This is a genomic window from Trichococcus sp. TS_SC_9 (assembly GCF_056156325.1).
Window position 1 is genome coordinate 461,371 of record NZ_CM149591.1, and the last position, 57,671, is coordinate 519,041.

The 57,671-nt window shown below is 47.6% G+C and carries 49 protein-coding genes and 3 rRNA genes (2 of these 52 only partly in view); 11 read left to right on the forward strand and 41 right to left on the reverse strand.

Going from position 1 to position 57,671, the window contains the following annotated elements:
* The 14 genes from AC0J5I_RS02075 to AC0J5I_RS02140 all read right to left on the reverse strand — a co-directional run.
* Positions 1-773: the 5' portion of a substrate-binding domain-containing protein gene (locus AC0J5I_RS02075; RefSeq protein ID WP_107995502.1), read on the reverse strand. It extends 118 nt beyond the left edge of the window; 773 of the gene's 891 nt are visible here — the first part of the coding sequence; its start codon is at positions 771-773; its stop codon lies beyond the left edge, outside the window.
* Between the two features lie 276 nt (positions 774-1,049).
* Entirely contained in the window at positions 1,050-2,846 is a 1,797-nt protein-coding gene (gene pnpS, locus AC0J5I_RS02080; RefSeq protein ID WP_234402585.1) for a two-component system histidine kinase PnpS, read from the reverse strand.
* A complete protein-coding gene (locus AC0J5I_RS02085) occupies positions 2,846-3,574 on the reverse strand; it encodes a response regulator transcription factor (protein WP_475302978.1) in 729 nt (242 codons plus the stop codon). The genes pnpS and AC0J5I_RS02085 overlap by 1 nt, the downstream gene beginning before the upstream one ends.
* Positions 3,575-3,932: 358 nt before the next feature.
* The gene (ftsX, locus tag AC0J5I_RS02090; RefSeq protein WP_475302980.1) at positions 3,933-4,820 is read right to left on the reverse strand and encodes a permease-like cell division protein FtsX; all 888 of its coding nucleotides are present in this window, start codon (positions 4,818-4,820) and stop codon (positions 3,933-3,935) included.
* Complete coding sequence (gene ftsE, locus AC0J5I_RS02095; RefSeq protein ID WP_086629500.1) at positions 4,810-5,496, reverse strand: cell division ATP-binding protein FtsE; 687 nt, start codon at positions 5,494-5,496, stop codon at positions 4,810-4,812. The genes ftsX and ftsE overlap by 11 nt, the downstream gene beginning before the upstream one ends.
* A 202-nt stretch (positions 5,497-5,698) precedes the next feature.
* A protein-coding gene (gene prfB / locus AC0J5I_RS02100) for a peptide chain release factor 2 (protein WP_199902984.1) occupies positions 5,699-6,815 on the reverse strand; the annotation gives its coding sequence in 2 pieces (ribosomal slippage) (positions 5,699-6,742 and positions 6,744-6,815; 1,116 coding nt in all).
* Between the two features lie 152 nt (positions 6,816-6,967).
* Complete coding sequence (gene secA, locus AC0J5I_RS02105; protein WP_107995498.1) at positions 6,968-9,517, reverse strand: preprotein translocase subunit SecA; 2,550 nt, start codon at positions 9,515-9,517, stop codon at positions 6,968-6,970.
* Positions 9,518-9,745: 228 nt separating this feature from the next.
* On the reverse strand, positions 9,746-10,303 hold the full coding sequence (hpf, locus tag AC0J5I_RS02110; protein ID WP_106449327.1) for a ribosome hibernation-promoting factor, HPF/YfiA family: 558 nt from the start codon (positions 10,301-10,303) through the stop codon (positions 9,746-9,748).
* A gap of 126 nt (positions 10,304-10,429) precedes the next feature.
* On the reverse strand, positions 10,430-11,119 hold the full coding sequence (locus AC0J5I_RS02115) for a ComF family protein (protein ID WP_475302992.1): 690 nt from the start codon (positions 11,117-11,119) through the stop codon (positions 10,430-10,432).
* Positions 11,091-11,672 carry a helicase-related protein gene (locus tag AC0J5I_RS02120; protein ID WP_475302996.1) on the reverse strand — a complete coding sequence of 194 codons (582 nt, stop codon included), beginning with the start codon at positions 11,670-11,672 and terminating at the stop codon, positions 11,091-11,093. Before AC0J5I_RS02120 ends, AC0J5I_RS02115 begins: the two co-directional genes overlap by 29 nt.
* Before the next feature lie 56 nt (positions 11,673-11,728).
* Positions 11,729-12,460: a DEAD/DEAH box helicase family protein gene (locus AC0J5I_RS02125; RefSeq protein ID WP_475303001.1), complete on the reverse strand. Its 732-nt coding sequence runs from the start codon at positions 12,458-12,460 to the stop codon at positions 11,729-11,731.
* 89 nt (positions 12,461-12,549) lie between these two features.
* Positions 12,550-13,137 carry an RNA 2',3'-cyclic phosphodiesterase gene (gene thpR, locus AC0J5I_RS02130; RefSeq protein WP_475303005.1) on the reverse strand — a complete coding sequence of 196 codons (588 nt, stop codon included), beginning with the start codon at positions 13,135-13,137 and terminating at the stop codon, positions 12,550-12,552.
* Between the two features lie 124 nt (positions 13,138-13,261).
* A complete protein-coding gene (locus AC0J5I_RS02135) occupies positions 13,262-14,128 on the reverse strand; it encodes a DegV family protein (RefSeq protein ID WP_107995494.1) in 867 nt (288 codons plus the stop codon).
* 68 nt (positions 14,129-14,196) lie between these two features.
* The gene (locus tag AC0J5I_RS02140) at positions 14,197-15,699 is read right to left on the reverse strand and encodes a UDP-N-acetylmuramoyl-L-alanyl-D-glutamate--2,6-diaminopimelate ligase (RefSeq protein ID WP_475303012.1); all 1,503 of its coding nucleotides are present in this window, start codon (positions 15,697-15,699) and stop codon (positions 14,197-14,199) included.
* 161 nt (positions 15,700-15,860) lie between these two features.
* Here AC0J5I_RS02140 and AC0J5I_RS02145 point away from each other — a divergent pair, with 161 nt between their 5' ends.
* Positions 15,861-16,532 carry a YigZ family protein gene (locus AC0J5I_RS02145; protein WP_475303015.1) on the forward strand — a complete coding sequence of 224 codons (672 nt, stop codon included), beginning with the start codon at positions 15,861-15,863 and terminating at the stop codon, positions 16,530-16,532.
* Positions 16,533-16,589: 57 nt separating this feature from the next.
* Here the strand turns inward: AC0J5I_RS02145 and AC0J5I_RS02150 are convergent, their stop codons facing one another.
* From AC0J5I_RS02150 to groES, 11 genes are all read right to left on the reverse strand, one after another.
* The gene (locus AC0J5I_RS02150) at positions 16,590-17,687 is read right to left on the reverse strand and encodes a glycosyltransferase family 4 protein (protein ID WP_234402584.1); all 1,098 of its coding nucleotides are present in this window, start codon (positions 17,685-17,687) and stop codon (positions 16,590-16,592) included.
* A 101-nt stretch (positions 17,688-17,788) separates the two neighbouring features.
* Positions 17,789-19,678, reverse strand: a complete 1,890-nt coding sequence (locus AC0J5I_RS02155; RefSeq protein WP_475303022.1) for an LTA synthase family protein — start codon at positions 19,676-19,678, stop codon at positions 17,789-17,791.
* A 25-nt stretch (positions 19,679-19,703) separates the two neighbouring features.
* Entirely contained in the window at positions 19,704-20,537 is an 834-nt protein-coding gene (gene nadE, locus AC0J5I_RS02160; protein ID WP_475303026.1) for an ammonia-dependent NAD(+) synthetase, read from the reverse strand.
* Between the two features lie 29 nt (positions 20,538-20,566).
* Positions 20,567-22,051: a nicotinate phosphoribosyltransferase gene (locus tag AC0J5I_RS02165; protein ID WP_107995488.1), complete on the reverse strand. Its 1,485-nt coding sequence runs from the start codon at positions 22,049-22,051 to the stop codon at positions 20,567-20,569.
* Between the two features lie 244 nt (positions 22,052-22,295).
* The gene (locus tag AC0J5I_RS02170; RefSeq protein WP_107995487.1) at positions 22,296-23,732 is read right to left on the reverse strand and encodes a sugar transferase; all 1,437 of its coding nucleotides are present in this window, start codon (positions 23,730-23,732) and stop codon (positions 22,296-22,298) included.
* A gap of 202 nt (positions 23,733-23,934) precedes the next feature.
* Positions 23,935-25,194: an argininosuccinate synthase gene (locus AC0J5I_RS02175; protein WP_107995486.1), complete on the reverse strand. Its 1,260-nt coding sequence runs from the start codon at positions 25,192-25,194 to the stop codon at positions 23,935-23,937.
* A gap of 242 nt (positions 25,195-25,436) precedes the next feature.
* Complete coding sequence (locus AC0J5I_RS02180; RefSeq protein WP_475303039.1) at positions 25,437-27,338, reverse strand: PTS fructose transporter subunit IIABC; 1,902 nt, start codon at positions 27,336-27,338, stop codon at positions 25,437-25,439.
* Positions 27,339-27,356: 18 nt separating this feature from the next.
* Positions 27,357-28,271, reverse strand: coding sequence for a 1-phosphofructokinase (gene pfkB / locus AC0J5I_RS02185; protein ID WP_107995484.1), 915 nt, complete (start codon positions 28,269-28,271; stop codon positions 27,357-27,359).
* Entirely contained in the window at positions 28,271-29,020 is a 750-nt protein-coding gene (locus AC0J5I_RS02190; RefSeq protein WP_107995483.1) for a DeoR/GlpR family DNA-binding transcription regulator, read from the reverse strand. Before AC0J5I_RS02190 ends, pfkB begins: the two co-directional genes overlap by 1 nt.
* A gap of 527 nt (positions 29,021-29,547) precedes the next feature.
* A complete protein-coding gene (groL, locus tag AC0J5I_RS02195) occupies positions 29,548-31,161 on the reverse strand; it encodes a chaperonin GroEL (RefSeq protein ID WP_107995482.1) in 1,614 nt (537 codons plus the stop codon).
* Between the two features lie 28 nt (positions 31,162-31,189).
* Positions 31,190-31,474, reverse strand: a complete 285-nt coding sequence (groES, locus tag AC0J5I_RS02200; protein ID WP_086985536.1) for a co-chaperone GroES — start codon at positions 31,472-31,474, stop codon at positions 31,190-31,192.
* 193 nt (positions 31,475-31,667) lie between these two features.
* Here groES and AC0J5I_RS02205 point away from each other — a divergent pair, with 193 nt between their 5' ends.
* Both AC0J5I_RS02205 and AC0J5I_RS02210 read left to right on the forward strand, forming a co-directional pair.
* Positions 31,668-32,345: a CPBP family intramembrane glutamic endopeptidase gene (locus AC0J5I_RS02205; protein WP_107995481.1), complete on the forward strand. Its 678-nt coding sequence runs from the start codon at positions 31,668-31,670 to the stop codon at positions 32,343-32,345.
* A gap of 41 nt (positions 32,346-32,386) precedes the next feature.
* Positions 32,387-32,593 (forward strand): DUF4305 domain-containing protein, encoded by a 207-nt coding sequence (locus AC0J5I_RS02210; RefSeq protein ID WP_107995480.1) that lies wholly within the window; start codon positions 32,387-32,389, stop codon positions 32,591-32,593.
* Between the two features lie 99 nt (positions 32,594-32,692).
* On the opposite strand, the gene AC0J5I_RS02215 is transcribed toward AC0J5I_RS02210, so the two are convergent.
* The gene (locus AC0J5I_RS02215; RefSeq protein WP_086629504.1) at positions 32,693-33,325 is read right to left on the reverse strand and encodes a redox-sensing transcriptional repressor Rex; all 633 of its coding nucleotides are present in this window, start codon (positions 33,323-33,325) and stop codon (positions 32,693-32,695) included.
* Between the two features lie 348 nt (positions 33,326-33,673).
* Between AC0J5I_RS02215 and AC0J5I_RS02220 the strand changes: the two genes are divergently transcribed.
* Complete coding sequence (locus AC0J5I_RS02220; protein WP_475303062.1) at positions 33,674-35,629, forward strand: ABC-F family ATP-binding cassette domain-containing protein; 1,956 nt, start codon at positions 33,674-33,676, stop codon at positions 35,627-35,629.
* 114 nt (positions 35,630-35,743) lie between these two features.
* Positions 35,744-36,400 (forward strand): HAD family hydrolase, encoded by a 657-nt coding sequence (locus tag AC0J5I_RS02225; protein ID WP_107995478.1) that lies wholly within the window; start codon positions 35,744-35,746, stop codon positions 36,398-36,400.
* Between the two features lie 51 nt (positions 36,401-36,451).
* Here the strand turns inward: AC0J5I_RS02225 and tsaD are convergent, their stop codons facing one another.
* From tsaD to tsaB, 4 genes are read right to left on the reverse strand one after another with little or no spacing between them, the layout of a single operon-like run.
* On the reverse strand, positions 36,452-37,477 hold the full coding sequence (tsaD, locus tag AC0J5I_RS02230; RefSeq protein ID WP_475305456.1) for a tRNA (adenosine(37)-N6)-threonylcarbamoyltransferase complex transferase subunit TsaD: 1,026 nt from the start codon (positions 37,475-37,477) through the stop codon (positions 36,452-36,454).
* Positions 37,471-37,974, reverse strand: a complete 504-nt coding sequence (rimI, locus tag AC0J5I_RS02235) for a ribosomal protein S18-alanine N-acetyltransferase (protein WP_475303067.1) — start codon at positions 37,972-37,974, stop codon at positions 37,471-37,473. Before rimI (AC0J5I_RS02235) ends, tsaD begins: the two co-directional genes overlap by 7 nt.
* Complete coding sequence (gene rimI, locus AC0J5I_RS02240; protein ID WP_107995475.1) at positions 37,958-38,575, reverse strand: ribosomal protein S18-alanine N-acetyltransferase; 618 nt, start codon at positions 38,573-38,575, stop codon at positions 37,958-37,960. Before rimI (AC0J5I_RS02240) ends, rimI (AC0J5I_RS02235) begins: the two co-directional genes overlap by 17 nt.
* The gene (gene tsaB, locus AC0J5I_RS02245; RefSeq protein ID WP_475303072.1) at positions 38,550-39,284 is read right to left on the reverse strand and encodes a tRNA (adenosine(37)-N6)-threonylcarbamoyltransferase complex dimerization subunit type 1 TsaB; all 735 of its coding nucleotides are present in this window, start codon (positions 39,282-39,284) and stop codon (positions 38,550-38,552) included. The genes rimI (AC0J5I_RS02240) and tsaB overlap by 26 nt, the downstream gene beginning before the upstream one ends.
* A gap of 211 nt (positions 39,285-39,495) precedes the next feature.
* Here tsaB and AC0J5I_RS02250 point away from each other — a divergent pair, with 211 nt between their 5' ends.
* Positions 39,496-39,729: a CsbD family protein gene (locus AC0J5I_RS02250; protein ID WP_107995473.1), complete on the forward strand. Its 234-nt coding sequence runs from the start codon at positions 39,496-39,498 to the stop codon at positions 39,727-39,729.
* Positions 39,730-39,835: 106 nt separating this feature from the next.
* On the opposite strand, the gene AC0J5I_RS02255 is transcribed toward AC0J5I_RS02250, so the two are convergent.
* Both AC0J5I_RS02255 and galT read right to left on the reverse strand, forming a co-directional pair.
* Complete coding sequence (locus AC0J5I_RS02255) at positions 39,836-40,822, reverse strand: LacI family DNA-binding transcriptional regulator (protein ID WP_475303076.1); 987 nt, start codon at positions 40,820-40,822, stop codon at positions 39,836-39,838.
* Between the two features lie 24 nt (positions 40,823-40,846).
* Positions 40,847-42,358 (reverse strand): UDP-glucose--hexose-1-phosphate uridylyltransferase, encoded by a 1,512-nt coding sequence (galT, locus tag AC0J5I_RS02260; protein WP_475303078.1) that lies wholly within the window; start codon positions 42,356-42,358, stop codon positions 40,847-40,849.
* Positions 42,359-42,560: 202 nt separating this feature from the next.
* Between galT and AC0J5I_RS02265 the strand changes: the two genes are divergently transcribed.
* The 3 genes from AC0J5I_RS02265 to AC0J5I_RS02275 are packed head-to-tail and all read left to right on the forward strand — an operon-like array spanning position 42,561 to position 44,449.
* Entirely contained in the window at positions 42,561-43,493 is a 933-nt protein-coding gene (locus AC0J5I_RS02265; RefSeq protein WP_199902983.1) for a ring-cleaving dioxygenase, read from the forward strand.
* Between the two features lie 19 nt (positions 43,494-43,512).
* On the forward strand, positions 43,513-44,121 hold the full coding sequence (locus AC0J5I_RS02270) for an alpha/beta hydrolase (protein ID WP_475303082.1): 609 nt from the start codon (positions 43,513-43,515) through the stop codon (positions 44,119-44,121).
* Between the two features lie 31 nt (positions 44,122-44,152).
* On the forward strand, positions 44,153-44,449 hold the full coding sequence (locus AC0J5I_RS02275; RefSeq protein ID WP_106449358.1) for a DUF896 domain-containing protein: 297 nt from the start codon (positions 44,153-44,155) through the stop codon (positions 44,447-44,449).
* A 160-nt stretch (positions 44,450-44,609) separates the two neighbouring features.
* On the opposite strand, the gene proS is transcribed toward AC0J5I_RS02275, so the two are convergent.
* The 5 genes from proS to AC0J5I_RS02300 all read right to left on the reverse strand — a co-directional run bounded on the left by proS (position 44,610) and on the right by AC0J5I_RS02300 (position 50,694).
* A complete protein-coding gene (gene proS, locus AC0J5I_RS02280) occupies positions 44,610-46,049 on the reverse strand; it encodes a proline--tRNA ligase (RefSeq protein WP_475303085.1) in 1,440 nt (479 codons plus the stop codon).
* 339 nt (positions 46,050-46,388) lie between these two features.
* Positions 46,389-46,952: a GNAT family N-acetyltransferase gene (locus AC0J5I_RS02285; RefSeq protein ID WP_107995467.1), complete on the reverse strand. Its 564-nt coding sequence runs from the start codon at positions 46,950-46,952 to the stop codon at positions 46,389-46,391.
* A 94-nt stretch (positions 46,953-47,046) separates the two neighbouring features.
* Positions 47,047-48,408: a class II fumarate hydratase gene (fumC, locus tag AC0J5I_RS02290; protein WP_475303092.1), complete on the reverse strand. Its 1,362-nt coding sequence runs from the start codon at positions 48,406-48,408 to the stop codon at positions 47,047-47,049.
* 50 nt (positions 48,409-48,458) lie between these two features.
* On the reverse strand, positions 48,459-50,090 hold the full coding sequence (locus AC0J5I_RS02295) for an NAD-dependent malic enzyme (RefSeq protein ID WP_107995465.1): 1,632 nt from the start codon (positions 50,088-50,090) through the stop codon (positions 48,459-48,461).
* Between the two features lie 64 nt (positions 50,091-50,154).
* On the reverse strand, positions 50,155-50,694 hold the full coding sequence (locus AC0J5I_RS02300) for an acyl-CoA thioesterase (RefSeq protein WP_107995464.1): 540 nt from the start codon (positions 50,692-50,694) through the stop codon (positions 50,155-50,157).
* A 181-nt stretch (positions 50,695-50,875) separates the two neighbouring features.
* On the opposite strand from AC0J5I_RS02300, the gene AC0J5I_RS02305 reads away from it, so the two are divergent.
* Positions 50,876-51,310 (forward strand): universal stress protein, encoded by a 435-nt coding sequence (locus tag AC0J5I_RS02305; RefSeq protein WP_068620806.1) that lies wholly within the window; start codon positions 50,876-50,878, stop codon positions 51,308-51,310.
* Positions 51,311-51,461: 151 nt separating this feature from the next.
* On the opposite strand, the gene AC0J5I_RS02310 is transcribed toward AC0J5I_RS02305, so the two are convergent.
* Entirely contained in the window at positions 51,462-52,322 is an 861-nt protein-coding gene (locus AC0J5I_RS02310; protein WP_475303103.1) for a hypothetical protein, read from the reverse strand.
* Positions 52,323-52,527: 205 nt separating this feature from the next.
* On the opposite strand from AC0J5I_RS02310, the gene AC0J5I_RS02315 reads away from it, so the two are divergent.
* Entirely contained in the window at positions 52,528-53,139 is a 612-nt protein-coding gene (locus AC0J5I_RS02315; RefSeq protein ID WP_107995462.1) for a CAP domain-containing protein, read from the forward strand.
* A 70-nt stretch (positions 53,140-53,209) separates the two neighbouring features.
* On the opposite strand, the gene rrf is transcribed toward AC0J5I_RS02315, so the two are convergent.
* The 3 genes from rrf to AC0J5I_RS02330 form a co-directional block, all read right to left on the reverse strand.
* Positions 53,210-53,325: ribosomal RNA gene (gene rrf / locus AC0J5I_RS02320) — 5S ribosomal RNA — on the reverse strand.
* 91 nt (positions 53,326-53,416) lie between these two features.
* Positions 53,417-56,330: ribosomal RNA gene (locus AC0J5I_RS02325) — 23S ribosomal RNA — on the reverse strand.
* Between the two features lie 210 nt (positions 56,331-56,540).
* Positions 56,541-57,671: ribosomal RNA gene (locus AC0J5I_RS02330) — 16S ribosomal RNA — on the reverse strand; it runs 428 nt beyond the window's last position.
* The 16S, 23S and 5S rRNA genes sit together here, the layout of an rRNA operon.

Sequence of the window (57,671 nt, forward strand, 5' to 3'; positions counted from 1 at the left end):
ATTGCATCAGATGTAAGTTCAGCAGCTTCTTCTTCTTTCAGTTCACGGGAAGACATACCGATATCAGCAGTACCTTCCATGGCTGCTGTCATACCAGCAGAAGAACCGTTTGAAGTGATGTCGATTTGAACATCAGGGTTTAAAGCTTTGTATTCTTCAGCAAGTACTTCCATCAATGGGGATACAGAAGTTGAACCTACGATTGAGATTGTTCCGCTCATTGAACCGTCGCCTGCATAAGCAGCTCCGTCCATTTTCGCTTCAACATATCCTTCTTCAACTGCGATTGCTTGTCCTTCAGCAGAGTGGATGTATGCTACAAAGTCAGCAGCCACTTCGCTAAGATCGCCTTTCCAAGCGATGTTGAAGTTACGTGCGATCGGGTAAGTGCCGTCTTGTACAGTTTCGTTTGTTGGTTCTACGCCGTCGATTGCTACGCCTTGAACAGTGTCATTCAAAGATCCTAATGAAACATAACCGATTGCATTTGCATCTCCTGCAACTGTAGAAAGAACGCCTTCCGTACCGTTTTGGATGATTGCTTCGGAGTAAGTGTTATCCACTTCTTCGCCGTTTGCATCTTCACCCAACACGCCAGTGATTTCAGTGAAAGCACCTCTTGTACCTGAACCATCTTCACGTGAAACAACGTTGATTGTACCTGCTACTCCAGTAGCTCCGTCAGATGATGCTTCGTCTCCGCCACCGCATGCTGCCAAAGTTGCACTTACGCCTAATGCTAAAACTAACTTGCTAAGATTATTCCATTTCATTTGAAATTACCATCCTTTTTGTTTGAATTATTTTGTTCTTTGCTGATAAATTCATTCTAACGTCTGAATGTTAATTTTATTACGTATAATTGTAAATTTTACGTTGAGATAAAATATGCTTTTCATCCTGCTTGTGTGAAGAATCCTGAGAAAGCGTTACCTTTTGTTAAAAAAGCTTTATTGATAACGTTCTTTAGCATCATAAATTGTAAATTTTATGTAAATACAAGGTTGTTTATTATAAAATTCTAATCTAATCCAAACTTTAATTTCATTTTATTCTTCATTTAGACGTCTGATATACGGGAAGCGAACGGTAAACGTGCTCCCGATACCCATTTTGCTGTCGACCGAAATAAATCCGTTCATGTTTTTGACAAGGTACCTTACTATGGAAAGACCCAAACCTGTTCCTCCTGTATTGCGGCTTCTGGCTTTATCCACCCGATAGAATCTCTCAAAAATTCGCAATAGATCTTCTTCCGGTATGCCGATGCCGGTATCCTTGACTTGGATGATGATTTCTTCGTCCGTTTGATCCAAATGGACGGTCACATGCCCCTTTTGATCCGTATAGTTCACGGCATTGTATATCAGGTTGGACAGTATCTGTTCGAACCTGCTCTTATCACCTTCAAAATATACTTCCTTTTCAGCTTTCAGCATGAGGGTGATTTCTTTCTCTTCCGCCTCTTTACTGACGATTTGAAAACAAGAGCGGGTAATTTCGTTTATGTTGATCTTTTCGATGCGCATTGGCACTTGTTTTTGTTCGACGCGAGAAAGTTCCAGGATGTCGTTTACCAACATATCCAACCGATTGGATTCTTTATAGATGATTTCCAAAAACTGCTTTAGAATGACAGGGTCGCTCATGGCTCCATCCAACAAAGTTTCAGCGAATCCCTTCAAGGCAGTCACTGGTGTCCGCAGTTCGTGAGAGGCATTCGTCACAAAATCCGTTCTTACTTTTTCCAATCGTCTGATTTCCGTAATATCGTAAAGCAAAACAATCAGCTGATCGCCCCTTTCACCCTTATTGCCTGGAATGAGGACCGTATTCACGTCAAGAATCTTTTCATCAGGATAATACTGATAGATTTCGTCATTCAGATGTTTTTTGAAATGATAGGTCTGATCGATCAATCTGATCACGCCGTAGCTTTTGAACAACTCCAGATAGGAATGACCGATCAAAGAATCTTTTTTCCCTACAATTTTTTGAACTGCGGGGTTCATCATTTGTATTCTCTTTTCCTCATCCAGCAGGACAACACCGATCACTAGTTTATCCATCAGCAAATTTATCCGCTCATTTGATTCTTGGATTGTCTGTGTTTTCTCTTGGAGACTATCGGAGAGATCATTCACTTTATCACCTAGGGCCGAGATTTCAGGATAATCGGCTCCGTAATAGCGCACTTCATAATTTTCTTCTGCAATCTGTTCCACGATTGTCTTGATGTTTTCCAATGGCACAGACAGGCGCCGCGTCAAACTGTGCGCGATGATGCTCGCCAAAATTACCGCAACTAAACTGAAAAGCAAGGCCGCTTCCAATGTATCGACTTTCAATCCTTCCAACTCGAAAAGATTATGCGACAAACGGAATATGCCTACAAAATCGCCGGACTCATTGTAGAGAGGAAACGCTGCCCGGTATACACTGTCCCCATTTTTGTCCTCTGTAAGTCCACTGCTGCCGTTTGCGGCTCCTTTCAGGACAGCTTTTATTTCTCTGACATCCTGCTGTTTCTCAGCAGAATCAATACTAGGATTGGATGAAAAAACCAAATTCCCTTTTTCATTCAAAAGGGCGATGGCATCCCCCTCTGCGAGCAATTTTTGGATGCCGCCTATTTCCTTGACCGCCGTAATAACGGTATCGGAATCTCCAATATACAGTTCACTCACCATCATGGAAATATCATTTGCGCGATTATCGATTCCGTTTGTTATGATAGTAGCCGTAGCGGTCACCAACATTTGATTGGTATAAAAAACTACTCCTGTCACCAGGAGTAGAAAAAGGCCTACAAAAAGGGCCAAAAATTGATTTGTAAATTTATGCATTATTTCGACACCTCGAATTTATACCCGAAGCCTCGGACCGTTCGGATGTATTGCGGATTTTTGGTGTCTTTTTCGATTTTTTCGCGGAGATGGCTGATATGCACGTCGACAATGCGCGTTTCTCCTGCGTAATCAAAATTCCAGATGGCGTTCAACAACTGTTCCCGGCTCAGGATGCGGTTGGCGCGCTTCGCCATGTAAAGCAACAATTCAAATTCTTTCGGCGTTATTTCGATCAATTCTCCCTCAACATGAACTTCGTACAGCTGCGGAAAAATCGTGATTTCGCCCACTTCAATTTTTTCTGTTTCATCTTCCGTCAATTCCTGTTGGGCAACCGCAACCGGTTCAGCCGGAACCGGTTTGTTTGTCCTTCTTAAGATAGCTTTCATCCTGGCCAACACTTCACGTGGGCTGAACGGCTTCGTCATATAGTCATCCGCACCCAACTCAAGGCCGATTATTTTTTCCAACTCATCATCCTTCGCTGTCAAAATCATGATCGGTGTATCAAATTTTTCCTGTCTCAGACGTTTACAGATGTCCATTCCGTCCATCGACGGTAGCATCAGATCCAAAATGATGAAGTCAAAAGGATTCGAGATGGCCAAGCGGTAGCCTTCCGCTCCGTCGGTGGCAGTTGTCACCTCATAGCCGTCTTTTTCCAAGTTGAAAGCCAACAATGTAACGATGGATGGTTCATCATCCACTATCAAAACTTTTTTCATGTGTCCTCCTCTGACCGATTGGGGTCCGGGATGGCGAATGCCATCCCATGTATATTTTGCAAATGTCGGTATTCTAAGCGCCTCAGCTTCCTGTTCGGCTCGCTTCCTTTTCAGCATACTAAAAATGTTGGAAAACGGCAATTCAGATTTCATTAGCTGTTTTTTGTTTCTTAAACCAAAAGTCTCCAAAAAGTGCGCTGTACAGGAGATTCCACAAGCTTTAATAGAAATCCTCGCGTGCGAAAATAATAATTGCGCTCTGCTGTTTTTCAGCTCAATCTCAATCGTTCATGCAACAGAAAAAGGTTCCGGCCATACAATAGTATGACTGAAACCTTTTTTGAACTCGAATTGTTTATTAAACTTTCAGGAATCTGCGCATCGAGAATACGGAACCGAATGCCCCGATAAAGATGCCGATGCCCACCATCAAAAGGCTGATGTATAGAAGGAATGGATTCGGAGGCAAGAGGCCGAAGTTCGTGCCTGCCAAGTAATCCCCGCTCACATCAAAAATGAAGCGGTAAAGGAATACGAGGAAGGTCATGGGAATCAATGCCCCTATCAGACCGATAACGGCTCCTTCAATCAGGAATGGCCATCTGATGAAGCTGTTTTTTGCCCCCACCAAACGCATAATTTCAATCTCTGTGCTCCGTGAGAATATGGTGATTCGGATCGTGTTGGAAATCAGGAATACGGCAACCAACAGCAAGCCGATGATGATGACAAGCCCAATCGTACGGATCGTCGCAATCGTCTCGAACAATTTATCCGCTGTGGCACCGCCGTATTCAACCTGCGTGACATACTGCATGGCGGATGCTGCTTCAGCTACTGCTTTCGTCTGCTCCGGAGCCGTCGTGTTAAGGACATAGGCATCATACAACGGATTGGCATCCCCACCGAACAGGTCGAACTCATCGCCGTAGCTGCCGATGATCTTATCCAATTCCTCGTCCTTGCTTGAGAAACTGATGGATTCCACATTGGCGATGTTCTCCAGTTCTATTTTCAACACTTCCTGCGCGGCCGGATCAGCCGCCAGATCGATGTAGACTTTTACACTCACATCATTTTCGACGTCGGAAGCCAATTTGTTCACGTTCAAGAGAATACCGGTAAAGGATCCCACAAGCAGCAAGGTCAGCGCCACTGCACTGATAGAGGCTATCGACATCCAGCCATTCCGGAACAGGCTTTTGAATGCGTCTCTTATGTGTCTCATAAATGTTCTAAATTTCATATCCATATTCTCCTTCTTGTTGATCTCGGACAATACGGCCATTCTCTATTGCTAATACACGGTGTTTGATGTCATTAACGATTTGGCTGTTATGGGTTGCCATCAGAATTGTCGTGCCTTGGTTGTTGATTTCTTCCAGAATGCGCATGATTTCCATCGACGTATCCGGATCCAAGTTACCTGTCGGCTCATCTGCAATCAGGACGCCTGGCATATTCGCAATCGCACGTGCAATCGCAATCCGTTGCTGTTCCCCGCCGGAAAGTTCATTCGGGAACATCCGCACTTTATGCTTCAGGCCAACCAAATCAAGCACTTCCAATACGCGCTTCTGGATGACTTTTGGACTTTTTTCGACTACTTCCATCGCGTAGGCGATGTTTTCATAAACGGTCAGTTTAGGCAATAGTTTGAAATCCTGGAAGACTACACCCACAAAACGACGCAACAACGGGATTTCTTTTTCCTTCATGGTCGTTAAATTATATTTGCCTACTTGAACTGTTCCTGAGGATGGTTTTACTTCGCGGTACATCATTTTGACAAAGGTTGATTTGCCGGCTCCACTTGGGCCTACAATATACACAAACTCCCCTTGCTCGATCTTCACGCTCAGATTATTGACCGCCGTAATGCCGTTGTTGTATTTCTTAGAGACATTCAGCATTTCAATCATTTTATCACCTGTCTTTTCTTTTTTTCCTTGCTGCCGGTCTGAAAGCTTCAGTGGCCGCAAGAATGCTTCCCTATTATAGCACGTTGCGTAAATATGTCTGTTTTAGTTTCTTTACAAGTATGTGTCAATAGTTTCTCAGAAGTTCAGCTGAATCCTCATTATTCCTGCTCACGTTTGGCCATTTTTCATTTCGTTGCGTATCTTACAGTTCTTCCTGATCCATCGTCATTTTCAGATAGGCATCGATAAAGGCATCCAGATCGCCGTCCATGACGGCCTGTACATTACCCGTTTCATAGCTGCTTCTGTGGTCTTTTACCATGGAATAAGGATGGAATACGTAAGAACGGATCTGTGAACCCCAACCGATTTCTTTTTGTTCTCCACGGATGGCTGCCAGTTCTTTTTCACGCTCTTCCTCTTGCAGTTGATACAGTTTTGCCTTCAGCATCCCCATAGCGGTATCTCTGTTCTGGAATTGGGAACGTTGCGCCTGGCTCGCCACAACAACGCCGGTCGGGATGTGTGTAATCCGGATAGCTGAGGACGTCTTGTTGATGTGTTGCCCGCCTGCTCCGCTGGCGCGATAAGTATCCACACGGATGTCATCCGGATTCACTTCTATCTCCGTATCGTCCGCAGCGATCTCCGGCATCACGTCGATCGAACAAAAAGAGGTGTGCCTTCTTCCGGCTGAGTCGAACGGCGAGATACGGACCAAACGGTGCACGCCTCTTTCCGAACGTAGGTAACCATAGGCGTTCAAACCCTTGATAAGGATCGTTACGCTTTTGATTCCGGCTTCATCCCCGCTTTGATAATCCAACGTCTCCACGTCAAAGCCTTTTTTATCGGCCCAACGCGTGTACATGCGGAAAAGCATGCTGCCCCAATCCTGGGATTCCGTTCCGCCGGCACCCGGATGAATTTCCAAAATGGCATTGGATTTGTCGTGCGGTCCGTTCAACAGCATCGTCAATTCATATTTTTCCAGCGCTTCCGTAAATTCTGTCGTTTTTTCGGTCAATTCTTCCAGGTATTCCGGATCTTCATCCTCTTTTACCATTTCATATAAGACTTCTAGGTCTTCATACTGCGCTTCCAAACTCTTGTAGGTATTGTAGACTACTTTTATTTGGTTCGATTGATTGATGACTTCCTGCGCCGCTTCGGCATTGTTCCAAAACTCAGGATCCAACATGCGATCGTCGAATTCCGCTATATCCGTTTCCAGGCCATCTAAGTCAAAGAGACCTCCTGAAGCTTGAGATTTTTGTTTCTGAACTTTCCAATATTGCTTTGATTTCACTTAATTCCATTTGATTTCCTCCTAGATTCGACAAAAGAAGGATGGGTCGGGATAAAAACAAGCGACTGTTTTTTATCCCGACCCTCCTCGATTGGCGCTGTATCCGATTAGTGTTATTGACTTGATCTTTTTGGCTGAGCTGTGGATTGCGCAGACCGCTGGTTATTCTTCGGTGGGCGACTCTTGTTTTCCTGCTGCTTCAGCCGCTTGTTTGGCTTTTTGGATTTCCATCAGTTTTTGCATTCTCATTGCGGAGATCTGGGCTCTGCGCGCTTGTTCCTGTTGCTCCGTTTTGGAAGCGACTGTCTCACGCGTCGGCATGATGTTCGAGCCTTGACCTACTGATTGTCGTTGCAGATTTTGACGGATTTCTGATTTCATCACGATACGGGTGACGTCGTAGTCGATGGTGGCAATCATTTCTTGGAAACGATCATAGCCCTCGGTTTGGTATTCGGTCAATGGATTGTTCTGTGCGTAGGAACGCAAGCCGATACCTTGGCGAAGCTCATCCATATTGTCGATGTGATCGGTCCATTTGTTGTCCACAACGCGCAGAATGACGACTTTTTCGAATTCCAAAATCTGTTCTGGGCTCAATTGAGTCTCTTTTGTCTTGTAAACTTCCATTGCGCGTTCAACTAAGTATTCCTCAATTTCATGCGCTGTTTTGCCTTCCAGATCGGCCATACTGATGCTGTCGGGGTGCACTAGGGCAGCTCCGGCAAAGTCGCGGATCCCTTGCAGGTTCCAAGTCGTCTTCTCACCGATGGTATGCGTTTCGACCACACGCGCAATCGCACGTTTGATCATGGCTGTTGCGACAAATTTTAGCGATTCAGTTTCGTTGATGACTTCCAGACGCTGTCCATAGATGATTTCACGTTGTTCACGCATGACTTCATCGTATTCCAATACGTTTTTACGGGTATCGTAGTTATTGCCTTCCACTCGTTTCTGAGCTGATTCCACTTGTTTGGAAAGCATTTTGCTTTGGATAACCACGTCTTCTGCTTCGTCATCCAAATTCAATTTGCTCCAGACTTGCTGAATGCGTTCCGATCCGAAGCGTCTCATCAAATCGTCTTCCAGCGAAAGGTAAAATTGCGTTTCACCGGGATCTCCTTGACGTCCGGAACGTCCACGCAGTTGGTTATCGATCCGGCGTGATTCATGACGTTCGGTACCGATGACGCAGAGACCGCCCAATTCCTTGACGCCTTTACCCAGCTTGATGTCGGTACCACGGCCGGCCATGTTGGTGGCGATCGTGACGGCTCCGGGTTGACCGGCACCGATGATGATTTCCGCTTCCCGGAAATGGTTTTTGGCATTCAATACTTGGTGCGGAATGTTTTCTTGGCTCAGCATGCGCGAAAGCAATTCAGAAGTTTCGACTGCTACGGTACCGACAAGGATCGGCTGCCCTTTCACATGACGCTCTTTGATATCGCCGACAACAGCCCTGAATTTGCTCTTCAAGGATGGGTACAACAAATCCGAATAATCATTACGGACAATCGGTCTGTTTGTAGGAATCGAGATGACGTTCATGTTGTAGATTTCCCGGAATTCTTCTTCTTCCGTTTTCGCCGTGCCGGTCATACCGGACAGTTTTTTGTACATACGGAAATAGTTCTGGAAAGTGATGGTGGCCATCGTTTTCGATTCATTTTCGATTTCGACGTTCTCTTTCGCTTCGATGGCTTGGTGAAGTCCGTCCGAGTAACGGCGGCCTTCCATGATCCGGCCAGTGAATTGGTCAACGATTTTTACTTTTCCGTCTTCCACTACGTAATCGATATCCACAAGCATGATGAAGTTCGCGCGCAAAGCTTGATCCAAATGATGCACCAAGCGCGTATTATCCACATCGTATAAGTTCGGTAAATGGAATGTTTTTTCGGCTTTCTCGATGCCCTCATCCGTCAATGCGATTGATTTAGATGTCAAATCGATCGTATAGTCTTCATTCTCTTTCAATCCTTTGATGAAGAAATCAGCTCGGTTATAGAGTGCTGTCGATTTTTCAGCTTGTCCGGAAATGATCAATGGTGTACGGGCTTCATCAATCAAGATCGAGTCGACCTCATCGACGACCGCAAAGTTCAACGGACGCTGCACCATTTGATTTTTGTAGACGACCATGTTGTCACGCAAATAATCGAAGCCCAATTCATTGTTGGTGCTGTAAGTGATGTCGCAGTTATAGGCTTCTCTTTTTTCTTCAGAAGACTTTCCGTTTGTGTTCAAACCAACAGTCAACCCCAGAAAACGGTACAATTCGCCCATCTCGACCGCATCACGGCTTGCCAAATATTCATTGACTGTGACAACGTGCACACCTTCGCCCGATAAGGCGTTCAAGTATACAGGCATCGTCGCTGTCAAGGTTTTACCTTCACCCGTCTTCATTTCAGCGATATTGCCTTTATGTAGGGTAAGCCCCCCCATAATCTGCACTTTATAAGGATACAGTCCCAAGACGCGTTTTGCGCCTTCGCGGACTACCGCAAATGCTTCTGGCAGAAGATCATCCAAAGACTCCCCTTTTTTGTAGCGTTCTTTATAAGATTCGGTCAGTTCGCGCAATTCTTCATCATCCAAAGCGGCCATTCGATCCGCGTAGGAGATGACTTTATCCGCTACGCCTTCCAAGGAACGTAGCTCTTTCTTATCATTCTCGATGAGTTTCTTTAAAAAGTTGGCCATTCTATATCTCCTCTTGCTGTCTGATTTCATTCCAGCAATCATTTTCACTGGGTATGCATTCGTGTATAAGTCGTTCGTTGCTGATGCAAAAATAATTCTTTTATCTCTACTATTCTATCATTACTTTTAATTAATGTGAACTACTCCCCATCAACAAAACCTTACACCTGTTGCCAAAAAAAAAAGCCCCCCGCCGTTTATTAGGGGCGGGGGACGTTATTTTCAGATTTAGTCGGTTTCGATCAGACCGAATTTGCCGTCTTTTCGGCGGTACACGATACTTGTGCCGTTCGTTTCAGCATCTTCGAAGATAAAGAAGTTGTGTCCAAGCATATTCATCTGTAATACAGCTTCTTCACTGTCCATCGGTTTGAGGGAAAGACGTTTAGTGCGGACGATTTCAAGCGGATTCTCATCGTCTTCCATTTTTTCTTCGATCAGATTCGGCTCGTTACCGATATCAAATCCTCTCTCTCTGGATTTGCGGTGAATCTTCGTCTTGTACTTACGGACTTGGCGTTCAAGTTTGTCCACGACCAAATCGATGCTTCCGTATAGATCGTTGGAAGTCTCTTCGGCTCTTAAAACCAGGAAAGGTAGCGGAACCGTAACTTCCACCTTAGCAGATTTTTCGGCTGGGAATGGATATACTTTCAAGTTGACATGCGCAGTTGTTTCAGGCACGTTGCTAAAGTATTTTTCCAGTCTGCCTAATTTTTTCTCGGCGTAGCTGCGAATCGGTTCTGTAACCTCAATATTTTCTCCTCGGACATTATACTTAAACATAGCACTCTCTCCTTTCGTCTGACGCATCGTCAGATAAAGACAACCCTCACCTATGGACCACTCATAGGGGGTTTCTTTAACTTCATTATAATGTAAGCGCCTTAACATTTCAATGTTTATGATTGCTTATCTTGCGATTGTCACGGAACGCACCAATCTGAATCCTTGCTTGTACAGCAGAGTTTTCGCATGGTAGAGCGTTCTTCCGGTAGTATAGACGTCATCAAAAAGAATAATTTCCTGCTGAAGATATTTTTTGTGCTCATCCAACATCAAAAATGGCTGCGCTGTCAGCAGTCGTTCTTGCCTGTTTTTTTCGGACTGTTTTTCGCCGACATGCTGGTTTTCCAAGAATTGCGCGTAGCGGATTCCTGCTTGTTTCAGCATCTCTTCGCATTGACTGAATCCCCTTTCCTCGTAACTCGCGCGCGATATCGGCAACGGGAGGAACAGTCCCTTCGGATGCGCTCTTTGGAGAGCCCTCAGCTCATTCCTGAATGCTCCGGCAAGACGGTAATCGCCTTGAAACTTGTAGCGTTGCAGCCAGTCCTTCACGACACCCGTGTAGGCATAGCAGGCATGATGTCCAATCGTCAATTCCGGATAGCGGCAGCTCCACCTCCGGCAGTCCTCGCACAACTCCGTGGCTGTTTGCGGCCGCATGCAGCCTGGGCAGCACGTTTGACCAGCTAAACGCGGCAACTTTTCATCGCAGGATCGGCAGATTGTTCCGCAATCTTTTTTCCCGAAGCTGAAAAGTTCTTGGAGGGTCAAAAGTTCGCGGATCTCATTTTGGCAAAACAGACATTGACCCATTCAGCAACCCCTTTCTTCCCGCATCCCGGTTCATCAAGCGGATTTGCCGGACTGCCCCCTGTATGGCTTTCGTTTCGCCATTGTGCGCAAAACAGACCCACCCCGTCGGAAAGTCTTTGTGTCTGCCTGCCCTGCCGGCAATCTGCACCAACGAGGCTTCCGTGAAGACCCAATCTTCCGCGCCAAGCACGATGACATCGATGTCCCTGAAAGTCACGCCGCGCTCCAATATGGTCGTCGTCATCAAAAAATCATACTCTTCCGTCCGCATTCTTTTCACTTTCTCCTCGCGATCAGGGTCGCCCGCCGAAACGCAGGTGAACTGCTTGTCCGGAAAAAGTTCCCTCAACCAACCATCCAGCTCTTCCATCAGCTTGATATGCGGTAAAAAAAGCAGAAAGCGCCGATTCGTTTGGAGTTGCCTTCGAATCAGTGTAAGGAATCGAGCCGTTTTCTTTTTGGTGATGGCCTTGCGCCAGTTCCCGACCCACAGACACTCTGGTTCGGGCAAAGCAAAGCCGTGATAGCGGGCAGGCAATACCGTCGCTGCCAATCTGCCACGCTTGATGTCATCTTGCATGGCCCGAGACGGGGTTGCCGTCAAATAAATCAGCGCGCTCGCTTTTTTCTGGATTTTTGCGCCCCGAACTGGAGGCTCGCATCGTTGTGGTATGGGAAGGAATCGATTTCGTCGATTATCAGGAGGTCGAACGCTTCCCGGAAACGCAGCAGTTGATGGGTCGTGGCGATGACCAGCGGCGTGTAGCTGTAGCCCTCCTCATTGCCTCCATACAGCAAGGCCAAAGGGACGTCCGGGAAAGCTTGCTTGATCCGTGGGGCCAGTTCCAGACAAACGTCCACACGCGGGGAGGCTAGGCAGACTCTCCCACCTTTGCGCAGACAGGCTGCGATCCCTTCAAAGATCATCTCGGTCTTCCCAGAACCAGCAACGGCCCAGATCAGGCGTGTCTCTTCAGCATGGACCGTCACCACGATTTCATCCGATGCACGTTTCTGTTCCGAAGACAACTGCCCTTTCCATTGCAGAATCGGCTCGCTGGGCCATACGAACGAGTTGGTTTCCGGCAGATGATAGAGGGCTGTACAGCATTTGATTTTCCCCATGTTCAGGCAACTTAAGCAATAAAAACAAGCAGTTCCGCAAGAGCATGGCGCTGCCTGGAAGTTTTTCCGGTCTTGGTTTCCGCAACGGGAACATGCCCGCTTCCCGTTCACGCTGACGAAGCCGGGTCGTTTCTCAGCCATATTCAGCAGTGCTTTGTCTGCATTGCGACACTCGCCCTTCATCAATTCCCTGCCGTAAAGTTCTTTTCCGTCCATGCCATCCTCCCCTTCCCTGGATAGCATACGCAAAAAAAGCCGCCACTCTTCCGCTGACTATACGAAGAGTGACGCCTTTCTGTTTCCGGTTAAGGATTTATTGGTTTGCTGGATGCTGACTGAATGGTCTGACCGTTGAACGGGAAATCAGCAATCGGGCGGTAAACCAGCTTACCGTTCAACCGCACACTTTCGAACAGCGTCAGCCCGGTGACCGGGATTTTATGGTCAAAGGGCAGCGGCACTTCACTAAGTGTTTCCCACTCCTGCGACAGTACAATCCCCCTACCGAGCGTGAGGTGCGGAATGAAAGCAACCTCGTCGGCAACTGTCGTTGCATGCACCAAAAGTTCCGCGTTAAGCTGATCATAGAGTTTTCGGAGCTGACTGTTTTCTTTGATGCCCATCCAGATGATCCACTTGTTTTTTTTGAAAAAATAACCCAACCTAGCAGTTTCGACCAGAAAGGGCACCTGATTTTTGGTGCAGCGAGCCAACGCCGTTTCGATTGTGATTTTCTGATCCAGATCCACTTCCCCGATAAAACGCATCGTCAAATGAAAGTTGTCCGGATCCGTGAATGATCCTTTGAGGCTGGCACGTTTCACTTCTCCCTGAACGGAAACCAGCTGTTCTTTGATGCCTTCAGGCAATCTTACGCCGATAAATACTCTCACAAAAGCACCCCCGCTATCTGTTAAAAAACCAGTCCGAAATTCCCCACAGAAAAAAACAGGAAGGCCAGGACCCCAATGGCCCTTCCTCCCGGATGAATATATGATTGCCATAATGATTTAGTGCTTATATCGGATAGCTCAATTCGGTGTCTTCCGTCCAGGTCAACCCCAGTGCACCCTCGCCTAAATGTGTCCCGATGACAGGACCGAAATAACTCAATTCGAAGCGGATGTCCGGAAACTCTCCTTGGAGATGTTCCAGCCAATCTTGCCCTTTCTCGGGAATATTTCCATGGATGACCGTTGCGATAATCGGATAATCCGCTTTTGAAGCCGTCTTGCCCAACAGTTCTTCGATCCGTCGCAACGCCCTTGCGTTGGTTCTGATTTTTTCAAAAACGACTATCTTTTTGTCCGAAAAATGCAGCACTGGCTTAATCTTCATGATAGAGCCGATGACAGCCGCCCCACCGGATAATCTGCCGCCGCGTTGCAGGTTCATCAGATCGTCCACCATAAAGTAAGCGCGGGAACGTTTCTTCATATGGTTCAATCGCACAATGATCTGCTCCGGTTCAATACCGGCAGCAGCCAATCTTGCCGCCTCCAAGACGAAGCGAGCCTGGACGTAGCAGCTGATTTCAGAATCGAAGGGATGGATGTTGAATTCAGGATATTCTCTGCTTAATGAGGCCACATTCTGGTAAGTACCACTGATGCCGCTTGAGAGGTGGACACTGATGATTGCATCATGATCCTTCGCCAGTTCTTCATAGAGCTCATGCATGGCACCCACTGCTGGTTGAGAGCTCTTCGGGAAATCTTCAGACGATTTCATCAAGGCATAAAAATCCTCAGCAACCAAATCTATTTCTTCTTCATATGATTTTTCTCCGATATTCACGACTAATGGCAGCATATGAATATGATGCCGCTGGCGTATTTCAGCCGTCAGATAAGCGGTACTGTCCGTTACTACTGCAATTTTCATGGAAATCCTCAAACTTTCTGCTCGTTATTTAGCTTAACCACCATATATTATGCGGTAATTCTCTGCATTTAGGCTTTGTCGACAAGCCTCTGGTTACGCAATTCAATGGCTTCAGCCGCCACTTCACTGTCCAACAGTCGAATCATTCTGCCTCTGTCGTTGTAATCAGCCTCATGTCCACGCCCCAGCAGGATGACCGTATCTCCCGGTTCTGCGATGGTGATCGCGTGCACGATGGCTTCCTTGCGGTTTTCGATATATTCATAGTTGTCCTTTTCAATGCCGGTAAGCATCATTGAGATGATCTGTTCCTGCGGTTCTTTCCCGGTATCATCCGTAGTCAGGACCACATAATCGGAGAGTTCCGTACCGATGCGGGCCATGATTGGGCGTTTTTCATGCTCCCGTTCCCCAGCGCCCCCGAAAACGGAAATGACTCTTCCTTGGGTGAACTCGCGCACCACACTCAATACTTTTTCCATCGCATCAGGCGAATGGGCAAAATCGACATAGACACCGATGTCGCTCGCACCAGGGACAATCTCCAATCTGCCGGTAACACCAGACAATGACGCGACCGCTTTTGATGCATCCTCCAAAGGAATGCCCAGAGCATATACAGCCGCCAGCGCAGCCAATGTATTGGAAACATTATAAAGCCCCACCAAGTTCGTCACGACCGGATAACGTTCCCCATTTACGACCAGATTGAAGCGGGTCTGCGTCCGGCTGTATGTGATATCTGCTGCAAAGAAATCAGCCGTTTCATCCTTTACGCTGTAAGAAATGACTTCTGCCGCCGTAGCGATGCGGTAGCTGTGGATCGTTTCATCATCCGCATTCAGAACCGCCGCTTTCGTACGTCCGTTTTTGCGGCCGTTCCCTAGTTGGGAGAAGAGCAGTTTTTTCGCTTCGGCATAGGCTTCCATCGTGTGATGGAATTCCATGTGTTCATGCGTCAAGTTCGTCATGATTGCGACATCCAGATCAAGGCCCCACGCTCTGCCCATTTCCAAAGCAATTGAGGAAAGCTCCAGCGTGAAGTATTCCGTCTTCTTCTCAACCATAAGGTGCAGGGCTTTTTGCATCGTGATGCTGTCGGGCGTCGTATTTTTCGTTTTGTGCACTTCGTCGCCGATATGCATTTCGATGGTGCCCATCAACCCGGTTTTTTTATCCATCGCCTTAAGGATGGCTTCCACCAAATAGGTCACTGTCGTCTTCCCATTGGTCCCTGTGACGCCGATGACTTTCATCGCCTCACTCGGGTAAGCATAAAAGTGATTCGCAAGCAGGCCCATTGCTTTGTCCGTATCGGGAACATATACAACCGGGACAGTCGCTGCCAATCTTTGGATATCCTTATGGGCAACAATCAAGCCCGCACCGTTGGCGACTGCCTTCTCAACGTAATTGTGGCCATCGACTTGCGTACCGTCGATACAGACAAACAGATCCCCCGATTGGATATCGCGGGAATCCTGACTAATTTTTCCAATATTCAAATCGGGATCCAAGCTCCCAACAACTTTTTTCATCTTGAGTACATCGATTAAATCTGTAGCTTTCACGCAGATCACCTTTCCATCGACCCCTATGGCCGTTTGGTCTATTCCATCTAACAATACCACAAATGGAAATGTTCGGAAAGTCCCTTTCCTTGTTCGTGGCCTGTCATCCGAGCCCCTCTGTGGTAAAATGAGATTGAACAACATATTGGAGGCTAAAGACTATGCTGACAACCTATCACACTATCGCAGAAAGCGGCGTTTCAGAGATCATCATCAAGGGCTCCCGCTTCATCTGCAGCCTCAAACGTGTCCATTCCGAAGACGAGGCCAAAGAATTCATCCAAGCCATCAAAAAAGAGCACTGGAAAGCGACGCACAACTGTTCCGCTTACCTGGTCGGCGACCAGAACGACATCCAACGCGCCCACGACGACGGTGAACCATCCGGAACAGCTGGCGTCCCGATGTTGGAAGTGCTCAAGAAAAACGATCTGCGTTACGTCGCAGCCGTCGTCACCCGCTATTTCGGCGGAACAAAGCTCGGTGCCGGCGGATTGATTCGTGCCTACAGCCGCTCCGTATCGTCAGCACTGAAGGACATCGGCATCGTTGTCCGCAGCCTCCAGACAAAAGTCGGCTGCATCGTTTCCTATTCCGCATCCGGAAAATTGGAGAATTACTTAGCGCAATCGGCCTATACTCTGATTGAGGCCCAATACACCGACCAGGTTTGTTTTTTGTGCGGCATCCCTATTGAGGACATCAGCCATTTCCAGGATGCTGTTACGGATGTCATGAATGGCCGTGTCGTCTTTGAAATCGGCGAGGAGGACTACGTGGAGCGTCCGGTCTCCCCAGCTTACGACGAAGCCGATGAAGGCGAAATCGAATAGACTTTGAATAAAAAAATGAACAAGCGCGTGATAGCCCGGTAGGCTTTCATGGCTTGTTCATTTGTTTTTGTCGTCCTTTTCCTTCAAAAGGCGATACAATGTCTTGCGCAACTTGGAGCGGTTGCTGTCCAACAAATTGAAGGAAGCGATGAAGAGCATCACGCCGAAAATCAGACCGACTACCAAAACTACCGTTCCCCAGAAAGAAGAAATCGGGAACAGGATGGCCGTCAAGGAGAAGATGATCGCCAAAGCATAAATGACCAAAACGGTCTGGCGGTGCGTAAATCCCAGCCGCAGCAAACGGTGGTGCAGGTGGCTTTTATCCTTTGCGCTGATGGAACGCTTGTGCAAAGTCCGGCGAAGGACAGCGGCAATCGTGTCCGTCAACGGAACCCCGAGAATAGCTACCGGTATCAGGAGCGATACGAAGGTGGCATGTTTCAGGCCGTACAAGGACAACACCGCGATCATAAACCCTACGAACAGCGACCCCGTATCCCCAAGGAAAATGGAGGATGGGTAGAAGTTGAAAGGCAAAAAACCCAACAAACTTGCAACCAAAAGGAAAATCATGACGACGGTGGCGACATCCATATAATCGGTGAAGAAATAGCTGACGAAGCCCATCGTCGAGAGGGAAATGATTGAAGTTCCCGTCGCCAAGCCATCCAGCCCGTCCATCAGATTCACCGCATTCGTGATGACCACAATCCAAAGCATCATCACCAAGTAACCCGCTTCATGGAATTCGATTGTTCCGAAATAATCCAGCGTCAGGCTGTCTATTTTGATGCCCGTAAAAAAATACAGCACGTTCGCCGCAGTAAGGATGCCGATCATTTTCTGCCAAGGCCTCAGATCATAGGCGTCATCGATGATTCCCGTTATCAGGATGATCAACGAGCTCAAAAACATGATGCCTGCAAACCCTGAACGATTACTCAGAGGGACCCCAATGAAGAAGGCACCCCAATAAGCCGCGAATATGGCCACGCCTCCCATCGTAGGCGTTTCCTGGACATGCACTTTCGCTTCGGATGGCTTATCCGTCCAGCGGAACCGTCTCGCTGCCGCACGGAAAAGATAGGTGAACAGCACACTCGCCAGTATCGTCGCCCCGAAAAGCAGCATAAAACGTATAAAGAAACTCACCGGACCCCTCCTTTCACCCTGTATTTCCTTAATCATAGGCGATTCCGGACCTACATGCAAATCCAACTCTCACACAAGCCGCAAGCCTGCGGCAATCTGTTTCAATCGTTCATTTGGAAAAAACCGTTTGATTCTGCGTACTGGTTTCCGGTGGTCGTGTCGTACTGGATAAGATCATAATCCGCCAACAGGCTTCTGGCCTGATCGGAAAGTCCTTCTCGGCTCGAGACATACTCACCGGTATCGCCATTCACATACAGCGTCTTTTCGAAAGCCGGCACCTGTTCCTGAAGCGCCATCAACAAGGCTTCAAAAGCCGTGACGCGGCTGCCGCTCAACTCCAGCACTTCCGGGAAGAAATAGATGGGACTGGTGACGCCCAAATCTTTTTGGGCCTCTTCCGTGTTGCTGTAGACGAACATAGGTGTCTCATGCATATTCTGGATCGTGTTCAGCGCATAAAGATCCTCTCCGAAAACGCTCGGCCAATGATCCCCCCAAAACACGACGACGGTCGGCTCGTCCCATTCCTGCAGAGTTGCCAACAGATCCGCCAACGCTTGATCGCTGTACTGCAGATCCTGCAGATAGTTCCGGATTGTCTGGCTGGCAATGCCGGTTTCAGCAGCAGATGGCGTTACCGTGTATTTATTTTGATAAGGCGTATGGTTCTGCATCGTCACCAAATGGATAAAATCTTTTTCCTCGCTGGCTTTCAGGATAGCCGTTATTTCAGCGTACGCGGCTGCATCCGAAATGTACGGATTGGTATCCAGCTTTTCCGTATTCGTCATCGTGTCCTCGTAAAGAAAAGAATCGAATCCCAAAGTCTCATAGTTCTCCAACCGCTTATACATGGTCGTATTGTAGGGATGGATCGCTGTGGTACGGAAGCCGGCTTCTTCCAAACGGGACACGACGGATGGAAAGTCATCTTGCGTGGACAGGAACTGCGTATAGGGCGTCGTGATGTTCGCAGCGAACGGCTCCATCGAGAACCCTGTCAAAGCCTCAAATTCGATATTGGCGGTTCCACCGCCATATCCTTGGGACAACAGCTCGCCGCTGTAACTTGTATCCATCAAGGCTCGCGTGAACGGAATCGGATCACTTTGCAGATCCAATCCTTCCAACTCAAGCGGGTCCGCAAAACTTTCATTCATGATGTAGATGACATTCATTTCGGGCAACACAGCTGTTCTTTCTGCGTTGATTTCGTCAGCAAATTGCTGATAGGTTACCTTCAACTCATCGATTTTTTCCTGTGAATAATCCGCCGGCATCTCCATCGGCGCTGCCGATAGATTGTATAGGAAGCCGGCCACAAATCCGGTGTTGTAGTAATTCATTTGTTGGCTGTATGGAATCCAATACGCCGTTCTGTCATAGGCTTTCTTCAGCAGGTTGCCTTCCTGCTGGAACTGGCCTGCATAACCGAGTGCCAAACTTGTTGCAACGAACAGCAGCACGCGTGATTTCCATCCCAATTTCACGGTTTGCTTGGATTTGGCCTGACGCAAGGAATAAAGTACGAATGCCAGAAACAGGATGAACACAAGGCTAAGCACCGCCAATGCCCGTCCATTGAGCATTTCCAAAAGGAAGGTGGCCTCCGTCAGCATCTTCAAATCGCTCGGATAAACGGGCTCGTTGCGCTGCAGCATCTTCTCATAGGTCGCCATCCCAAAGATTCCCCCCGACAGCAACAACAATGCATTCGCCCAGCGGATATTCCCTACCAGCGCCCAAAGCCATAGCCCAAGCGTCACTAACACGCCGGTACTGATCAGGAACTTCTCGGTATGCCAAGCAAATACAAAATTCACGACCAGTCCGGCATCCAGATCATTTTGGGTCCATTGAAGAAAGAGATGGACCACGAAAGCGGTCGCCAACAAGCTGAAGCAGTGCAGGAGCAGGAGGTGCCCCCCACTCTTGCACTGCAGATTTTGATTTTCTTGCATCATTTTATTTTGTTTGCTGATTTTCACTGCAAAACCCCACTATCTGAACAGATTAGGCTTCTTTCCAAAAACTGTCATAGACCGTGATCGGCAAGTGGCGTTTATGCTCGGTCTTCGTATACCAGCCTTCGATGATTGTTGCTTCCTTATCCGGTATTTCCTTGCCTTCCAGATAAGCATCAATCATCTCGTACGTCACTCCCAAAGCCACTTCATCAGGCAAAGCAGGCCGGTCTTCCTCCAAGTCCGCTGTCGGTACTTTTTCGTAGAGCTGTGTCGGTGCGCCCAGTTCTTTCAACAATTGGCGTCCTTGACGTTTGTTCAAGCGCCAAATCGGCAACAAGTCGGCTGCGCCGTCCCCGAATTTCGTGAAGAAACCGGTCACGGATTCTGCAGCATGGTCAGTACCCAAAACAGCCCCGTTGCTGTCGCCCGCTATCGCGAACTGGACGATCATGCGTTGGCGTGCCTTGATGTTGCCTTTGTTGAAGTCGGTGATGGTGAGGCCGGCTTCTTCAAGCGCATCGAGTGCAGCGTCTGCCATTTCTTTGATGTTGACGACCAATTTTTGGTCAGGGGAAATGAAGGCAAGTGCAGCCTGGGCATCGTGCTCATCGAATTGAATGCCGTACGGAAGACGGACAGCGATGAATTGGTAACTGTCGTCGCCTGTCTCGTCACGCATTTCCTGGATCGCCAGCTGGGCTAACCGCCCCGTCAAAGTGGAGTCCTGCCCTCCGCTGATGCCCAAAACGAATGCCTTCAAAAACGGGTGTGCCGCCAAATAATCTTTCATGAAATCGATGCTGATGCGGATTTCCTCTTTTGGATCGATTTCCGGTTTCACTCTTAATGCAGCAATAATCTCTTTTTGTAGTGGACGCATACCTATTCCCCCTTGATTGATTTGATTGGTTATTTAGTGCTTTCCAATAATGACGCTTCTTCCTTGATTTGCTTCTTGATGGCTTTGATGGTGGACATCTTGTGATCGTACGTCTTCTGTGACAAGTCGACCGGATAGTCTTCCGGATTCAGGATTCGTTTGTATTCATCCCACAAACCGCTCATCTGCGCTTCCGAGAAGGCTTTTACTTCTTGGAGCGATGGCAATTCATAAACCACTTCACCATCCACGATGATGTCCTGGAGCACGGGACGCGCCTCAAAGTCAGTGATGGTCTTATTGATGTAAGTGAAGACGGGATGGAACATATACAGTTCCGCCTCTTGATCGGGCTTTTCTTCCCAAAGCGCAATGTAGTCCCCTTCCGACTTGCCGTCACGCTTGCGGGTGATTCGCCATACTTGCTTCTTGCCGGGTGTGGAAACTTTTTCGGCGTTGCTGGAGATCTTCATCGTGTCCACCATTTTGCCGCTCTCATCCGCTATAGAAACTAATTTATAGACCGCTCCAAGCGCGGGTTGGTCATAAGCGGTGATCAGCTTGGTGCCGACACCCCAGACATCTATTTTTGCACCTTGCATCTTCAAGTTCAAGATGGTCAATTCATCCAAGTCGTTCGATGCGTAGATTTTCGCATCGGTAAAGCCTGCCTCGTCCAATTGCTGACGGACTTTTTTGGAAATGTAGGCCATATCCCCGCTGTCTATGCGTACGCCATTGAAGTTAATCTTATCGCCCATTTCCCGCGCGACTTTGATGGCATTCGGCACGCCCGATTTCAACGTATCATACGTATCCACCAGGAATACGCAATCCTTGTGGGAACGCGCATAAGCCATGAAGGCATCGTAATCATTTCGATAAACTTGCACCATCGAATGGGCATGAGTACCAGAAGCCGGAATGCCGAACAGTTTAGCAGCTCGGACATTGCTCGTGGCATTGAATCCCGCGATGTAGGCTGCGCGTGTGCCCCAAATGGCGGCATCCATTTCCTGTGCTCTTCTGGAACCGAATTCCATCAATGGCTCATCATCGCAGACGTAGCGCAGACGTGCGGCTTTTGTCGCTATCAGCGTTTGGAAATTGACGACATTCAATAAGGCCGTTTCGATCAACTGGCATTCCGCCAACGGACCTTCCACTTGGACGATCGGTTCATTCGCGAAGACGAGGTCCCCCTCCAAAGCGGAACGGATCGTGCCCGAGAAACGGAAATTTTTCAGATACTCCAAAAAACCTTCCTCGTAGCCGACATGCTCCCGCAAATAGGCGATGTCCGTATCCGTGAAGCGTAAATTCTGAATGTAGGAAACGAAGCGCTCAAGCCCCGCATAGACTGCATAGCCGTTATTGAAAGGATACTTCCGGAAGTACAGTTCAAAAATTGCATGTTTTTCGGTAATGCCTTCATCCCAATAAGTCTTCATCATGTTAATTTGGTACAAATCAGTATGCAAAGCTAAACTATCATCGTTATAATCAAAACTCATCCAACTCACTCATTTCATCTTTGATCGTACGCCTCCGCATTCTGTCACGGTACTGCAGAAGGAAGTGCTCTATTTACCTATTGTAACGCAATTCCCCATACATTTCCGCTTTTTTGTCCAAAATCCATCAGATTGATTATAGTGATTAGCCTATATTCCCGCAAACACAACCGGCATTTCTGTGTAAACAAAAAACCATCCTGGTGGGCGGAAAAACGCCCGGCAGGATGGTTTACTTTTCGTTTTAATAAATGACTCTGATGCCGCGTGCTTCAATCTCTTGCTCGGTCAGAATCGCTCGTTCGCTTTCATCCACACCTCGGGATGATACTTTATCGAACAAGATCTTGACCGTTTGCAGCATGATCTTCAAATCCAGTATCAAGGAATATTTCTTGATGTAGATCAGATCGAAGTTCAGCTTGCTGTTGAAGTCGGAGGCGTACTTCCCGTACACTTGCGCATATCCGGTAATACCGGCACGAACGTTGTGGCGCAGGTAATAATGCGGGTTCAATTCCTTGAATTGATCAACGAAGAAGGGACGTTCCGGCCGGGGTCCGACCAAAGACATATCGCCCAGCAACACATTGAACAATTGCGGCAGCTCATCGATGCGCAGGGAGCGCAGATATTTGCCGACTTTTGTGACGCGCATATCATTGCTTGTTGCCAAAACCGGGCCTGAATCTTTCTCAGCAGTCACACCCATGCTGCGGAACTTCAAAATTTCGAATTCCTTGCCGTCTTTGGTGATTCGTGTCTGCTTGTAGAATACGGGACCTTCGGAACTTTTCTTCACCAAGAAAGCCGTAACTGCCATGATCGGCGAGGTAATAACGATACCGATCAGCGCAACTGCAATATCGATGATCCGTTTCATAAGACCATCTTCTGCCGAGATACGGAACGGGGAAACCTCGATGATGCTTTCATCTTCGATGTTCATCATGTTCGGATTGACCATGATCAGATTTTCAAAGCTGGTATTCAAGAACATCTTCTTCTCTTTGCTCGTCAACAGATCGTATATCTTGAGTTTTTCAGATTCTTCGATCTGGCTCGCTAAGTAGACGATATCAATCTCTTCTAGGTGCCGCAAAACATTTTCGTAATAATCCGACAGGACGACATGCGTCACCATATGGCGGATACTTTTTGTATTCGTGAAGTTGTCGACTGCCGCAAATACTTCCTTTTCCATCCCGACAATCATGACCCGTTTGCTTCCGCTCATGCTCTGATACATTTTGAAAACCATTACGCGGAACAGGAACAAAAGGATTGTTCCCACAAAAAAGTTGATCAGAATGACCGATCGCGGGAATGCCAACCATCGCCCGGCAAAAGTCAGCGCCATGATGATCAACGAAAGAACGAATTGTCCGATGACCGTGATGAACAAGAAATCACTGATCGATTTGTTATAAAATATGTACGTACCGAACAGGATATTAACGATGATGAAAATCACTGAGACGTAGGCAATGCTGCCCTGAAAGGCATCGAAGTTTATCAATGGTATATTTCTTCCAAATTTTAAATAAAAAGATAACAGCAATGATCCGATGAACAACAGCACATCAATGATGCCGATGATAATTTTACGGGCTTTGTTCCATTCACCTGTTTGATTCACGCTTAATCTCCTCCTCCTTAAACTAGCTAAATATGAATGCATTCATTTTATCATAGTTTATTCTTTTGGGATATCAAAGTTTGGAAATGCAATATCCCTCCATTTTTGGATGACGGCCTGCTTGCGGCGTCATCCTCCAGGGTTTCCATCCAACAACTGAAAAAGAACGCCCTCATCAGGAGTTATTGCCTGATGAGGGCGTTCCAGAGCGGACTAGTTGTCAAGAGACACTAATACCGGTTGTTTATTTTAAAAGATCTTTCAATTCTTCATGTGTCGCTTGATCTTCAGCTTGCTCTTTCATGACACGGATGGATGTAGGTAATCCGAACAGACGGATAAAGCCGGCTGCATCAGTATGGTTGTATACATCGTCGCTCTCGAAAGTCGCGAAGCTTTCGCTGTACAATGATTTCGCGCTGACAACGCCAGCATCAGTGATGTTGCCTTTATAAAGCTTCATCTTCACGAAACCTTCGACATTCTGTTGTGTTTCCTCAACAAATGCAGCCAATGCTTTGCGCAATGGTGTATACCACAATCCGTTGTATACAAGCTCCGCATATTTGTTGGCAAGCAATTGTTTGTATTGGAACGTGTCTTTGTCCAGGCAAAGCTGTTCCAATTTATCGTGGGCATGGTACAGCACAGTTCCAGCTGGCGTTTCATAAACGCCTCTTGATTTCATGCCGACTAAGCGGTTCTCCACGATATCGATGATGCCGACGCCGTTCGCGCCTGCAATCACATTCAATTTTTCGATCAGAGCGATGCCGTCCAAAGCTTCACCGTTCAGGCTGACCGGTATGCCTTTTTTGAATTCCAGGGTAACATAGGTCGCTTCGTCCGGAGCTTTCTCAGGCGTCACGCACATCTCCAGAATTTTATCGTAATCAGGCTCGTTGGCTGTCATTTCCAGATCAAGGCCTTCATGCGATAGATGCCATAAGTTTTTATCTTTTGAGTAGTTTGTTTCCAACGTAATCGGAAGCGGCACGTTATGTGCAGCAGCATACGCAAATTCATCTTCTCTGGAAGTCAGTTCCCATTCTCTCCAAGGGGCGATGATCGTGATGTTCGGATCGAATTCTCTGATGCCAACTTCAAAACGGACCTGGTCGTTCCCTTTCCCTGTTGCTCCATGAACGATCGCATCAGCATTTTCCAGATGCGCAATCTCTACCATTCTTTTCGCAATGATCGGACGGGCGAAAGAAGTCCCCAATAAATATTGTCCTTCGTACTTAGCGCCTGCTTGCAATGTCGGCCAAATGAATTCTTCGACGAATTCCTTCTTCAAGTCTGCAACATACAATTTCGATGCGCCACAGTTGATCGCTTTTTCTTCCAATCGGCTGTAGTCATCACCTTGTCCTACGTCTCCTACTACGGCGATTACTTCACAGTTGTTGTAATTTTCTTTTAACCAAGGGATGATGACTGACGTGTCCAATCCACCTGAGTAAGCCAAAACCACTTTTTTGATTGATTCCTTTGCTGCCATGCTTTTACCTCCTTATACAGATTTCAATATCCGTTGCTTTTATGCATGAACTGATATCTACATTTTCATTTATTTAACAATATGCATTATAGCATATCTGCCATGAAAATCATCCCATTTTTTTACATTATTCTCATTTATCTGTCATACCGTTTTCATTTATTAGACTTGTTTTCGGAACAGCAAAAAAGAGAGAACAGTTAGGGGGATGCCCAGTCTGTTCTCTCAATGCATGATTCAATTTATTTTGCGACTTCTTGTGTCTTAGTTTTTTTCCACAGACCCAACGTCAACGCTGAAACGACTGTTCCGATCAATAAAGCAAGCAAGAACATCAACGGACGGTTAGCCAATGTGATTACGAACAAGCCACCGTGTGGTGCAGGGATCGAAACTGCCCATAGTTGCGTCAAACCACCTGCAATCGCTGAACCAAGGATGGATGAGCCGATAACGCGCATCGGATCTGCTGCAGCGAATGGAATTGCACCTTCAGTGATGAAGGAAAGGCCCAACAAGATGTTGGAAAGTCCAGATTTTTGTTCGATATCTGTAAATTTATTTTTGAAAATCAAGGTTGCGATACCGATTGCCAATGGAGGAATCATACCACCAGCCATTACAGCGGCCATCAAGCTGCCATCGCCAGTATCCGTGAAGATACCGATTGAGAAGGCATAAGCTGCTTTATTGAATGGACCACCCATATCGATTGCCATCATACCGCCAAGAACAGCACCCAACAACACCGCGTTACCAGTACCCAAGTTTTCCAGGAAGGTAATCATAGCTGTATTGATTGTGGAGAAGACAGGACCGACCAAGAAATACATCAACAAACCAGTGATCAATAGACCGAACACAGGGTATAAGAGAATTGTCTTCATGCCATCCAATGCCCGCGGTAATCCTTTAAAGGCTTTCTTCAGATAAACCATGATGTATCCTGCCAAGAAACCAGCAATCAAACCGCCCAAGAATCCGGCATTTGCTTGCACAGCCAAGTAACCGCCCGCCATACCTGGAAGCAACCCTGGACGATCTGCGATACTCATTGCGATGTAACCGGCCAAAATCGGAATCAGGAAGCTGAATGCCGCTCCACCAATTGCCATAAAGGAAATGAACAACGTACTGTCAGCACCGAATGACGTTTCGAACAGGAAGGAAATCGCAATCAGGATACCACCACCGACAACAAACGGCAACATGTGTGAAATACCGTTCATCAGATCTTTGTAGATTCTTCCGATGATTGATGGATTTTCGTCGCTTGAGCTGGATGAGAATGTATCGCCTTCAACATTCAGGATCGGTGCTTCTTGACGCATTGCTTTTGTGATCAATTCTTCAGCTTTGTTGATGCCGTCGCTTACCGGTCTTTGAAGAACGTGTTTACCGTTGAAACGCGCCATTTCAACTTTTTTGTCAGCTGCCACGATGACGCCATCAGCACGGCGGATTTCGTCGGCTGTCAAGGCGTTCTTGACGCCATCCGAGCCGTTCGTTTCAACGCGGATATCGACGCCCATTTTTTCAGCCATCAGTTTCAATGAATCTTCCGCCATATACGTGTGTGCGATCCCTGTAGGACAAGCCGTTACTGCAATGACGAAAGGTCTCTTCGTTTCGGTTGCCGCTACTGGAGCTGCTTTCGCTGCTGCTTCTGCTTGCTCTTTGGCTTCGCGCTTAGCTTCTGCTGCCGCAAACAAACCTTGAACTTCTTCTGGAGTCTGAGCTTTTTTCAATGATGCAGTGAAATCAGGATTGATAAGTAAACGGGATAATGACGCTAAAACTTCCAAATGAACATTATTTGCGCCTTCTGGAGCCGCAATCATGAAGAATAGATGTGCTGGTTGACCGTCCAATGAAGCATAGTCCACACCTGCTGCACTTTTTGCAAAAACAACTGCAGGTTTGATGACCGCTTTGTTTTTGGCATGCGGCATTGCGATGCCGTCGCCCAAACCAGTGGATGTTTGTGACTCGCGCTTCATGATGCCCTCTTTGTAAACCGCAACATCATTGATGATGCCATTAGTGGAAAGACCTGCGATCATTTCATCGATGACGCCCTCTTTAGTTGTTGCTTGCAAATCCATAACCATCAATTCTTTTAGTAAGATATCATTGATTTTCATATTAATAAGTTCTCCTCCCTATAGCTGACTGATAGTGACTTGTTTGACTAGAGTATCAATTTCTTCGCGTTTGGCTAAATCGTCGGCAAAAGCGGTTGCGCTTCCGCAAGCGATACTGACTTTGAATGCTTCCAACGGGTCGTGCGTCTTCATGTATGTTCCGACAAATCCGGCAATCATTGAATCTCCGGACCCTACTGAATTTTTAAGTACCCCTTTTGGTACTGTACCATGGTAAACACCTTCCGGAGTGAAAAGGATCGCTCCTTTAGCTGCCATTGAGATGATTGCGTATTGCGCTCCCCCTTCAAGCAATTTCTTGCCGTATGGCAGGATGTCCTCATCCGTTTCGAAAGTGGTATCGAACAATTCCGCCAATTCGTGGTGGTTCGGTTTCACCAATAACGGATGGTAAGGCAACGCATTTTTCAGTTCTTCCCCGGTCGTATCGATCAGGAACGGTACGCCTTTGTCCGTCAATCTGCGGATGATGGTCTGATAATAATCATCCGGCAAGCTTGCAGGTTTGCTTCCCGCCAAGACTACGATGTCGTTTTCCGGATCAAGCGCATCGAATTGTTTCAGGAATTCTTCTGCGACTGCAGGCTCGATATTCGGGCCTGGACCGTTCATTTCAGTCTCCATTCCTGACTTGATCTTGACGTTGATGCGGGTCGCTTCCTCCACATGCGTGAAATGCGTTTTGCTTTTTTCCGCTTCCAACCAGTCTTCGATGTATTTTCCGGTGAAACCTCCAAGGAACCCTAAAGCGGTATTTTCCACTTCCAGTTCGTTCAGGATGCGGGAAACGTTGATGCCTTTGCCACCCGGCAGTTTGAAATCCTGTTGGATACGGTTCACTTCGCCCAACTCGATAGCGGGCAAATGGACGATGTAATCGATGGATGGATTTAATGTTACTGTATATATCATTATTCAGCCTCCCAAATAGTTGTACTGTCTTTCAGGTTACGTTTGATTTCCGACGGGACATTGTAGCTGACGATGCCACAATCCTCAATGTCGCAGACCTTCACAAAACTGACTTGTTTGAACTTCGAAGCATCCGCAACGACATAGCTTTGTGCTGCATTTTCAATGGCTATCCGCTTGATGGCCGCTTCTTCGGTGTCCGGCGTCGTGAAGCCATATTGCTTGTCGATGCCGTTGATGCCAAGAAAAGCTTTGCTGAAACGGTAATTCCTCATTTGCATTTGGCTGACTGGTCCGATGACTGCTTTTGTCTCCATCTTGATTTTGCCGCCTATAAGGATCGTCTCGATTTGTATATCCGATAATAAACTGGCGTGCGGGACGCCATTGGTGACGACGAGGATGCTCTTGCCTTTCAGGAAGGGAATCATTTCGTAGGTGGTCGATCCGGCATCCAAAAAGATGATGTCTTGATCGCTTACCAATTGAGCTGCTTTTTCAGCGATCCGTTGTTTATCCTGAACGTTTTTGGATGTTTTATCTTCCATCCTGTCCTCAGCGGAAACACTGTAGTTCCTCTTTGCTCCGCCATGTACACGGATCAGGAAGCCGGCCTCTTCTAGAGTGCTCAAATCCCGTCTGATTGTGGATTCAGAACTGCCCGTCTGATCGACTAGGTCCTGCAGTTTTACGATATTGTCTTTTGCTAAAGTGTCTAGAATGATTTTATGCCGTTCTTCTGTAAGCACTTTCTATCACCTCTCGAACAAAAATATACCACCCACACGGGAATAAAGCAATCATTTTCCTTCAAAAACATTAACTTTCATTCAAAACCATCCAAAAACATTGATGGAACAGCTTTTCATAAGGATAATTTTTTTTATTTTCAAACCATATATTGGTGCTTTTCCATAATAGAAGGTAAAAAAATAGAGCTGACCAACAAAATTATGTTGGTCAGCTCTATTTATGGGTTGCAAGGATGTGATTGTTCGCTTTCTTAAACAGTTCATCCTATATAGAACGGTTCTGAATCCTAGAGTTCTCCGCCTAACGCTGTTCATGCCCACTCAGCCAAAACCGGGCTGCTTGGTCCTGAACCTCGTTAGTGCTCAAACTCTGAGCTCAGGATTCATCACACACTGTTATAGTTGAACTCTGAATTGCAGAGGGTTCCGCCTAAGAGGATAACCACACACGGACAAAAAACGTCCGCTTTGTGGTTATCCTCTTAGTGCTCACCCTCTAAACGCAATTCATCGTATCCTAATTTTTACATCATGCCCATGCCTGGGTCCATTGATGGGGGTGTGGCTGGGGCGGGACGGTCGGCTACGATAGCTTCTGTCGATAGGATCAAGGCAGCAACGCTGGCTGCATTTTGTAATGCGGAACGTGTCACTTTTGTAGGATCGACGATTCCTGCATCAATCATGTTTACCCATTCGTCGGTTGCGGCGTTATAACCCATGCCAACTTCAAGGCCTTTGATCTTATCGGCTACAACGGAGCCTTCTTTTCCTGCATTTTCAGCGATTTGTCTCACTGGCTCTTCTAATGAACGTGCTACGATGCGTGCACCTGTCGCTTCGTCGCCGGTCAGTTCCAACGCTTCGACGCATTTTTGAACGTTGATCAAGGCTGTACCACCACCGGATACGATACCTTCTTCAACAGCAGCCCGCGTTGCGTTCAAAGCATCTTCGATACGCAGTTTGCGTTCTCTTAATTCAGTTTCTGTAGCCGCTCCGACTTTGATGACGCCGACGCCACCGGATAATTTCGCAAGGCGTTCTTGCAATTTCTCACGATCAAACTCTGAAGTTGTTTCGGCTGATTGCGCACGGATGACCGCCACACGTTGTTCAATAGCTGCTTTTTCGCCAGCTCCTTCAACGATTGTTGTGGAATCTTTGGTTACGACAACTTTGCCTGCACGACCCAAATGTTCTACGGAAGCATCCTTCAATTCCAAGCCTAAGTCTTCAGCAATGACTGTACCGCCTGTCAAGATTGCGATGTCCTGCAGCATTTCTTTACGACGGTCACCGAAACCAGGTGCTTTGACTGCCGCTACATTGAATGTTCCACGCAATTTGTTCAATACTAATGTTGGAAGTGCTTCTCCGTCAACATCATCAGCAACAATCAATAATGGGCGTCCTTGTTGCAAAATTTGTTCCAATAAAGGCAAGATGTCCTGGATATTGGATAATTTACGATCCGTGATTAGGATGTACGGTGCTTCCAATTCAGCTTCCATCTTATCGTTGTTAGTGACCATGTATTGCGATAGGTATCCGCGATCGAATTGCATGCCTTCGACAACATCCAATTCGGTTTCGATCCCTTTAGATTCTTCGATAGTGATGACCCCGTCGTTGCCGACTTTTTCCATTGCTTCAGCAATCAATTCGCCGATTTCTTTCGATCCGGATGATACGGCAGCAACCTGCGCAATCGATTCTCTCGAATTTACGGTTTGGGAAATTTCCGCCAAACCTTTTACAGCTGCTTGTGTAGCCAACTCAATACCGCGACGGATGCCCACTGGGTTTGCACCTGCTGTAACGTTTTTCAGCCCTTCGCGAACGATGGCTTGTGTCAAAACAGTGGCAGTTGTAGTACCATCACCGGCAATGTCGTTTGTTTTGGAAGCAACTTCGGCAACCAGTTTCGCTCCCATATTTTCGAAGCGATCTTCCAATTCGATTTCTTTGGCGATTGTCACGCCATCATTCGTAATCAACGGAGAGCCGTACGCTTTTTCCAAAACGACATTGCGTCCTTTGGGTCCTAGAGTCACTTTTACGGTATTTGCTAAGATATCTACACCACGAAGCATTGCTGCTCTTGCGTCTTCTGAAAATTTAATGTCTTTTGCCATTTATCGATTCACCTCATGAATTATATTTTTAGTCCAGGATTGCTACGATGTCGCTTTCTTTGATCACTAAGTATTCTGTTCCCGCATATTTAACTTCTGTGCCTGCATATTTTTCGAAAAGGACAGTATCTCCGGCCTTAACGGTCATTTCGATTGTTACCCCGTTATCTGTCACGAGACCTGTGCCAACAGCAATAACGGTACCTGTTTGGGATTTTTCTTTAGCGGATGACGGTAAAACGATGCCGCCTATAGATTTTTCTTCTTCTTTGGCAACTTCTACAATAACACGGTTTCCTAATGGTTTTAACAAGATGACCCCTCCAAAATAATATCATTTTAGCACTCACCAACTCAGAGTGCTAAGTTACATTTCTATATTAATCAATCTCCAATTAATTTGCAAGAGGGAAGCCGATTTTTTCCAATTCTATTTTTGAGCGCTACTGTGCTATACTATTTATCAAGCGCAAAAACGTCAGTTCTCTCAGAAAGGTACTATTAATATGAATAAAAAAATACGTTCAAGGTTAACGTTAGCCATACAGATCATCCTCATCTATCTCGCTTCTCAGTTTCTGCCGGTCTTGATTCTTTTGTTCATTCCGGAGGCAGATCGCATTGCGGCCGCCATGAATCTCTCGCTATTCTTTGCTTTCCTAGGGACTGTCCTTATGGTAGCATGGAATAGCAGAAAAAAATGGACACCACAAAACAGTCTTACGGATCAACCGGCTGCCCCAATCGGAAAAACGCTCACGAACGGACTCTTCGGTTTCATGGGAGCTGTCCTGATTCAGATCGTCGCGATGAATGTGGAGTATCTTTTGTTCAAGATGCCAGTCGTTTCCGAAAATACGGAAGTGTTGCTGGACTTGACAAACCGCTACCCGTTCTTTATTTTCAACATCATCATCTTTGCACCTGTGATGGAGGAATTTGTATTCCGTAAAGCGATTGTCACCCATCTGGTTGACGGGATCGGGATAGTCGGCGCGGCCACTATCAGCGCTTTGCTTTTTGCGATTGCACATAATGATGGGCACTATTTAGTTTACGGCTCTCTGGGTCTTTGGTTTTCTTTCCTTTATTACCGGACAAGAAACATAGCGACTCCGATGATTGCCCATGCGTTGATGAATGCCGTGTCCGCCTTGCCGATTCTGTCCCAACTCATTTCGTAAGACTCGTGGAGCACGCTATTTAGGAAGAAGAAAGGAATAACATGACTTTAAAAAATCTATTAATTCAAATAATCATTCGATTCGTTTTCGCCGTCCTCTTCATCTGGCTGGCAGTCGATGCTGTGAATACTGCAGGCTGGGGATTCATGGCCATCGTCAGCGTGCTGTTCGCAACAAGTGATGTTGTGAAAGGCGTACGCATGTTCAATGCCTACTTGAAAATCAAAGACAGCATGGATAAAAATTAGGAAAAGCTGAACGGGTTCGTTCAGCTCTAAAAAAAAAAGAAGGATGAGGCAGCCTCATCCTTCTTTTTGCGTTCTCTTCTACTCGGCTATCGACTTTGCTCAGCCGATGTCATTGTCCAAGAAATAGATCAATGTTTGCAATTCATTCGTCAAGTCCACATTCTGAACGCGGACATTGTCCGGAACGGAAAGACGGATTGGGGTAAAGTTCATGATGCCGCGAACGCCCGCTTCAGTCAATCGGTTAGTGGCATCCTGCGCCACTTCCTGGGGAACGGTCAAAATGGCTACATCAATCTGCTGGATGCGCAATTGCTCAACCATATCCGTCATCGGATAAACCGGCACACCGCTAAGGATTTTGCCGACGATGCCTTCATTGACATCAAATGCGGCACTGATGCGGACGTTATTGCTTACATGGAAGTTGTAGTTCAACAAGGCATGTCCCAAATTACCCACACCTATCAGAGCCACGTTCGTCAAACGGTCCTGATTCAATGTTTTGCTGAAGAAATCCAACAAATACTCGACATCATAGCCGTATCCTCTTTTGCCTAGTGCGCCAAAATATGAAAAATCCCTACGGATAGTAGCACTGTCCACTTTTACTGCTTCACTCAATTCAGTGGATGAAACACGTTTTTTACCAGCGTTATGCAAAAAGCGCAAGTAGCGGTGGTAAATCGGCAACCTCCTTGCCGTAGCTTTTGGAATATCATTCGTCGACATTATTTTCTCCTCTTCTTTCCTCGTTCATTTAGTACCTCATATTGTTTGTCCGAATGCACAAACTTTAAAAAGTATGTTCACATACTTAGGCTTTCATTTCATATTGACTATTATAGCATCTGATTGTGAAAAATCTACTAATTTGTTCGAAACCGGACTTGATTGTGAAGCCTTTTTTGAACAATATGTGAAATACAATACTAATTGTAAACGGGGTCATTAATAAATTTCACATGCACAAATACGTGAATATAGCAATAACTCTGCTTGTCCCTATCGAATCAGTGCTTGCTGTGATAAAATGGAAAGGATAAATGTGAGTATTTATTTAGAAAGAGGACACTACATATGATTTTACTACAAGGACAAAATTTGGCGCGCCTTTTTGGGGCGAGCGTCTTATTCGATAATATTCAAATTACCGTCCAGGACCATTCGCGCATTGCGCTCGTCGGCCGAAACGGAGCAGGAAAATCAACCCTGCTGAAGATTTTGGCAGGCATCGAAGCAACGGATGCCGGTTCTGTTTCCAAGAGCAAGGAAGTTACAATCGGCTATTTGGATCAGCATAGCGCGGTCGATTCCTCCAATACGATTTGGCAAGAAATGTTGACCATTTTTGCCCCCCTTATCCGATTAAGCAAAGAGGCTGAGCAAGCCGCTTTCGCGTTGGGGGATCCGGACCTGCTCGAAGACGAGGAGGCGTATCAAAAAGCTTTGGAACGCTATGACCATCTTCAGCATACCCTGCATGAAAAGAATGCATACGGCTACGAATCTGAAATCCGTTCGGTGTTGCACGGATTCCAGTTCTACGAAGAAGATTATGATCGCCCAATCTCCCAATTGTCAGGCGGCCAGAAAACAAGGCTCGCTTTGGCCAAAATCCTGCTTGAGAAGAACGATCTGCTCATTTTGGATGAGCCCACCAACCATCTGGACATCGACACGCTGGCTTGGCTGGAAAATTATCTGATGGGTTACAATGGCTCGCTTTTGATTGTTTCCCATGACCGCTATTTCCTGGACAAAGTCGCCACTGAAGTCTACGAAATCAGCCGCCACAAGATCCAGCACTACAAAGGGAACTATTCTTACTATCTGACCGAAAAAGCCGCCCGCCTGGAACAGGAATTGAAGGCTTACGAGAAGCAACAAGATGAAATCTCCAAATTGGAGGATTACGTCGCCCGTAACCTGGCGCGCGCCTCCACGACCAAGATGGCGCAAAGCCGCCGCAAACGTCTGGAAAAAATGGACCGGATGGACAAACCGAAAGGCGATGAACGTTCCGCCCGCTTCTCCTTCGAGATCGCAAAAGAGAGCGGAAACGTCGTCTTGACCCTTGAAGACGGCGCAGTCGGCTATGCCGATACGGTCTTGGCTGACCCAATCAACCTTGATATCCGCAAACAGCAAGCGATTGCGATTGTCGGTCCGAACGGGATCGGCAAGTCCACTTTGCTGAAGTCGATCATTTCCGAAATTCCGCTCTTGAAAGGCAGAGTCCAGCTCGGTGCCAATGTGGACCTCGGTTATTATGACCAGGAATTAGGCAACCTTTCCAAAAACAAGAGCGTTCTCGCCGAAATCTGGGATCTTCACCCTACGCTGAACGAAAAAGATGTGCGCAGCATCCTGGGAAGCTTCCTGTTCTCCGGCGCCGATGTCGAAAAAACGATCCCGGCATTGAGCGGTGGCGAGAAGGCTAGGCTTTCACTCTGTAAGCTAGCCTTGGATCAAAAGAACTTTCTGGTCCTCGATGAACCCACGAACCATTTGGACATCGACAGCAAGGAAGTACTCGAAAATGCCTTGATCGATTATGACGGCACCCTGCTTTTCGTTTCCCATGACCGCTATTTCATCAACCGGATTGCGACAAGTATTGTCGAACTCTCCGCTGAAGGCAGCAAATTGTATCTCGGGGACTATGATTACTATATTGAAAAGAAACAACAAGAAGCGGCTCTGGCAGCTCTGCAACAGGCCGAAAACGCCGTGGAAACAAACACTGCCGTTGAGCCCCTTTCGAAAGCCAAAGGGGATTACGTTTCCTCCAAGGAAAAGCTGAAATTGGAAAGAAAACTGGCTCGGCAAGTCGAGGCTTTGGAAGATGAATTGGCGACGGTTGAAGAGGCCCTCACTGCGATCGAACTGCAATTGACGGAGCCTGAAGTCTACGGTGATCATGAAAAAGTCCAACAGTTCAACCAACAATTGCTCGCCCTCCAAGCAAAGCAAGATGAGCTGATGCAGGATTGGGAAGATCAGACAACCGCGCTTGAGGAACTGAGCGAATAGTCTAGAGGCTAACCGTTTCGACTCGGGGACTGCCTGTTTTGACTAAGCAATGCCGGAAGTTTTGTTAAGATGCACTGGAACAAGTACGCATATTAGGAATATGGAGGTAAGAATATGTTGGAAGCCGTTTTATTTGATATGGATGGTGTCATCATCGATACGGAACCATTCTTTTTGCGATCAGAGAGTATGTTATTGAAGGAATTCGGAGTAGACACCGAGTTGGAGTACCATTTCCGCTACCAAGGGACAACGCATGAGTACATGTGGGAAACAATGAAAAATGAATTCGACCTGGATGCCCCGGTCGGAGAATTGGTGGAACGGGCGAACGTCATCCGGAACCGCTTGATGGAAGAAGATGGTCTGCAACCGATCCCGGGTGTGATCCCCTTCATTGCACGTCTGCATGAAGCGGGTGTCCCTTTAGCAATCGCCTCCTCCTCTCCGTTGACGGATATCCAAAAAGCTGTAAAATCATTGGACATCGAAAAATATTTCAGCTATTTTGTTTCAGGAGAAAGCGTTGCGCACTCTAAGCCTGCGCCGGATATTTTTCTGGATGCTGCCGAAAACCTGAAGGCCAAACCGGAAAACTGCGTCGTCATAGAGGACTCCAGAAACGGGATTGCCTCTGCACATGCGGCTGGCTGCAAATGCATCGGTTTCCGCAATCTCGAGTTCCCTCCACAGGATCTATCCTTGGCAACCGTCATCGTCACCGATTTTTCAAATCTCGATGCCGATTACTGCAGAGCGCTGATAGATTAAGAAGCCAAAAAAAGAGAACGCTGGTCGCCATCGACCAGCGTTCTCTTTTTTTTATTCTCCGAGCACCAGCCCCGGATGTGCATTCAAATCGTATCCGGCAAAATGTTTTTGTCGGTATTCGGTGTAGGCTGCAGCTCCAATCATCGCCGCATTGTCCCCGCAAAGCGACAACGGCGGAATGACAACCTCGACTTCAGGAAGCTCTAATGCCATTTTTGCGGACAAAGCCTCACGCAACCCTCTGTTGGCGGCGACTCCGCCAGCCAACAACAGTTGCTTGATGTTCTTTTCCTTGGCTGCGCGCAAAGTCTTATGCACCAAAACTTCTATGACACTTGCCTGGAAACTGGCGGCGAGGTCGTAGGGATTGATGTCATCCCCTTTTTGGCGCGCATTGTGGACAGTATTGATGACGGAACTTTTCAAACCGCTGAAACTGAAATCATAATTGTCTTCTTTGATCATAGCACGCGGAAAATGCATCGTTTCTTTGCCTTCATGAGCCATTTCATCCATTTTTTTTCCGCCTGGATAAGGCAAGCCCAAAATCCGGCCGATTTTGTCGTAAGCTTCGCCCGCAGCATCATCCCTTGTTTCGCCTATGATGTCGAAAGAGCCGTCCTTTTCCATATACACCAATTCCGTATGTCCCCCGCTGACAACCAAGGACAACAACGGATAGCGCATCGGCGTCACCAACTGGTTCGCATAGATATGGCCGGCCATATGGTTGACCGGAATGAGCGGTTTCTGATGCGCAAAAGCCAGCGCTTTCGCCGCACTGACGCCGATCAGCAACGAGCCGACCAAGCCTGGGCCATGTGTCACCGCGACCGCATCGATGGCATCGAAAGTGACCTGGGCCTCATCCAATGCCGCTTCAACGATTTGGGTGATTTGCTCAACATGATGACGGCTAGCCACTTCCGGAACGACCCCGCCAAAGCGCATATGGCTTTTGATCTGGGAAGCAACAACATTCGAAAGGACGGTATTTCCATTTTTCACCACAGCTACACTTGTCTCATCGCAACTGCTCTCTATCGCGAGTATGGTCACATCTGTTTCTGTCAACAGCCTTCCGCCTCCTCTTTATTTTCCGATGTCAGCGCCAATTCCATTATGTAGGCATCCTCTACCGGATTCTGATAATACTCTTTTCTTCGGTATATTTCTGTGAAGCCTGTTTTTTTGTACAGGTTGTAGGCAGCTTCATTAGAGACACGGACTTCAAGCCAAAGCCGCTCCATCCCCTTCGTTTGCAGCAAAGTGATCATCTCCTGCAACAATTTTGTTCCGATTCCTTTTCCCTGCTGGTCAGGCGCTACCGCAAAGTTATTGATCGACGCCTCATCCACAACCGCCATGCAGCAAATGTACCCCATCAGCTTGTTTTCTTCCATGCAGCCTGTATAAAGGGAATGATTATCCTTCAATTCAGACAGGAACGAGGCAGCTTTCCAACTGGAATGCCCCTCGTTGGCCAGCAATGTAAGTTCGTACAAAGCCTGGGCATGTTGCTCCAACTTGCCTGCGTCCGCCTTCAGATCGCAGATTTCAAAAGTGCGTTGCATGAACATCTTCCTTTTCTTCCAATTGTTTTCCCGGTAACGGCCATACCATCTCCAAAGCGTCTTCTCCATCGCCGTGATAATAATGTTGCTTGACCCGCTCCGGGAGAAAACCCATTTTCGCGTACAGGGCCTTCGCTCTGTGGTTTGAAATCCGCACTTCCAAACTTATGCTAGTGGCTCCTTTTTCGTCCGCAAACCCCTTTAAGACTCGCAACAACAAAGTAGCCACACCGATCTGCTGATATTCGGGCACTACCGCCAAATTAGTGATATGGATATCTTTCCCATCCAATCTGACACCCAAAAAAGCAATGGGCGCATGCCCTTCATATAAAACGTAATACAGCGATTTGGGATTCTGCAGCATATCATTTTCCAACGCCGTTCTTCCCCAAGGAGTCGCTCCAGCATAACTCATGCGTTCGATATAGAGAATATCCGGAATATGCTGTTTTCTGCCGACCATCAATCTGACAGGCAGCTGATTACGCAGCAAATAGGTTTCCTCACCGGAGGGAACGAGCTTTGAAAGGAATTTAGCCCGAATATCGGATTGAATTTCCTTGTACACGGATTTAAATAGATGAATCCACTCTTTCAACGTAGTCTTCCCTCCGATTACTGTGATGCTGTTCTTCCCACTTTTCTTCTGCTTCCGGATTTTTCAAGTAAGCCGGCACAAATGTGTGCGGATCCTCCGCCTTTCCGGATTCCGAAAGCGTGGCCAGAACGCTCGCCCGCGGCAAAGCCTGTGCTTCTCCCGCAAACAGTGCGCGTTCCGCGAATAATGCTACGATGCGATTGCGGTATTTGCTGACATCCTCTCCCACGAACAGATAGGTGCCGTCTTCCGCCAACAAGCGCTGGAACCACTCTTCACTGGCTGTATGTGTGTCGGCAATCCGTTCCACCAACAAGTTGTCCTCGAATTGATAAACAGCTGTATAGCAGTTGCCACGGCGCGCATCGATCATAGGCACGATTTTGTGCGCTGCGCCTTCACAATTGCCGGCAATAACCTTCAAGCTGGAGATCGGCACCAGCGGAATCGCCAACGTCCATGCCAACGTCTTGGCGATGGTGGCTCCGATCCTGACCCCTGTGTACGAGCCAGGACCCTTAGCGACGGCGATGCGTTCCAAATCGGTTGGCTTCCATCCGGCAAGCTGCAGGACATGATTGACTGCTGGCATCAACTGGGTACTGTGCTGAAGATTTCCGTTGGTGGTGACTTCTGCGAGCAAGCGGCCATTTTCGCATACAGCCGCACTCATGGTCTGGTTTGAGGATTCAATGGCTAATATTCTCATCTAAATAGCCTCCTTTCCCTGATTATTCTGCTCATCTAGTATAGCATTTAATCAAAGCGATAAAAAGCATGTGTCCTTCCAGATACTTCAGAAGGATGCTGGATAACGTTTTCATTCCCAAGGGCTATTGCTTGATTCTAAAAATAAATGCGTTAAAATAGATTATAGTAAGAGTAGACAATAAGTGTGACATCAAAAAGGAGGAAACATCATGGATTCAAATTTGGGCGATAAAGCAAAAGGCATGAAGGACAAAGTTGTCGGCAAAGTTAAAGAGGAATATGGCGACTTGGTGAATGACTCAGGAAAAGAATTAGAAGGTAAACTCCAACAAACACGCGGCGAAGCAATACAAAAAAAAGGTGAAATCAAAGAAGATATGCATGATAAAGCCGATGATTTAGCAGATAAGGCAAATAATAAAATCGATGATTGGAAAAAATAAGACTCATTTTTGATATGATACGAAAAGAAGCCACCCCAACAACCTGTATCGGTTTGTTGGGGCGGCTTCTTCTTTTCCAAAGCGGTTCAGCTCCGATTTGAAAGCATCATTTTGTCGATGCACGTTTGATCCATTCAGTGGATAAGCTGATTTTCTTTGAAATTTTCCGTGGATAGGCAATGCGATCCAGCAGCAAAGATACGCCCGTATTACCCATCTCGCGCGTATCGACACGGATAGTCGATAATGGCGGATAGACGTATTTGGCGACCTTACTGTCGTTGAATCCGACTACCGAAATTTGATCAGGAACCGCAATATCCGCTTCCTGAAGTGCCCGTAAGGCTCCTATGGCGATTGCATCATTTTCGGCAAACAGGAAAGTCGGCAGCTGTTCCCGGTTTTCGCTAAGCAGCTGATTCATCATCTCGTATCCCGAAGAAGTACTGAAGCTACCGCTGCGGTGATACTTATCCCGGTACCAGCCCCGCTTGCGCAGTTCAGCAAGAAACAGCTCCGACCGCAGATCGCGGACCAGCATTTCTTTGTCGTTCGTCAGTTCCTTGCCTTCCAAAAAGCCGATTTTGGTATGTTCGCCTCTGTCCATTTCAGCAATGACTTGTTCCATCGCGGATGCAAAATCGACAATGACGCAATCCTGTTTCCATTTGAATTGATCCGAGTCTATGAAGCACAGTGGCTTCCCGAAATCCATCAGCCGCTGCACCTGTCGTTCTCCGAACTTTCCGATTGCGACGATGCCGATGACGTCCTTTTCGATGTCGAAAGTCACATCATGGAAAACGCGTACGACATCATATCCTTCAGCTTCGGCGCGTTCTTCGGCCCCTAAACGGATGCCTTGATAATAGAGGTCATCCAACTCTTCCTCTTGGGTGTACCATTGCAGCAGCAGGATTTTTTCCCTGCTTTTCTTTTTTTTCGTTTTGGTATAATTCAGCTCTTTTGCGGCTGCGAAAATCCGATCTTTCGTTTCCTTGCCGACAGAAAGCGTCTCATCGTGGTTCAGCACGCGCGAAACCGTTGCAGTCGAGACTCCTGCCTTTTCGGCGATGTCCTTCATGGTCGCCATACTTACTCCACCTCCGTCGTTCTTCTATGTATTCTCATTGTTATTTTCAAGTATGCTCAAAAAGCGATCAAAGCCGGCTTGCCCTTCCGGTGTTTGCTTGTACACACCCGCATCCTCGATCACGCGCACGAATTTTTCGCCGACCGCCTCATGGATGATTTCCAAGATAGACTCTGCTTCGAAAGGCCCTTGCTGCTTCAGTTCTTCGGCCCACTCCCGATGGCAGGGGGCGACGTCATCGGTTTTCCCCAGCAGATAATCGGACACTTCACTGAGTTCCGTTTCCAAACGCGGCGGCAGGATGGCAAGTCCTAGCACTTCGATCAAGCCGATATTTTCTTTTTTGATGTGCTGAACATCCGGATGCGGATGGAAGATGCCGTCAGGGAACGCTTCGGTTGTCCGGTTATTCCGCAAAACGACATCCAGCTCGTAGGCTTCATCGACACGCCGCGCAATGAGCGTCACCGCATTATGGCGCATGCCTGCCGATTCCGCCAGAATATCGGCTTGCGGATCGCTGTAGCTTTGCCATGCTTCCATAATGGCGCACGCAGCTGCAGCGACCCCATCCCGCTCTTCAGAACGGAGACGAATGACCGAAAGCGGCCAAAAGAGTATTTCCGCTTCGACTTCCGGGAAATCATCCAACGCCAGGTTCCGGAGCACTTGGGCAGCTTCCATCGGAAAGTGGTGCCGTCCGCCTTGATAATGTTCGTGGCTTAGGATAGAACCTCCGACAATCGGCAAACCGGCATTGGAACCGATGAAATAGTGCGGGAAGACCGTCACGATCTCCAACAGGTTCGCAATTGTCTCTGCATTGACATGCATGGGCACGTGCTCTTCGGAAAGGATGATGCAGTGCTCATTGTAGTAGGAATAAGGCGAATACTGAAAGCCCCAATTTTCCCCGAACAAAGGAAGACGCACAATCCGATGGTTGCTTCTCGCTGCCGCATCGGCTCTCCCTCTGTATCCTTCGTTTTCCATGCAGAGCGCACAAACAGGATAGTTGCCGCCTTCTGTTTGACGCGCGAATTCCATCTGTTGGCGCGTTTTCTCCGGTTTGGAAAGGTTTATCGTGATTTCCAGCTTACCGTACTTTGAATCGGCTGAAAAATGTTTGTTTTTTGCGATTTTCCTGATCTTGATGTAATCATTGTCCTGGCTCAATCGATAGAACTCATCGGTTGCCCGCATTGGTGCTTCTTCATAATGCATCCAGAAACGCTTGTTCACCTCGGAAGGCAAAGGTGTGATCAGTTCCATGATTTGGGCTTCCATGATTTCGATTTCATCAGGAGCATCCGAAATCAGTTGGCTTTCAACTGCATAGCCGATCATCCGATCCAGTGAGTCCAGTAAATTGGGCAAAGGAATGGAAGGTATTTTTTGAACATCATAAGCGTCTATCCCTAGTAAACCCAATAGGTGATTGATGGCGTATCGCTCATCCAGGCTGTGGATGCGGTGGGCTGCAATGCCTTTACTGACAAAATCGCGTATGACTTGGTCGATGCTGTTATCCTGCAAATTTACCCCTCATTCCTCTGTTGTTGTAGGTTTAATTATAGCATATGCGCTCCGGTAAATTTTACTGCTATCTTAACTTTTTATTTACTGACTGCTTCACGCTTACTATTTGACAGCTCGATTTTCGCGTGTTATTATTATTTCGAATTCGAGACAATAAATGTAAAGAACCCAAAATCGGTCAGAAGGAGTGTCTTTGATAATGAAGAAAACAGCAGGGATCCATCATATTACAGCCATCGTGGGTCATCCACAGGAAAACGTCGATTTTTATGCTGGTTTGCTCGGGATGCGCATGATTAAACAGACCGTCAACTTCGACGATCCGGAAACCTATCACCTTTACTTCGGCAACGCGGACGGTGATCCCGGGACCGTCATCACGTTCTTCCCATGGGCCAAAGCCCGCCAAGGCAGCATTGGTGATGGCCAGGTCGGCATCACTGCTTATGCGATTCCCGCCGGTTCTTTGTCATTCTGGGAAAAACGCCTGACCGAATACAACGTTCCGTTCGACAAGACGACCCGCTTCGGGGAAGATTATCTGGACTTTGATGATCCCCATGGTCTGCACCTGGAATTGGTGGAGCGTGAAGATGGAAAAAATAACCCTTATTCCTTCAACGGCGTCCCCACAGAACATGCCATCAAAGGCTTTGCGGGAGCCGTCCTGTTGACGAGCGCACCTGAAGACACTGCAGCCGTAGTCGAAAAAGTGATGGGATTGGAACGCATCGGGCAGGAAGATGACCTGATCCGTTTCCGTTCGGAAGCTGCTCTCGGCAATACCGTCGATATCAAGATGACTTCGGTGGGCGCCGGCGTCATGGGTGTCGGAACCGTCCATCATATCGCATGGCGGGCAAAAGATGAAGCAGATCATCTGGATTGGCTGAAACATGTCACCGCCCTTGGGCAACACGCCACACCTGTCCGGGACCGCAATTATTTTAAAGCCCTTTACTTCAGGGAAAAAGGCGGCATCCTTTTCGAAATCGCTTCGGATTCGCCGGGATTCGCTATTGATGAGCCCCGCGAAACGATGGGTCAGAAATTGATGTTTCCGCCGCAGTACGAAAGCAGACGTGAGGCATTGACGGCAGGACTCATTCCGTTCGAAGTCCGCAACGTATAAATAGAGAGGATTGATTTAGATGAATCATCAACATATTTTTAAACAAGGGAATTCGGAAAGGCCTTTGCTGCTGTTATTACATGGCACAGGAGGAACCGAACATGACCTATTTTTCCTCGGAGAGGCGATCGATCCGGAAGCATCCCTGCTAGGTGTGCGCGGAAACGTGACCGAATCTGGCATGAATCGTTATTTCCTCCGTTTGGCAGAAGGCGTTTTCGACGAGAATGACTTGGATTACCGCACGAAGGAATTGATTGCATTCCTTGATGACGCTTCAGCAGAGTACGGTTTTGACCGGAATAACATCGTAGTAATCGGATACTCAAATGGTGCAAATATCGCTGGGAGTATGATATACTCTTTCAAAGATGCGGTCAAAGGAGCCATCCTTCATCATCCGATGGTACCGTTCCGCAATCGTCAATTGCCTGATCTGCGTTCCCTTCCTGTCTTTATCGGTGCGGGCACAAATGATCCGCTTTGCGCACCGGAAGAAAGCACGGAATTGAAGGCCACACTAGAAGGAGCCGGCAGTGATGTATCCATTTATTGGGGAAACTCTGGACACTCACTGACGAATGAAGAGGTTGTTGCAGCGAAAGCTTGGTACGACAAACACTTCTGACATCTCCTTCCACACGAGAGGAGAAACATATATGGAAAAACTGTTAAACAGAATCAATGAATTGGCCCGCAAAGCCAAAACGGCGGATGGTCTGACCGAAACCGAAAAAATCGAGCAGCAGCAACTGCGTCAAACCTACATCCAATCGTTCCGCAGTTCTTTTGATGAAATCCTTTTGAATTCAAAAGTTTACGATCCCGAGGGAAATGACATTACGCCGAAGAAACTGGTCGAAGCTCAAAAAGACAAACGCCGGACTGATGTGAAAAACATTTTAGGCGGTAAAAAGATCGTGCACCTGCACCCAGAGGACGCCGACAAAAAGTAAGGCCGAAAAGAAAAGCAAGACCCACTCCGTATTGATGGAGTGGGTCCTGCTTTTTTTTGATCGGGATTAAGAGTATCCTCTTGTAAACGCGTTCTGATTCCCAGAAATCATCACGCTCTTAGTCGAACTCTGAATTGTAGAACGGAATTCATCGTATCCTTTAGTATGCTCTAGCTAACCAGACTGTGTGTTTGGCTGGTTTTCCTGATACGATGCAGTTTGTTTTTTCGACTGGTGGGTTGAAAGGCATGTTGCGTGTCGTGAAGCCAGTCTCTTCTTTGATTTTCGCTTCGGTTTCAAGTTCGCCGTCCCATCCTGCCAATACGAATCCAGGCACTTCCCCGGCCGCTTTCTTCGCTTCGATATGTGCTTTCAGTTCGTCCAACGTATCGATGTTGGTGTATTCATTGGCTTTGCGGTTTTCACAGGCCGTTTCCAACAGACGGACTTGCATTTCGTCCAATGCCTTCGGCACGAAGTCCATGATCTCATCCAAGGATACAGCCACTTTGTCGGAAAGGTCACGCATTTTCACCATCACTTGGTTGTTTTCCATATCGCGCGGTCCGAATTCGATGCGCATCGGTACGCCCTTCAGTTCCCACTCGTTGAATTTGAATCCAGGCGAGTTGTCGCTGTCGTCCAAGAACACGCGGATACCAGCCGACTTCAATTCTGTTTGCAATACTTCCAGACGTTCCACGATTTCAGGTTTCTTCTTCCATGGGCCAACCGGCATCAAAACGACTTGTTTCGCTGCGACTTTAGGAGGCAACACCAATCCTTGTTCATCGCCGTGGACCATGATCATTGCACCGATCAAACGTGTGGAGACGCCCCAAGAAGTTGTATGCGCATAAACGTGTTCGTTATCGCGGTTCAAATATTTGATGTCGAATGCTTCTGCGAATTTTGTGCCCATATAGTGGGAAGTGCCAGCCTGAACTGCTTTTCCGTCTTTCATCATCGCTTCTACGGAGTAGGTATCAACCGCACCTGCGAAACGTTCTGAAGGCGTTTTTTGCCCTTCGTAGACAGGTACTGCCAACAAACCTTCGATGACTTCTTTGTAGACTTGTAGCATACGCATGGTACGACGGCGCGCATCTTCTTCATCAGAATGGGCAGTATGTCCTTCTTGCCAAAGGAATTCGGAAGTACGCAAGAACGGCAAGGTTTTCTTTTCCCAACGGAACACGTTCGCCCATTGGTTGATTTCCATCGGCAGATCGCGGTAAGAATTGATCCAGTCACCGAAAGCCGTCCCGATCATCGTTTCCGATGTTGGACGCAATGCCAAACGTTCTTCCAATTTTTCGCCAGCTGCTTCCGTAACCCATGGTAATTCAGGGCTGAAGCCTTCGATGTGGTCTTTTTCTTTTGTGAAGAATGATTCCGGGATCAGCATCGGGAAGTAGGCGTTGCGGATGCCTTCCTCTTTGAAGCGTGCGTTGAATTCTTCCTGGATATGTTCCCAGATTTCATAGCTGTCCGGTTTAAAAATGATACAGCCGCGTACCGGTGAATAATCCATCAGATCAGCTTGTTTGATGGTTTGGATATACCATGCTGAAAAATCTTCTTTTTGTAAGGTACTCATGTTTTTCCTCCTGATTTTAAAATATTTTTTCTATTTGATTGCAAAAAAATAAGCATAATCCATCCTTAACAAGGACGAAATATACTTTCCTGATGTATTTCCGCGGTACCACCTTCATTGGCCTTCATTATTGGCGAAAGCCCAACTCAACATCTGGTAACGGTAGAAAACCGGCCATATTTCTATGGCATACTGTCAGGTAGGTTCAACGGATCATTGGGGGTCCCTCTTCCAGCCTAGGAAAGACTCTCTTTGCCCATCATCCATCTACTGTTCCTTACGTTCAATCACTAATCATTGTATGAGAAACGCTCCGAAATAGCAATGCTTTTTTTCGGTTCAGACTTCCTTTGCTTTTCGGAAATACTCTTCCTTCAAAATTCCGTAATAAGTCATATCGCAGCTGCGGCCTTTGAAAATTTTATGTCTGCGCAATATTCCTTCCGGTTGCATCCCGATGCGTTTCATCACCTCGCCTGAAGCTGGGTTCAGGATGTCATGCATCGCAAAGACTTTTTCCAGTTCCAAAACTTCAAAAGCCAGAGCCGTGATGAGCTTGCCGGCTTCCGTCATATAACCGTTTCCGCGGTAAGCTTTGTTCAAGGTGTAGCCTATTTCCGCAATGCGGTCGGTCGGGTTCGGACGGATATCGATCGTCCCAATCATTTTTTCAGTGTCCTTCACTACGATTGCATACTTTCCCGCTGGTGCCGCCATGAAGTAATTCGCGATGGCTTCCTCCGTCATCGCCTGATCTCGATGCGTTTCGAAGACAAAACGGGTCGTTTCCTCATGTGAAGCATACGCGAACATATCCGGAGCATCCGCCAAACCGACGGGACGCAGCAAAATCCTTTTGCCTTCCAAAACGCTGTGCTTCATCAATTCCAAGGTAAAATCCATGCCTTGACCTCCTTTTTCGATCTGTTTCAAAACAATAGACCACAAAAACGGATCGACTGGATTTGCCTGCCGATCCGCACTTCGTCAGAAAAAATTAAACCATCTTCATCGGATCCACGTACTTATCGAACTCTTCAGCAGTGACATGCCCCATCGCTACAGCCGCCTCTTTCAAGGAAGTGCCGTCCACGAAAGCCTTCTGGGCGATTTTGGCTGCTTTCTCATAGCCGATGTACGGGTTCAACGCAGTCACCAGCATCAAGGAATTAGTCAGGTTATGGTTGATTTTTTCTTGTTCCGCCTTGATCCCGCTCGCACAGTTTTCATCAAAACTAATCAGTGCATCCGCAAGTAGGCGGACAGACTGCATGAAGCTGTTCACGATGAGCGGCATATAGGTGTTCAGCTGGAAAGACCCTTGCGAAGCTGCAAACCCGATGGCGCTGTCGTTGCCCATCACTTGGATGCAGGCCATCGTTACGGCTTCGGATTGCGTCGGGTTGACTTTCCCGGGCATGATCGAACTTCCTGGCTCATTCATCGGGATGCTGATTTCGCCGATTCCGCTTCTCGGACCGCTTGCCAGCCAACGGACATCATTTGCAATCTTGTAGAAATTGGCCGCCAACGCTTTGACTGCCCCGTGTGTATGCACGAAAGCATCCTTGCTTGTCAGCGCATGGAATTTATTCTCTGCTCCGACAAAGGGCTCGCCTGTGCGTTCCGCAACCTTTTCGATCGTTTTTTGGATGAAGATTGGATCGGCGTTCAATCCTGTTCCGACCGCTGTCCCGCCTAATGCTACTTGTCGCATGTATTTCAAGGAGTCCTCGATCATGGACTTGGTTTCCTCAAGCATGACGCGCCATGCGCTGATTTCCTGGCCTAATGTCAATGGCGTCGCATCCTGCAGATGGGTACGGCCCAATTTGACGATCGCCGCATTTTCCTGCTCCAAGCGGGTCAGTGTGCCGATCAATTGTTCAATCGCCGGATGCAGTTTATTTTTTATGTACAGGACACCGGCAATGTGCATGGCAGCCGGGAATGTGTCATTGGAGCTTTGTCCTTTGTTTACGTGGTCGTTGGGATGGATGCCGCTGTCAATAAGCTGGTTGCCTCGGTTCGCCAGCACTTCGTTCACATTCATGTTGGATTGCGTGCCGCTTCCGGTCTGCCATACGGATAACGGAAATTGATCGTCCCACTTTCCTTCAAGCACTTCGTCAGCCGCCAAAAGGATGCCCTTTGCAACGGTCTCGTCCAACAAACCGACTTCATGGTTTGAGGCTGCGGCAGCCCGCTTGATTTCGACTAATGCATAGATGACTTCCATCGGAATCTTTTCGATTCCGATTTTGAAGTTTTCCAGACTGCGCTGTGTCTGTGCACCCCATAATTTATCCGCTGCTACTTTTACTTCCCCTAATGAGTCATGTTCAATCCGATATTCCATTCATCCCGTTCCTTCCTGTCGTTTCTTCCGTTTTCAATGTGCTTTTTGTCTTAATATTCCGCTTTCCAGATGGCAGCTTCAACAGCTTCCATCGGGTCCGTTATTTCAACGCCATTTACGCCATCTTCGATGGCTGCCTGTATGACGGCAGCCGCAACCAATTTCGATGCTTCGCGCAACTGGGAAACCGGCGGCAAAATCGCTGCTCCCGCTTCCTCCAAGTTCTGTAGGGAAGTGATGCCGTGCGCTGCAGCGGACAGCATTCTGTCCGTTACTGTCTTCGCTTTTGCGATGACGATCCCAAAGCCTAAGCCCGGATACAATAAGGCGTTATTCGCCTGGCCGATTTTATAGTTCACGCCATTGTATGCGATCGGATCGGATGGGCTACCGGTGACGACCAACGCTCTTCCCTCGGACCAAGCGATGACATCCGCAGCCTTTGCTTCGCATAATCTGGTCGGATTGGAAATCGGCATGATGGCCGGACGTTCATTGTATGCTGCCATCTTCTGGACGACTGCTTCCGTAAAGGCACCGGCTTGGCCTGAAGTGCCAATCAATACGGTCGGTTGGACGGCATCGATGATTTCAGCCAAATCGGTCAGCTGTGTAGGGAATTCATCCGCGACGCGCGCATATTTTTGCTGGCCCGGCGTCAGGTCCGTCATACCCTCAGTGACCAGACCATAGCGATCGACCATGTAAAACTGTTTGCGGGCTTCTTCGCTGTCGGCACCTTGCAGCAGCATCTCCATGAGGATTTGGTCGGAAACGCCGACGCCGGCAGTTCCGCCTCCGAAAACGAGGATTTTGTGTTCCGTGATCGGCTTGTCAGTAACCCTGACCACCGAATCCATCGCAGCCGACATCATCACGCCGGTCCCTTGGATGTCATCATTGAACGTGCAGATCTTATCGCGGTACTGTTCCAGTATATTGGCGGCGTTGTCGCGGCCGAAATCTTCCCAGTGGAACAACACATCCGGGAACAGCGCGGAAGCCTCTTCAACGAACGTTTCGATGAATGGGTAATAAGCCTCTCCGGTCACACGTTTGTGCTTGTTGCCTAGGTAGAACGGATCTTCCAGCAGCTCTTGGTTATTTGTGCCCGCATCGATCACGATCGGCAACACCTGTTGCGGATTCAATCCCGAAGCGACGGTGTAGACGGCCAGTTTCCCGACCGAAATCGCGATGCCCTGGATGCCCCAATCGCCGATGCCCAGCACCCCTTCGCCATCCGTGATGACCATCATTTTGATTTCATCATCCATGCCTTTGCTGCCGTTCAGCAATGCGCTGCGGATAGCTTCCGGACGATTCACATCCAAATAGACCGCATCCTGGGGAATCTGGTAATCCCGCGAATAATTCATGACCGTATCGGCGATGGTCGGCGTATAGATGACCGGCAACAACTCCGTCACGTGTTTGCCGATGACATGGTAAAAAAGCACGCGGTTCTGAGAGTAGATATTCATCAGATGCTTCTGTTTGGAATAGGCATCGGTCAGTTGGCCCAATTGCGCATAGACAACCTCTCCCTGCTCTTCCAATGTACGGACAGCGGTCGGTAATAACCCTTCCAATCCCAATGTTGCCCGTTCTTCTAAAGTGAATGCGGTCCCTTTATTCAAAAATGGCTGACCCAATAAATCTTTTCCGTTAGTTTTCGACACGTTGACACACTCCTGCTCCATCATTTGTATGTATTTCTTTCCATGCTGTTTCTGCCTGCAAATGTTAGTCTGCCCAAGGTATTTCTATCGTGAGATGTTCATGCAGCTCTTTTTGGTAGTCCAGATCGGCTCTCCGCTTTTGCCGTCTTTCCTCATATCCGCTGTTGATGAATTTTTCCTCGACCGTTTCTGGTACGATTTTCGGCAGACAGACTTTATCCCCATTTTCATCTGGGAGCGCCACGAAGGTCAGAAAGCAGGTTGCCGCCAAGTAACGTTCCCCCGTCCGAAGATTCTCCCCGGTCACTTTGGTGAAGATTTCCATGGAAGTCTTGCCTGCTCCTGACACAAACGTATCGATGCAGACCGAATGCCCTGTCGGAAGCGGCTTGAGGAAGTTCAACGTATCCACAGATGCAGTCACATTGGTCGTACGACCGAAACGCTCCCCAGAAATTGCCGCACAATCATCGATCATGCTCATCAGCTTACCACCGAACAAAGTACCGTGGTAATTTGAATCGAACGGAAAGACATGGTGCGTCTGAATCACCTTCGTCTGCCTGCAATATCTGATATCCCGCTCTTGGTTCGTTTCCGCCATATCCGTCTTCAATCCTCTCTTGTTTCGTAAACTTATTTTAGCATGCTTCATTTCTTTTTAATAGTTCTGCCAAATAATTCTCATTTTTGTCACCGGTTCCCGGCTTCCTTTTCAAACCTTGTTGTTGTAGAATGAATGTAGGAAGCGTTTTCTGAACAAATTCAAAAAGGAGCGGGTAGAAATGTTAGCAGAATACAAAAATATTTTGGTCCCCGTTGACGGTTCAGGTCAGTCAGAAGATTCGTTCAAAAAAGCTGTTGCCATTGCCAAACGCAATAACGCCGCGTTACACCTTATCTACGTCAAGGACACACGCAATGTTCCGCTTAGCCCTGAATATGAATCCAGATTGACGGAAGCATACAAGGACATGGAATACGAATTCCTCGATGAAATGATGACATTCGCTACAAATGAAGGGATTGAAATCAAAAAGTCTGTAACCAACGGCAACCCAATGACATTGATCGCTGAAGCATTTCCAAAAGAATACAATATCGATCTTATTGTCATCGGAGCAACCGGCAAAGGTGCGATCACCAGGGCTTTTGTTGGATCGGTCTCTAACTATGTGGTCCGTCATGCACCGTGTGATGTTTTGGTCGTCCGTACTTAAAAGTAGCGCACTATTTTTGCAGCCGTACCTCAGAAAACGTAAGAACAGCCCTGTCCAGCTTTCGCTGCACAAGGCTGTTTCCTTTTATCCATTAATTATCACAATCCCAAAACCAGACAATTTCTGTAGTTTTTCGATAGCCTTCGTTCAGCTAGAGGTCATTGACAGTACCGCCAGCTTCCTCGCTGTCGATCCAAGCACCATCAAAAAACTGGATGGCGTACGGCCCTTCGCTGGTGAGGTCAAAATAAGCCTTTTCTGTGAAGGACTCCCCCGGTGCGACAGTATGCAGCCAAAAATGGGTATAGCGCAATGGCAGGCTTTTCCCTTCACCATCAAGTGCCAAAAAGTAGTTGGGCGCGATATAGGTATCAACGTTGCCGTTGTTGACGTATTGTATTTCCACTTCCAACAGTTTTGCTCCAAGCGGATTGAGTTCTTCCAGCCCATCTATTTCTCGGATCTCCGTCACCGTAACCAATTCATTTATCCCAGAATCGTCGCTCAAAAAGTTTTGCGCTTCGCCTTCATTGACCGTAAAAGCAGGTGGGGTTATCGTTGGGTTCTCATTGGGCATAAAAGTTATGGTGACATAGCTTTCAGGAGCAAGATCATCCAGATTGATGCCGGTATCGCCATAGCTGACAGATGTATCCGTCGTGAAAGTAATTTCCGTTTCGATCCCGGGGCCTTGATACGGATAATCGAACTCCCACACGTTGTTCGTCTCGCGGTAATCGATAGCCGTTCCTTCTATGAGGGTCGTCACTTGATCAAACCCTTCAGCGGTACCTTCTAAAGCAAAATAGTTATACTTATCTCCTCTGGTGATTCCATCCTTTACGCCGCTTGAAAAGATGATTGTTTTAGCAACACTTTCCTCGGACTCAGCAGCAACAGAAGATGATTCTTCGCTCAAAACAGAATTTACGGTTGAACTTTCGGTCTCATTTTGGCATGCAGCAAAGACACTAGCGCAAAAAATAAACAGCAATCCCAACTTTTTGTTCATAGCAATTCCCCTTCCAACAATCAGCCCACAACAAGTTGCTTACTTCCGATTATTACCCTCATCTTAACAAACTATCCGACAAAAAACGAATTCTAGCCTTTCTTCAGGACATTTCACGGAAGATTGACTATAATGGAAACATACTTAAATCTGCCGGATATTCCCCATTAATAAACCATTCAAAAATAAGAAAGGAGCGGTGCGGATGCGACTCATTAGAGGCCTGCTGTTCACTGGCATAGCCGCGTTGTTCGTTGGATACGGAATAAACCGTAATGCGTTGAACGAAAAATTTCCGTTTCTCGAGCAAACAGTCCAAACGGATGTGGCCGAGAAAATCCAAGTGCTGACAAGCTCTGAAGGCGTCGACCTGCTCATTGCGCCCTTCACCCGACCTAATCAAATCGACTATGCCCTAGTGGAAGACAAAATCATGGTCTTGCTTAATGAGCTTCGCCTGGAGCAAGGATTGCTTCCCCTGACGAAAAATGAAACCCTAAAAGCGGCGGCCGATCATCGGGCCATCGAAACCCAGACATCGTTTTCGCACACCCGGCCGGATGGAACTGATTTTTACACGGTCATCCAGACCGATGCTTTCTGGTACCCTTATCAAACGGTCGGAGAAAATCTGGCAATGGCGACCTTTTTCAAGGACGAAGAAGGTATGGCCGAATTTTTGTTCGATGGATGGGTGGAAAGCGAAGGGCATTACGCCAATATGATTCATCCCGATTTCCTAGAGGTAGGCATCGGCGTCCATTATGACGGTGAATTTCTGTATGCCGTACAGCTGTTCGGGAAACAAAGTCAATAACTGGGATTAATCCGAAATAACGCAAAAAAAAGCAAGCACCAGGAATATCCTGCATGCTTGCTTTTCGTTTGCGCGGCAACGTCCTACTCTCACAAAGGGAAACCCTTCACTACAATCGGCGCTAAGAAGCTTAACTTCTGTGTTCGAGATGGGAACAGGTGTGACCTTCTTGCCATCGTCACCGCACATTTTTCAAGAGAACGTTGTTCTCTCAAAACTGAATCTACAAATTTAAAGGGAACCCGAAAACACCGCTTGAGTTTTCATCTTTTAAAAATTGGTTAAGTCCTCGACCGATTAGTATTGGTCCGCTCCATACATCGCTGTACTTCCACTCCCAACCTATCTACCTGATCATCTCTCAGGGGTCTTACTCACTTAAAGTGATGGGAAATCTCATCTTGAGGGGGGCTTCACGCTTAGATGCTTTCAGCGTTTATCCCGTCCACACATAGCTACCCAGCGATGCTCTTGGCAGAACAACTGGTACACCAGCGGTGTGTCCATCCCGGTCCTCTCGTACTAAGGACAGCTCCTCTCAAATTTCCAACGCCCGCGACGGATAGGGACCGAACTGTCTCACGACGTTCTGAACCCAGCTCGCGTACCGCTTTAATGGGCGAACAGCCCAACCCTTGGGACCGACTACAGCCCCAGGATGCGATGAGCCGACATCGAGGTGCCAAACCTCCCCGTCGATGTGAACTCTTGGGGGAGATAAGCCTGTTATCCCCAGGGTAGCTTTTATCCGTTGAGCGATGGCCCTTCCATGCGGAACCACCGGATCACTAAGCCCGACTTTCGTCCCTGCTCGACTTGTAGGTCTCGCAGTCAAGCTCCCTTCTGCCTTTACACTCTACGAATGATTTCCAACCATTCTGAGGGAACCTTTGGGCGCCTCCGTTACATTTTTGGAGGCGACCGCCCCAGTCAAACTGCCCGTCTGACACTGTCTCCCTGCTCGCTAAGAGCAGCGGGTTAGAGTGGTCATATCACAAGGGTAGTATCCCACCGTTGCCTCCTCCGAGACTGGCGTCCCGGTATCATTGGCTCCTACCTATCCTGTACATGTGATACAAACACGCAATATCAAACTGCAGTAAAGCTCCATGGGGTCTTTCCGTCCTGTCGCGGGTAACCAGCATCTTCACTGGTACTATAATTTCACCGAGTCTCTCGTTGAGACAGTGCCCAAATCGTTACGCCTTTCGTGCGGGTCGGAACTTACCCGACAAGGAATTTCGCTACCTTAGGACCGTTATAGTTACGGCCGCCGTTTACTGGGGCTTCAATTCAAAGCTTCGCTTGCGCTAACCTCTCCTCTTAACCTTCCAGCACCGGGCAGGCGTCAGCCCCTATACGTCATCTTTCGATTTTGCAGAGACCTGTGTTTTTGATAAACAGTCGCTTGGGCCTATTCACTGCGGCTGACCTTGCGGTCAGCACCCCTTCTCCCGAAGTTACGGGGTCATTTTGCCGAGTTCCTTAACGAGAGTTCTCTCGCACACCTTAGGATTCTCTCCTCAACTACCTGTGTCGGTTTGCGGTACGGGCAGTTACTTTCTCACTAGAAGCTTTTCTTGGCAGTGTGACATCAGGAACTTCGCTACTAAATTTCGCTCCCCATCACAGCTTGTCCTTAAGAGAAAAAGCATTTCACTCGTTCTCAGACTTGCTGCTTGGACACACATTTCCGATCGTGTGCATTCCTTAGCCTCCTGCGTCCCTCCATCGCTCAAACAAAAGCAACTGGTACAGGAATATCAACCTGTTGTCCATCGCCTACGCCTATCGGCCTCAGCTTAGGTCCCGACTAACCCTGGGAGGACGAGCCTTCCCCAGGAAACCTTAGTTATTCGGTGGACGGGATTCTCACCCGTCTTGCGCTACTCATACCGGCATTCTCACTTCTAAGCGCTCCACCAGTCCTCACGATCTGGCTTCGATGCCCTTAGAACGCTCTCCTACCACGGAACCCGAAGGTTCCATCCACAGCTTCGGTGATCTGTTTAGCCCCGGTAAATTTTCGGCGCAGGGTCACTCGACTAGTGAGCTATTACGCACTCTTTAAATGATGGCTGCTTCTGAGCCAACATCCTAGTTGTCTATGCAACCCCACATCCTTTTCCACTTAACAGATACTTTGGGACCTTAGCTGGTGGTCTGGGCTGTTTCCCTTTTGACTACGGATCTTATCACTCGCAGTCTGACTCCCGGATCTAAATCAATGGCATTCGGAGTTTATCTGAATTCGGTAACCCGAGAAGGGCCCCTAGTCCAAACAGTGCTCTACCTCCATGATTCGCATATCCGAGGCTAGCCCTAAAGCTATTTCGGAGAGAACCAGCTATCTCCAAGTTCGATTGGAATTTCTCCGCTACCCACACCTCATCCCCGCACTTTTCAACGTGCGTGGGTTCGGTCCTCCAGTGCGTATTACCGCACCTTCAACCTGGACATGGGTAGGTCACTTGGTTTCGGGTCTACGACCTCATACTTATTCGCCCTATTCAGACTCGCTTTCGCTGCGGCTCCGTCTTTGCAACTTAACCTTGCATGAAATCGTAACTCGCCGGTCCATTCTACAAAAGGTACGCCATCACCCATTAACGGGCTTTGACTACTTGTAGGCACACGGTTTCAGGTACTGTTTCACTCCCCTTCCGGGGTGCTTTTCACCTTTCCCTCACGGTACTGGTTCACTATCGGTCACTAGGGAGTATTTAGCCTTGGGAGATGGTCCTCCCGGATTCCGACGGAATTTCTCGTGTTCCGCCGTACTCAGGATACTGGTAGAGCTGATTTGGATTTCGCATACGGGGCTATTACCCTATTTTGCGCAACTTTCCAGTTGGCTTCTGCTATCCATTGCAGTCTCATGTCCCAGTCCTACAACCCCAAAGAGCAAGCTCTTTGGTTTGGGCTTTTCCCGTTTCGCTCGCCGCTACTAAGGGAATCGAATTTTCTTTCTCTTCCTGCAGGTAATGAGATGTTTCAGTTCCCTGCGTGTTCCTCGATACACCTATGTATTCAGTGTAACGTAATATCCTATCAAAGATATTGGGTTGCCCCATTCGGAAATCTCCGGATCAAAGCTTACTTACAGCTCCCCGGAGCATATCGGTGTTAGTCCCGTCCTTCATCGGCTCCTAGTGCCTAGGCATCCACCGTGCGCCCTTATTCACTTAACCTATGGTTAAGCTCGCCATTGCTGGCTTGCTAACTTATTTCGTTAAAAACTCATTTAAGTTAACTTAAAACGCGGTAAAATGTTTAGGTTTCTTACTTTATTTTTGTAGTATTCAGTTTTCAAAGAACAAATTGTCTTGCTTGAGAGATTGATCTCTCAAAACTGAACAAAGAATGATTGAACCAAGCAAGGATTCCATTATATTCCTTAGAAAGGAGGTGATCCAGCCGCACCTTCCGATACGGCTACCTTGTTACGACTTCACCCCAATCATCTGTCCCACCTTAGGCGGCTGGCTCCATAAAGGTTACCTCACCGACTTCGGGTGTTACAAACTCTCGTGGTGTGACGGGCGGTGTGTACAAGACCCGGGAACGTATTCACCGCGGCGTGCTGATCCGCGATTACTAGCGATTCCGGCTTCATGCAGGCGAGTTGCAGCCTGCAATCCGAACTGAGAATGGCTTTAAGAGATTCGCTTGACCTCGCGGTCTTGCTGCTCGTTGTACCATCCATTGTAGCACGTGTGTAGCCCAGGTCATAAGGGGCATGATGATTTGACGTCATCCCCACCTTCCTCCGGTTTGTCACCGGCAGTCTCATTAGAGTGCCCAACTGAATGCTGGCAACTAACAATAGGGGTTGCGCTCGTTGCGGGACTTAACCCAACATCTCACGACACGAGCTGACGACAACCATGCACCACCTGTCACTTTGTCCCCGAAGGGAAAGTCCTATCTCTAGGATTGTCAAAGGATGTCAAGACCTGGTAAGGTTCTTCGCGTTGCTTCGAATTAAACCACATGCTCCACCGCTTGTGCGGGTCCCCGTCAATTCCTTTGAGTTTCAGCCTTGCGGCCGTACTCCCCAGGCGGAGTGCTTAATGCGTTAGCTGCAGCACTGAAGGGTGGAAACCCTCCAACACTTAGCACTCATCGTTTACGGCGTGGACTACCAGGGTATCTAATCCTGTTTGCTCCCCACGCTTTCGAGCCTCAGCGTCAGTTACAGACCAGAGAGTCGCCTTCGCCACTGGTGTTCCTCCATATATCTACGCATTTCACCGCTACACATGGAATTCCACTCTCCTCTTCTGCACTCAAGTTCCCCAGTTTCCAATGACCTTCCACGGTTGAGCCGTGGGCTTTCACATCAGACTTAAGGAACCGCCTGCGCTCGCTTTACGCCCAATAAATCCGGACAACGCTTGCCACCTACGTATTACCGCGGCTGCTGGCACGTAGTTAGCCGTGGCTTTCTGGTCAGATACCGTCAAGGCTGGAGCAGTTACTCTCCAACTTGTTCTTCTCTGACAACAGAGTTTTACGATCCGAAAACCTTC

Excerpts from the sequence above, each read along its gene's own strand:
- pnpS (WP_234402585.1), bottom strand. The coding sequence starts at position 2,846 with ATGCATAAATTTACAAATCAATTTTTGGCCCTTTTTGTAGGCCTTTTT.
- AC0J5I_RS02085 (WP_475302978.1), bottom strand. The coding sequence starts at position 3,574 with ATGAAAAAAGTTTTGATAGTGGATGATGAACCATCCATCGTTACATTG.
- ftsX (WP_475302980.1), bottom strand. The coding sequence starts at position 4,820 with ATGAAATTTAGAACATTTATGAGACACATAAGAGACGCATTCAAAAGC.
- ftsE (WP_086629500.1), bottom strand. The coding sequence starts at position 5,496 with ATGATTGAAATGCTGAATGTCTCTAAGAAATACAACAACGGCATTACG.
- secA (WP_107995498.1), bottom strand. The coding sequence starts at position 9,517 with ATGGCCAACTTTTTAAAGAAACTCATCGAGAATGATAAGAAAGAGCTA.
- hpf (WP_106449327.1), bottom strand. The coding sequence starts at position 10,303 with ATGTTTAAGTATAATGTCCGAGGAGAAAATATTGAGGTTACAGAACCG.
- AC0J5I_RS02115 (WP_475302992.1), bottom strand. The coding sequence starts at position 11,119 with ATGGGTCAATGTCTGTTTTGCCAAAATGAGATCCGCGAACTTTTGACC.
- AC0J5I_RS02125 (WP_475303001.1), bottom strand. The coding sequence starts at position 12,460 with ATGGACGGAAAAGAACTTTACGGCAGGGAATTGATGAAGGGCGAGTGT.
- AC0J5I_RS02135 (WP_107995494.1), bottom strand. The coding sequence starts at position 14,128 with ATGAAAATTGCAGTAGTAACGGACAGTACCGCTTATCTGACGGCTGAA.
- AC0J5I_RS02145 (WP_475303015.1), top strand. The coding sequence starts at position 15,861 with ATGCTGACAACCTATCACACTATCGCAGAAAGCGGCGTTTCAGAGATC.
- nadE (WP_475303026.1), bottom strand. The coding sequence starts at position 20,537 with ATGCGTCCACTACAAAAAGAGATTATTGCTGCATTAAGAGTGAAACCG.
- AC0J5I_RS02165 (WP_107995488.1), bottom strand. The coding sequence starts at position 22,051 with ATGAGTTTTGATTATAACGATGATAGTTTAGCTTTGCATACTGATTTG.
- AC0J5I_RS02170 (WP_107995487.1), bottom strand. The coding sequence starts at position 23,732 with ATGCATTCATATTTAGCTAGTTTAAGGAGGAGGAGATTAAGCGTGAAT.
- AC0J5I_RS02175 (WP_107995486.1), bottom strand. The coding sequence starts at position 25,194 with ATGGCAGCAAAGGAATCAATCAAAAAAGTGGTTTTGGCTTACTCAGGT.
- AC0J5I_RS02180 (WP_475303039.1), bottom strand. The coding sequence starts at position 27,338 with ATGAAAATCAATGATATCTTACTAAAAGAATTGATGGTTATGGATTTG.
- pfkB (WP_107995484.1), bottom strand. The coding sequence starts at position 28,271 with ATGATATATACAGTAACATTAAATCCATCCATCGATTACATCGTCCAT.
- groL (WP_107995482.1), bottom strand. The coding sequence starts at position 31,161 with ATGGCAAAAGACATTAAATTTTCAGAAGACGCAAGAGCAGCAATGCTT.
- AC0J5I_RS02205 (WP_107995481.1), top strand. The coding sequence starts at position 31,668 with ATGAATAAAAAAATACGTTCAAGGTTAACGTTAGCCATACAGATCATC.
- AC0J5I_RS02210 (WP_107995480.1), top strand. The coding sequence starts at position 32,387 with ATGACTTTAAAAAATCTATTAATTCAAATAATCATTCGATTCGTTTTC.
- AC0J5I_RS02215 (WP_086629504.1), bottom strand. The coding sequence starts at position 33,325 with ATGTCGACGAATGATATTCCAAAAGCTACGGCAAGGAGGTTGCCGATT.
- AC0J5I_RS02220 (WP_475303062.1), top strand. The coding sequence starts at position 33,674 with ATGATTTTACTACAAGGACAAAATTTGGCGCGCCTTTTTGGGGCGAGC.
- AC0J5I_RS02225 (WP_107995478.1), top strand. The coding sequence starts at position 35,744 with ATGTTGGAAGCCGTTTTATTTGATATGGATGGTGTCATCATCGATACG.
- rimI (WP_475303067.1), bottom strand. The coding sequence starts at position 37,974 with ATGCAACGCACTTTTGAAATCTGCGATCTGAAGGCGGACGCAGGCAAG.
- tsaB (WP_475303072.1), bottom strand. The coding sequence starts at position 39,284 with ATGAGAATATTAGCCATTGAATCCTCAAACCAGACCATGAGTGCGGCT.
- AC0J5I_RS02250 (WP_107995473.1), top strand. The coding sequence starts at position 39,496 with ATGGATTCAAATTTGGGCGATAAAGCAAAAGGCATGAAGGACAAAGTT.
- AC0J5I_RS02255 (WP_475303076.1), bottom strand. The coding sequence starts at position 40,822 with ATGGCGACCATGAAGGACATCGCCGAAAAGGCAGGAGTCTCGACTGCA.
- AC0J5I_RS02265 (WP_199902983.1), top strand. The coding sequence starts at position 42,561 with ATGAAGAAAACAGCAGGGATCCATCATATTACAGCCATCGTGGGTCAT.
- AC0J5I_RS02270 (WP_475303082.1), top strand. The coding sequence starts at position 43,513 with ATGAATCATCAACATATTTTTAAACAAGGGAATTCGGAAAGGCCTTTG.
- AC0J5I_RS02275 (WP_106449358.1), top strand. The coding sequence starts at position 44,153 with ATGGAAAAACTGTTAAACAGAATCAATGAATTGGCCCGCAAAGCCAAA.
- proS (WP_475303085.1), bottom strand. The coding sequence starts at position 46,049 with ATGAGTACCTTACAAAAAGAAGATTTTTCAGCATGGTATATCCAAACC.
- AC0J5I_RS02285 (WP_107995467.1), bottom strand. The coding sequence starts at position 46,952 with ATGGATTTTACCTTGGAATTGATGAAGCACAGCGTTTTGGAAGGCAAA.
- fumC (WP_475303092.1), bottom strand. The coding sequence starts at position 48,408 with ATGGAATATCGGATTGAACATGACTCATTAGGGGAAGTAAAAGTAGCA.
- AC0J5I_RS02300 (WP_107995464.1), bottom strand. The coding sequence starts at position 50,694 with ATGGCGGAAACGAACCAAGAGCGGGATATCAGATATTGCAGGCAGACG.
- AC0J5I_RS02305 (WP_068620806.1), top strand. The coding sequence starts at position 50,876 with ATGTTAGCAGAATACAAAAATATTTTGGTCCCCGTTGACGGTTCAGGT.
- AC0J5I_RS02310 (WP_475303103.1), bottom strand. The coding sequence starts at position 52,322 with ATGAACAAAAAGTTGGGATTGCTGTTTATTTTTTGCGCTAGTGTCTTT.
- AC0J5I_RS02315 (WP_107995462.1), top strand. The coding sequence starts at position 52,528 with ATGCGACTCATTAGAGGCCTGCTGTTCACTGGCATAGCCGCGTTGTTC.